Origin of the sequence: Neotabrizicola shimadae (assembly GCF_019623905.1) — a bacterium.
Lineage (GTDB): Bacteria > Pseudomonadota > Alphaproteobacteria > Rhodobacterales > Rhodobacteraceae > Neotabrizicola > Neotabrizicola shimadae.
This window is the reverse complement of the sequence record NZ_CP069370.1, coordinates 1236783-1291655: the sequence shown is the minus strand read 5'-3', so window position 1 is coordinate 1291655 and position 54873 is coordinate 1236783. Positions and strand designations below refer to the sequence as shown.

Sequence of the window (54873 nt, the reverse complement as noted above, 5' to 3'; positions counted from 1 at the left end):
GCGCGGACATGCTTCTTGCTTTCCGGCGCAACCTCCCAGGTCATGCCGAAATCGTGCTCGGTATCCACCGATCCATCCTTGGCCGGCAGGTCGCGCACATGTCCGTACGAAGCGAGGACAGTGTAGTCGTCGCCCAGATATTTGTTGATTGTCTTGGCCTTGGCCGGAGACTCGACAACAACGACAGCCATGAAAACCCCTGAGCCAACCGATACGCCCAATCCGGCGCGGGCCGGGCTACATGGGGAGGTAGGCGGGGGTTTGTCAACCGCCAGAGGTGCAGGCGACCTTTGCGCCGCGACAAGGCAAAGACAATTGCCCACCAAACCCCTCAACCTCAGTCGCCCGGTTTGCCTTCTGCGAAGACCCGGCGAAGGCGTCCTGAAGCAACCCTGCCTGCGAAGGATTGGCATCGAATCCCGGAGCGGGTCTACAGGTCCAACTGGCCGCGCAACGAAACTTGCACCGCGCGAGAACCCGTCCCCGGTCGCTGTCCTTGCCGGACCGAAAGACCAGTTCAGGTTGGCCCGATCTGGTTGGCCTCATCGAGCACGCCCGACAGTCAAGGGTTGCTCGCCCGTCCGACGTCCGCCTTTGCAATCAGCTATCGTCGACGGGAACGACCGACCGGCAAACCGTCACAACCTGCCCATTTCCGCCCGCCCGGCCGTTCATGCCGCGCCGCTCCAAGGGCGCCGCCAATCAACCTACACGGCTCAACAGCCCGCCCGCCGCGCGGTGGATGCGCCCCTCTAGCTCCAGCGCCACCAGCTCCGGTGCGATGACCGAGGCCGGCTCGGCCAGGTCGCGGATCAGCTGGTCCTCGGCCAGCGGGCTCGGCCCCAGCCGGTCGAGGATGCGGCCATGCAGTGCCGCGATCTCGGTGAGCGGACGCCGAACTGGCACAGGCCCCGGCAGCACGGTTGCCGACCGGCGTGCCGCGGGCATCGTCACGGGCTCTGGCGGGGCATCCACGCCCTGCCCCGGCTCGGGCACGGCCGCCATGCCAAGCGCCTCCAGCACGTCGGACGCGCTACGCACCAGAACAGCGCCTTCGCGGATCAGCTGGTTGCAGCCTGCGGCGCGGGCGTCGAACGGATGGCCCGGCACCGCCAGAACCTCGCGACCCTGGTCCAGCGCCTCTTTCGCGGTGATCAGGCTGCCCGACCGCGAAGCTGCCTCCACCACCACCACGGCGCGCGACAGGCCAGAGATGATGCGGTTGCGCAGCGGGAAATGCCGCGCCTGAGGCTCGCAGCCCATCGGTTGTTCGCTGACAAGACAGCCCCTCGCGGCAACATCCGCGTAGAGAGCTGCATTTTCAGATGGGTACAGCACATCCACGCCCCCCGCCATCACCGCCACCGTGCCGGTCGGCAGTGCCGCGCGGTGCGCCTCGGCATCGATGCCGCGCGCGAGACCCGAAATCACCACCTGGCCCGCCTGCCCGAGCGATTCGGCCAAGCGCCGCGCCATCCGCTGGCCCAGGGACGAGGCATTGCGCGCGCCCACCAGCGCCACCACAGGGCGCGACAGCCAGGACACATCGCCCAGGCACCACAGAAGCGGCGGCGCATCGGGCAGATCCATCAGGGATTGCGGGTAGTCCGGACCGCCGTGGCGCAGAAGCCGCGCCCCGGCGGCCCGACCGCGCGACAACTCCGCCCGCGCCACGTCGACCGGGCAGGGTTCATATCCATCGACACCCGCCGCCCGGGCAATATCCGGCAGCGCAGCCAGCGCGCGGCGCACATCGCCGTGGTCGGCGACCAGCCGGTGAAAGGTCGTCGGTCCGACCCGGCGGGAACGAATGAGACGAAGCCAGTCGACCGGGTCTTCGCCCAGGGGTGTGGGGTGGGGTGTGGGTTGGACGGTCCGATCCGCAGCCATTCTGCACCTCGCCTCATTCGCGATTCGGAGGTTGCGCCAGTTCCAGTTAACGTGAGGTGAATCGTCCCCACAGACTCGCACGACGCGCGATCAGCACCCGCCGATCCCCCGTTGAACCTCCGCCCAAAGTTTGATCAAATGTCGTCATCCGCCCCGGGCCCGGGGCCAACCGACGGAGAGGACCATGCTGAACGCAGATGTCGCCCGCCGCCGCGACGAGGCGATCTCGCGCGGGGTGGGCATGATGACCCAGATCTATGCCGAACGCGCCGAGAACGCGGAACTCTGGGACATCGAGGGCAATCGCTACATCGACTTCGCCGCCGGCATCGCCGTGGTGAACACCGGCCACCGGCATCCGAAGGTGATGGCGGCGGTCAAGGCCCAGCTCGACCGCTTCACCCACACCTGCCACCAGGTCATTCCCTACGAGAGCTACATCCACCTCGCCGAACGGCTGAACGCCGCGGTGCCAGGCGATTTCGCCAAGAAGACGATCTTCGTCACCACCGGCGCGGAAGCCTGCGAGAACGCGATCAAGATCGCCCGCGTCGCCACGGGCCGCGATGCCGTCATTGCCTTCGGCGGCGGCTTCCATGGCCGCACTTTCATGGGCATGGCGCTGACCGGCAAGGTCGAGCCCTACAAGAAGGGCTTCGGCTCGATGATGCCGGGCATCTTCCACGTGCCCTTCCCGATGGGTCCGCATGGCGTCTCCACCAAGGACGCGATGGCCGGCATCGAAAAGCTGTTCAAGGCCGATCTCGACCCCGCCCGCGTCGCCGCCATCATCTTCGAACCCGTCCAGGGCGAAGGCGGTTTCTACCCCGCCCCGGCCGACCTGGTGAAGGCGATCCGCGCGCTCTGCGACAAGCATGGCATCGTCATGATCGCCGACGAGGTGCAGACCGGCTTCGCCCGCACCGGCGCCATGTTCGCCATGGAAGCCTACGGCGTCGCGGCAGACCTCACCACCATGGCCAAGGGCCTGGGCGGCGGCCTGCCGATCGCGGCGGTCACCGGTAAGGCGGACCTGATGGACGCGGCCAACCCCGGTGGTCTTGGCGGCACCTATGCCGGCAACCCGCTTGGCGTCGCCGCAGCCCATGCCGTGCTGGACGTGATCGAGGAGGAAGACCTCTGCGCCCGCGCCAATGAACTGGGCAGCCGCCTGAAGCAGAAGCTGGAAGCGATCCGCGCCACCACGCCCGAGATCATCGACATCCGCGGCCCCGGCTTCATGGTCGCCGTGGAATTCGCCAATCCCGCCACCCACGAACCCGATGCCGGCTTCACAGGCCGGGTCCGGACCGAGGCGCTGAAGCGCGGCCTGATCCTGCTGACCTGCGGCGTCTATGGCAACGTGATCCGCTTCCTCGCGCCGATCACCATCCCCGAGGCGCATTTCACCGAAGCGCTCGGCATCCTGGAAGAATCAGTCGCCGCCGCCCGCGCGGCCTGATCCCCGGACAGGAACGACCTGGAAGGGCGGGGATTTCCCCGCCCTTTTCCATGCGGCCCGCGCACCGGCGGCCCGCCCGCGCCAAGCGCAATCCGTCAGCGCCCCGCCCCCGCCGCCCTTGCCCGACCACGCCCAAGCCGCTAATCCGGCGGGCCATGGGCCAAAGCGGCATCCTCATCGAAGGCCTCGGCTACGAGGTGGCGGGACGGCGCATCCTGTCCGGCCTGTCTGCTCATCTGACCGAACGGCGCATCGGCATCGTCGGGCGCAACGGCTCGGGCAAGACCACGCTCCTGCGCCTGATCGCCGGGCTGATTGCGCCCACCCAGGGCACGATCGAGGTCGAAGGCATGAACCCTGCGGGCGACCGCAAGGCCATGCTCGCCCGGCTCGGCATCCTGTTCCAGAACCCCGATCACCAGATCATCTTCCCCACGGTGCTGGAGGAAATCGCCTTCGGCCTCGCCCAGCTTGGCCATCCCCGTCCCGAGGCCGAGGCCCGCGCCCGCGCCGTCCTCGCCGCCCATGGCCGCGCCCATTGGGAAGGCGCGCGGGTCGAAACGCTCAGCCACGGCCAGAAACAGGTGCTTTGCCTGCTGTCCGTCCTGGCAATGCAGCCTGCCACGATCCTGCTGGACGAGCCCTTCGCCGCACTGGACCTGCCCACCCGCGCCCGCCTGCACCGCCTGTTCGATGCCTTGCCGCAGCGGCTTGTCACCATCACCCATGACCCCGCCACGCTGGAGGACGCTGACCGCATACTCTGGCTCGAGGACGGCCAGCTTGTTGCCGACGGCCCCGCGCCCGAGATCCTGCCCCTCTTCCGCGCCGAAATGGCAAGGATCGGAGCCGCCGATGCTGACACTGACCTCCCCCATTGAGACGCCGCTTCACCGGATTCCCGCCGGAGCGAAGCTGGCGGCGCTCTGCGTCACAACGGTCATCCTTTTCGCCCTGTCCTCGCCGCTCGCCCTTGGCATTGCGCTTGCGGTCGTGGCTGCCCTCTACCTAGCCAACGGCCGCGCCTTCGCCCTTCAGGGTCTGCGCCTTCTGCGCCCGCTTTGGCCTTTCGTACTCGTCGTGGCGCTCTGGCACCTGTGGACGGGCGCGCTGGCGGAAGGCGCCGCGATCCTGATGCGCATGGTCGCCGCAGTTGCCGCCGCAAACCTCGTCACGCTGACCACGCGCCTGTCCGACCTGATGGCCGTGCTGGAGCGTCTGACCGCCCCTCTCGCCCGCCTCGGCCTCTCGCCACGCACCCTCTCGCTCGCCGTGGCGCTGGTGATCCGCTTCGTCCCGGTCCTTCTCGACCGCCAGGCCCGCCTTTGCGAGGCCTGGTCGGCCCGTTCACCCCGCCGCCCCGGCTGGCGGCTCCTCGTCCCCGCCACGCTTGGCACGCTGGACGATGCGGACCGCGTGGCAGAAGCCTTGCGCGCGCGGGGCGGCATCGGCTAACCATCGGCAACGCCGCAGCGCAGAAAGCCGCCCATGGAACGCAACCTCACCCATATCGCCCTTTTCGCCGCGCTGATCGCCATTCTCGGCCTCGTGCCGAAGATCGACCTTGCCGGTGGCGTGCCGATCACCGCGCAATCGCTCGGCATCATGCTCTGCGGTACGGTCCTCGGCGCGAAACGCGGCGCTCTGGCGGTGCTCCTGTTCCTCGCGCTCGTCGCCCTTGGCCTGCCCCTCCTGTCGGGCGGACGCGGCGGGCTCGGCGTCTTCACCGGCCCATCGGTCGGCTACCTCGTGGGCTTCCCCCTCGCCGCCTTCACCGCAGGCTGGGTGGTCGAACGCACGACTCTCCCCCTCGGCATTGCCGCCACCGCCGGGGCCGTCATCGGCGGCATCGGCGTGCTCTACATCTTTGGCATCCCCGGTATGGCGCTGGTCCTGGGCAAATCCCTGTCCGAAGCCGCCTTCCTTGGCATGGCCTTCCTGCCCGGCGACCTCATCAAGTCGGTGCTTGCCGGCCTCATCACCCGCGCGCTCGCTCAGATGCGCCCCGGCTCGGTCCTGTCGCGCGCCTGAACCAGAAGGGCGGCGCCCACGCCGCCCGCCCCTGCGATGCCGGCCAGCCCGTATCCCCGGCTCAACCCGTGGAACAGCCGCACCGCCAGCATCGCGCCCGAGGCGCCAACGGGGTGCCCAAAGGCCAGCCCGCCGCCCTCGGGGTTCACGCGGCCCATGTCCAGCCCAAGCGCCGTGACGGTCGCCATGGCCTGCACGGCAAAGGCCTCCATCAACTCCACCCGCTCCAGCTGGCTCGCACCGATCCCGGCCCGCTCCAGCACCGCCCGCATCGGCGCAATCGCCGACAGCCCAGGCTCCAGCGGATCGCTGCCAAGCGTCGCGCTGTCCACGATCCGCAGCGCGCGCGGAAACCGCGCCGCCAACCGACCGCTCACCACCAGGCAAAAAGCCGCCCCATCCGCCGCTACCGCCATTGTCGCCGCCGTGATGCTGCCCGCCACGACCTTCGCCCGCGCCGCCAACGCAGGTGTCAGCCGCCGCGGAAAGGCATCCCGCCCCACGCCGGCCAGTTCCACAATCCCCGAAGCCCCCGCCGCCAGCGCCTTCCGATGGCTTTCCACCGCAAAGGCCTCCTGCGCCGCGCGGCCAATCCCCAACCGCTCTGCCAGTGCCGCCGCCGCCTCGGCCATGCCGGGGTCGCGGTCCGGCCAGGGCGTGAACGGCGCCTCGTCGTAAGGCACAGGCGGCCCGCCCTCCGGGTCGGTCGCCAGCCGCAACGGCCGGCGCGAGTAACTCTCCACGCCCCCCGCCAGCACCGCCTCCGCCCCGCTTTCCACCAGCGCCGCCGCCAGCCTTAGCGCGTCCAGTCCGCCCGCGCATTGACGGTCGATCGTCAGACCTGCCACAAGCAACCCCGACGCCAGCGCCACGCGCCGCGCCGGATTTCCCCCGGCTCCAAGAGCGTTTGAGACGACAAGCTCATCTACCGCCTCAACGCCGGCATCGGCCAGAACTGCCCGCACCACCGGCGCCCCCTGGTCCTCGATCCGCAGCCGCGCGAAGGCCCCGCCACGCGGCACCACCGCCGTCCGCCGCGCCGCCACGATCCAGGCACTCACAGCCGCCCCTCCAACGCCCGCAGGTCCGTCTTGCCAGAGGCCAGCTCCGGCCAGTCAATCACCCAGACCACCCGCTTCGGCGCCTTGGTCGCCCCCAGTTCCGCCCGCACCGCGCGCAGGATCGCCGCCTCCTGAGCGGCATCCCCCATCAGCACAGCCACCAGCACCGCGCCCCGCAACCCATCCGGCCGTGCCAGTACCGCCGCCCGCCGCACGCCGGGCAGGCCGGCAAGATAGCCCTCGATCTCCTCCGGAAAGACATTGGCATCCGCCACCGTCACCATCCGCCCCGCGCGCCCCGCCAGCCACAGGAACCCCCCGCGGAGCGTCCCCCATTCCCCCACCGACAGCCAGCCCTCCCGCCACCGCGCCCCGCCCGGCTCACCACCATAGCCGGCAAAGACATAAGGACTCCGCACCCAGATCTCGCCCGGCTCACCTTCCGGCGCATCAATCTCCACCCCCGGATAGGCCCGCCCCACCGATCCCTCGGGCGTTGCCTCATCCGCCACGGCGATGAAGCTCGCCTCCGCCGCGCCGTAGAACTCGGTCACCACCGCCCCCGGCGCCATCTCCCGCAGCGCCGCGCGCAAGTCGGTGTCCAGCTTCGCTCCACCCACCACCACGCGCCGCAGCGCCAGCACCGGCCCTCCGGCCTCGACCATCAGCCGCAACTGCGCGGGCGTGGCATAGACCACCCCCACCCCCCACGCCGCCAGAGCCGCGCGCTGCCGGTCAGGGCGCAAGCCCTCCAGCAGATGCACCTCTGCCCCCAGGCTCAAGCCCTCCACCGCACCATACAACGCCAGCGAGGACGCCAGCCCTCCCGGCACCGCCACCGCCTGCCCCGGCCCGATCCCGAACAGCCCCGCATTCACCGCGAAACTCGTGGCCCACGACGCCTGCGACCGCACAATCCGCCGCGGCACCCCAAGCGAGCCCGAGGTCAGGGTCTCGAACCACCCTGCCCCTTCTTCTTTGCGCAAATACTCCGGGGGGACTTCGGGGGGGCTGGCCCCCCCGCCCGTGATCGGCAATCCCGGCGCGCCAACCCGGAACGGCAACCCCTCCCCGGCCCGCGCCATCGCGCCGGCCAGGGCCAACGGCCCCGGCCGTTCCTCCAGCACCGCATCGCCCACGGAAACCTGCCGCTGCTCCGCCCCGTCCGGCCCGTACAGCCGCGCCGCCGGATGCCAGCGGAACCCCATGCTCAGAACATCGCGCGCCGCGCCCGCGCCCCGTCCAGCATCAGCGACAGATCGATCCCCACCGCGGTAAAGGTCGTCCCCAGCTCGATGCAGCGCTGCGCAAAGACCGGATCGCCGGTCAGGATGCCGGCGGGCTTGCCCGCGGCCCGGATGGCATGGATCGCGCGCTCCACCATCGCCTTCACCTCGGGATGCCCGGCCTGCCCTGGCAGCCCCATCGAGGCCGCCAGGTCCGCCGGCCCGATGAAGATCGCATTCACCCCGTCCACCGCGGCAATCTCGCCGATGCGCTCCAGCGTGGCCACCGTCTCGGCCTGGACGATCAGGCACAGCTCTTCCTCGGCCCGCGCGGCATAGTCCGGCACCGTGCCATAGCGCGTGGCGCGGGTCAGGTAGCTCACCCCCCGCACGCCCCGCGGCGCATAGCGGATGGCCGCCACTGCCGCCTTCGCCTCATCGGCGGTCTGGACGTAAGGGATCAGCAGCGTGAGCGCGCCGAAATCCAGGATGCGCTTGATCAGCACCGTGTCATTCGCCGCCGGCCGCACCACGGCCTCAACCGGATAAGGCGCCACCGCCTGCAACATGCCCAGAAGGTCCGGCACATCGGTCTGCGAATGCTCGGTGTCCAGCAGGATCCAGTCATAGCCCGCCGTGGCCAGCGCCTCGGCCACCACCTGGCCCCCCACCGTGTTCCAGATGCCGATCTGCTGGCGCCCCTCGGCCAACGCCCGCTTGAACCCGTTCACCGGCCGCATCACTTGCCCCCCGTCAGTGTCGCCATGCGCCGCAGCGCCAGAAGATAGCCCTCGGTGCCGAACCCGGCGATCACGCCCTCGGCCCGCAGCGAGACATAGGAATGGTGCCGGAAACTCTCGCGCTTGTGGACGTTCGAGATATGCACCTCCAGCACCGGCCCGTCGAAGGCGTTCAGCGCGTCGAGGATGGCGACCGAGGTGTGGGTGAAGGCGCCGGGGTTGATTACGATGCCCGACGCCTCGCCCCGCGCCTCGTGGATCCAGTCGATCAGCACGCCCTCGTGGTTCGACTGGCGGAACCGGGCCTCCAGCCCCAGCTCGCCCGCGAGGCGGCCGCAGGCCGCCTCGACATCGGCCAGGGTCTCGCGGCCATAGACCTCGGGCTGACGCTGCCCCAAGAGGTTCAGGTTCGGCCCGTTCAGGATGTAGACTGGTTTCGGCATCGCCCGGCCCCCCTTCAACGCCCGCGACCTTAGCCGATCCCGGTCCGGGCACAAGCGGGCGAAGCCCGCGCGCCGGCCTTTCGGCCGAGGCCGACCCTTGCACCTTCTGGGGCGTCCGAGCTCGGACGCCTATCCGTTCTATTTATTATCAATGACTTGCGAGATCGCATTAACTTGGACTTAAGAATTGCCCATGCCGGCCGAACCGCCTAACGCTCCGTCGCGCCCTTGCCGGCGAAGATGCGGTCACGGAAGGCTTCGATGCGGCGGCGGCGGGTTTCGGATTGCTTTGCCGACGAGAGCGCAATGACGTAGCTGCGGCGGCGGCCCCTGGTCAGGGCGAAGAACGCCTCGGCCAGAGCCGGATCGCTGTCGAGCGCATCGGCCAGTTCCCCAGGCAGGTCGGGTTCGGTCTCGTCGCGCGGCGCGATGCGTCCGGCTTCGGCATGGGCCATGGCCTCGGCCAGAAGGCGGCGCAGGATCGGCTCGCGTTCGCCGACCTGCGCAGGGTCGGTGAAGCACAGCATGTCGGGGTGGCGAGTGTTCGGCCCCTGCCGTTCCAGCGCGTCGTCCGGGTCCGACAGGAGCGCGGCATGAAAGAAGCTGAGCCGGAAATCGCCCTGCAGCGCGCCCATCACCGCGATATTGCGACCGGCGTGCATGTAACAGGGATGGCCCCATTTCACCACCTCGACCAGCCCCATGGACAGGCAGATCTGCCGCAACATGACCAACCCGTCATGCCATTTGGAGGCGGAGCAGGACGGGCTGTCGAAACGGGCACAGCGGCCGCATCCGCGAGTGAAATAGTCCTCGATTTCGGTAATCATCTGCCCCCGCGCGCCAATGCCTGCCGAGTCGACCGTTCATTTTCTGTCCTCGATTATCCCACGGGGGTGCGGGGGTGTGAAACCCCCGCGTCCGACGGTTGCATCTTGCGCAGCGCCGCAAAGCCGGGCGACAAGACGCCATGACCGCGACTCCCGACATTCTCTGCATCGGTTCCGTCATGTGGGACATCATCGGCCGTGCGCCGGTGGAGATGCGCGCGGGCATGGATGTGCCGGGGCGGATCACGCGGCTGCCGGGCGGCGTGGCGGCCAATATCGCCATGACGCTGGCGCGGATCGGGCTGAAGCCCGCCGTGCTCACGGCAATCGGGCGGGATGCCGAGGGCGAGGATCTGATCGCAGCGTCACAGGCGCGCGGCATGATCACCGAATACGCCCACCGGCCCGAGGGGTTGCCGACCGACCGCTACATGGCGGTCGAGGGGGCGAACGGGCTGATCGCGGCGGTGGCGGATGCGCATACGCTGGAAGCCTGCGGCGCGGCGATCCTGGCGCCGCTGGCGGATGGGCGGCTTGGGTCCGCGGCGCGGCCCTGGGCCGGACCGGTGGCGGTGGATGGCAACCTGACGGTGGCGCTTCTGTCCGAAATCGCGGGGTCGCCCCTGTTTGCGGCGGCCGATCTGCGGCTGGCCCCGGCTTCGCCCGGCAAGGCGGAGCGGCTGCGCGTGCTCTTGGGTCATCCGGGCGCGACCTTCTACCTGAACCGCGAAGAAGCGGGAAAGATCGCCGGTGTCGCGGTGCGGACAGCGGCCGAGGGCGCCGAGGCGGTGCGGGCGCTTGGGGCGGCGCGGGTGCTGGTGACGGATGGCGCCGGGGCCTGTGCCGATGGCTCGGCCGAGGGCGTGATCGTGGCGGTGCCGCCGCCCGTGACGGTGCGGCGCGTAACGGGCGCGGGCGATACGTTCATGGCGGCGCATCTGGTGGCCGAACGGTCGGGCGCCGGGAGGCGGCTGGCTCTGGAGCACGCGCTGGCGGCGGCCGCGGATTACATTTCTGGAGATGTCGGAACATGACCCTGCCCCTGATCCTGTCGCCCGAGGTGCGCGAGGCCAAGGCCGGTGGCCAGGCCATCGTGGCGCTGGAATCCACAATCATCACCCACGGGATGCCCTGGCCGCAGAATGTGGAGACGGCGCGGCTGGTGGAGGAGGACATCCGCGCCAGCGGTGCCGTGCCGGCGACCATTGCCGTGATGGGCGGGCGCATCCATGTGGGGCTGACCGCGGACGAGCTGGACAGGCTGGGCCAGGCCAAGGGCGTGATGAAGCTGAGCCGCGCGGATCTGGCGGTGTGCCTGGCCCAGGGCGGTGTGGGGGCGACCACGGTGGCGGCGACGATGATCTGCGCGCAGATGGCGGGGATTTCGGTCTTTGCCACCGGTGGCATCGGCGGCGTGCATCGCGGGGCGGAGACGAGCTTTGACATCTCGGCCGACCTGAAGGAACTGGCGCAGACCCCGGTGACGGTGGTGGCGGCGGGGGCGAAGGCCATCCTGGACCTGCCCAAGACGCTGGAGGTTCTGGAGACCGAGGGGGTGCCGGTCATCGCCTATGGGCAGGACGAGTTTCCCGCCTTCTGGTCGCGGTCTTCCGGGCTGAAGGCGCCCTTGCGGATGGACACGCCGCGCGAGATCGCCCTGGCGCACCGGATGCGGGGGGTGCTGGGGCTGAGGGGCGGGCAACTGGTGGCGAACCCGATCCCCGAGGCGGCCGAGATCCCGCGCCCCGAGATCATGCCGATGATCGAGGCGGCGCTGGCCGAGGCGGCGGCGCAGGGGGTCAGCGCCAAGGCGGTGACGCCTTTCCTGTTGCAGCGGCTGTTCGAGATGTCCTCGGGCCGGTCGCTGGTGGCCAATATCGCGCTGGTGCGCAACAACGCGCGGCTTGGCGCGGCCATCGCGCGCGAGCTGGCGGCGGGCTGAGGCGGGTCAGCCGAGAAGGTCGGTCAGCTCCACGCTGGATTCGTTGCCGATGCGGTGGCGGTGGCAGGTGATGAAGTCATCGGCTGCGACCCGCCCGGCTGCGCGCAGCCGGTCGAGAAGTGCAGGACTGGGCAGCATCTTGGTGGAGCCAGAGAGCGAGTTCATCAGCTTGTCGTCGCTGATGACGTGGAGGCGGATGTCCTTCATCGTCCCGCGTTCGATGCGGCCTTCGGCGATCAGGCGCTTGACGAAGCGGATGGCGCGCATCTCGCCCAGGAGCGCGGAGTTGAAACCGATCTCGGAGATGCGGTCCTGGATTTCCACCGGCGTCATGGGCAGCGCCTCGCGGCGCAGCGGGTTGACCTGGATGATGACGATATCCTCGGGCAGATCCGCATCGTAGAGCGGCCAGAGGGACGGATTGCCGGAATAACCGCCGTCCCAGTATTCCTCGCCCCCGATGGAGACGGCACGGAACACGGTGGGCAGGCAGGCCGAGGCGAGGATGGCATCGGCGGTGACGTGACTGCCGGTGAAGATGTGCGACTTGCCCGTGCGCACGTTGGTGGCGCCGATGGAGAGGCGCGGGCCTTCCGCCGAGGTGATGGCGTCGAAGTCGAAGCCAGTGACGATGTCGGCCAGCGGGTTCGTCCAGTAGCCGTCCAGGGCATAGGGCGAGACGAGTTGCGCGGTCAGCCCCGCGGGCGAGACCGGCAACAGGTTTTCGGCGATGGCACTGACATCGGCCATGTAGGGCCACCAGGCGCGCATCCAGGGCATGAGGCGGAAGTCGCCGGCATCGCCGACGGCATCCCACAGCGCGGCCAGCGCGGCGCGGGCGCCCTTCGGCCCGCCGGTGACAAGGCCGGCCTTCAGGACGGCCGCATTCAGTGCGCCGGCGGAGGTGCCGGAAATCGCGGCGATCTCGATCTCTGGCTCTTCCAGCAGGCGGTCGAGCGCGCCCCAGGTGAAGGCGCCATGCGCGCCGCCGCCTTGCAATGCGAGGTTGATGCGGTGGGTCATGGTCACATCGCCGTCCAGCCGCCGTCCACGCTGATCGTGGTGCCGGTGACCTGATCCGCGAAGGGCGAGCAGAGATAGACCACGGTGCCGCCGATCTGTTCGACGGTGGCGAATTGGCGCGAGGGCTGGCGCAGCAGCATGACCTCGCGGATCACCGTGTCGCGGTCCATGTTGTGGACCTTCATCTGGTCGGGGATCTGCGCCTCGACCAGGGGCGTCAGCACATAGCCGGGGCAGATGGCGTTGCAGGTGATCCCCTGCCCCGCGGTTTCCAGCGCCACCGTCTTGGACAGGCCGACGACGCCATGCTTGGCCGCGATATAGGCCGACTTGAAGGGCGAGGCGGTCAGGCCGTGGGCCGAGGCGATGTTGACGATGCGGCCCCAGCCTGCGGCGCGCATTCCGGGCAGCGCGGCGGCGGTGGTGTGGAAGGCGGAGGACAGGTTGATCGCAAGGATCTGGTTCCACTTGTCGATGGGGAAGTCCTCGACCGGGGCGACATGCTGGATGCCGGCGTTGTTCACCAGGATGTCGCAGCCGCCGGCCTTTGAGACCAGCGCGCGGCAGGCCTCGGCATCGGACATGTCGGCGGCGATGTAGCGGGCCTGGACGCCGTGGCGCGCGCCCAGTTCGGCGGCAAGGGCGTGATCCTCGGGCCGGTCGGTGAAGCTGTTCAGCACCACATCGGCGCCGGCGCGCGCCAGTTCCTCGGCCACGCCAAGACCGATGCCCGAGTTCGAGCCGGTGATGATGGCGCGCTTGCCCGTGAGCTGCATGGATCGAACCTCCCGCTGCATGTTGCAGGTGCAGCATAGTGAAACGCGCCGCCTTGGCCAGTGGCGCCATGCCCTTGCATCGCCACATTCGACCACTACTTCGGGACCGCCCCGGCATGTGGCCCGGGAGGATGCTAAGGTGTGCCCATGCGTAACCAGTTCCGGATTGCCCCCTTGGGTGAAGAGGACGATCCGTTGCTGATCGGCGATGCCCTTGGCGTGACGCCTTCCCTAACCCTGATCGAAGGCGTAGCCGCCGACGATGTGCTGCGCGGGACCGTCGATGCGGATGCGATGTTCGGTTTCGCGGGCCGGGACAGCCTGGATGGCGGCAAGGGCGACGACACGCTGTATGGCGGAGACGATGCCGACCGCCTGTCTGGCGGTGCCGATGCCGACCGTCTGCACGGTGAGGCAGGGGACGACCGCCTTTTCGGAGGGGACGGCGGCGACTGGTTGGAGGGTGGCGACGGCGCCGATGTGCTGCGTGGCGGCGCCGGATCGGACGGGGTTCTGGGCGGCCGCGGCGATGACATCCTGATCGGTGGCGCCGGGAACGATGCCTTGCACGGCGAGGATGGCGACGATGGCCTTTGGGGTGGCGAAGGCGACGATGGCCTTCTGGACACAGAGGGCGACAATTCGCTTTTTGGAGGGGCCGGTCACGACATGATTCAGGCCGGTTCGGGAGATGACCTGCTGATCGGCGGGAACGGGCAGGATTCCCTGCTCGGTGGTGCGGGCAATGACAGTCTTCATGGCGGGACCGGCGACGACCGCCTGGTCGGTGAAGGCGGGGTCGACCGGCTTTGGGGCGATGCGGGAGCAGACCTGTTCGTGTTCAGCGGCCCTGCCAATGCCGGAAGTGGCGGCGACGTCATGATGATCGTTCAGGACTTCACGCCTGGCGAGGACCGGCTGTTGATCGAACAGGGATCGGGACGCGACGCAGTGGAAGTGTACCGCGATTTCATGGCCAGCGCCGTGCAGACTGAACGCGGGGTGACCTTTGTCGACGGGTCCGGCGGGCGTCTGGTCTTGCTTGGAGTGAATCTCGAAGACCTGACGGTCGCCGACTTTGCCGCAGACGGTGAGCCGATCGGGGAAAGTCCGGCCGCCCTGACCGCCCCTGTGAATGTGCTGCGCGGCACCGAGGGGAATGACACCGTCGAAGTCACCGGGGGCGACCATCTCGTCCACCTGTTCGGCGGCGACGACATGTTCGATGCCTATGGCGGATCGGACCTTGTCTATGGCGGGGCGGGCAACGACTACCTTTACGTGAATGACCTTCTGAAGTCGTCCAGCCTGTATGGCGGAGCCGGCAACGACACGCTGGATTCTGGCGAAGCCGATGACCTGTTGTTCGGGGGAATTGGCGACGATGACCTGAAGGCGGACGGGGGCTGCGACACGATCTACGGCGGGGATGGTGACGATCTGGTCAATGGCATGGAAGGCGACGACCTCATCTATCTGGGGGCTGGCGCGGATTACAGCTCTGCGGATGGGCGCGACACGATTCACGGCGCTGCCGGCGACGACCTCCTGTGCGGCGTAAGCGATGGAAGCTGGATCTTCGGCGGTGCCGGGAATGACCAGTTGCAAGGGACGGACAGAGGCTCTGCCACCCTGTTGGGCGGCGCAGGCGATGACCTGATCTTGTCCGGCACCGCGGCCTCGATCATCCGCGGCGGCGACGGGCGCGATGCCTTGTATCTTTACGGAGAGTCCAGCCAGGTGTTCGGCGGGTCCGGCGAGGATCTGTTTGTGTACCGCGACGGGGTCACGGTCATTCACGACTTCGTGCCGGGCGAGGATCTTCTGGCCTTTTCCATTCCTGGTATCGACACCGCGGCGGACGCCTGGGCCTATTTCCAGGCCGAGGCACGCGATGGGAATGGCCGCATCCTTGTTGGCGACGAAGACGGAACGAGGATCGTGCTGGTTGGCCTGTCGATGGCCGATCTGACCGAGGCTGACTTCAGCGTCGCGCCCCTCTTCTGAGCACCCTCCCCGGTCTGACGGCGCGGCGCCCTTTGCCTTGATTGGCAACGGCGAGGCCAAGGCGTGACACGACGCCGGACCCGCAACACCCGTGCTGACCCGGACTTAGCGACGGCACCGGATCGGAAGTGCGGACATGCCATGGTTCCGCCACAATCCCGTCCTGCGCGCGCCGCATTGCCATGGCAGCGACTGTTTCCATGGGCGCGACGACTCTGACGTGTTCCCAGGATTGACCGTAGGCGCGATGCGAGGACGGATTTGCCCTGCGTCGAAAGCGCAGGCAGTCAGGGGTGATGCGGGATGAAAAAAACGCCGGCGCAAGGCCGGCGTTAAGTCGTTGAGGCAGGTTTCATACAGGCAAGAAACCTATCGAGCAGTGAAGTCTGTATACCCCGTTCACTTGCAAAGGCCAAGATAAAAGTTTGAAAGCCATGGACTTGCGGCCTAGTCTGCCGATCAAGAAAACAAGGCGAGCGGAGGATTGTTGCGCCGATGACACCGGAGTTTTTCGCACGCGGACGGGGCGTGGTCGCATCGTTGCTGGCCACCGCGATTCTGTCGGGGGCGGCCTGGGCCGAACCGTCGCATGGCATAGCTATGTATGGCGAACCTGCGCTTCCACCCGATTTTGTGTCGCTGCCCTATGCCAATCCGGAGGCACCGCAGGGCGGTCGCATCCTGTTTGGCGAGAACGGCACCTTCGACAGCCTCAACCCCTTCATCGTGAAGGGGAACCCGGCGACGGGCGTCTCGGCCTACACGGTCGAGACGCTGATGGGCCGGTCCTATGACGAACCCTTCACGCTGTACGGGCTTCTGGCCGAATCAATCGATACCGATGACGCACGAACCTATGTGGAATTCACGTTGCGTGAGGGGGCGACCTTTTCGGACGGCAGTCCCGTGACGCCCGAGGACGTGATCTGGAGTTTCGAGACGCTCGGCACCCAGGGCAACCCGCGCTATGCCGCGGCCTGGAAGAAGATCTCCAAGTCGGAGAAGGTAGGCGAGCGCGGCGTGCGCTTCACCTTCAACACCGAGGACCGCGAATTGCCGCTGATCCTTGGCCTGCGGCCGATCCTGAAGAAGGCGCAGTTCGAGGGCAAGGATTTCACCGTCTCGTCGATGGAGCCGATCATCGGGTCGGGGCCTTATGTGGTGGCCGAGGCGGAACCGGGGCGGTTCGTTTCCTATCGCAAGGACCCCGACTGGTGGGGCAAGGACCTGGCCTTCAACAAGGGGCTCTATAACTTCGACGAGATCCGGTATGACTGGTTCGGCGATGCGGGGATCGTGTTCGAGGCGTTCAAGGCCGGCGACATCACCAGCTACCGCGAGGCCAATCCGGCGAAATGGGAGACGAACTACAACTTCCCGGCGGTGCAGTCGGGCGATGTGGTGAAATCCGTCATCCCGCATCAGCGGCCCTCGGGCATCGAGGGGCTGGTGTTCAACACGAGAAAGCCGATGTTCGCGGACTGGCGGGTACGCCAGGCGCTGATTGATGCCTTCAACTTCGAACTGATCAACCAGACGCTGAATGGCGGGATCAGCCCGCGGATTTCGTCCTATTTCGGCAATTCCTTCCTGGGCATGACCCCCGGCCAGCCCGCCGAGGGCAAGGTCCTGGCGCTGCTGGAACCCTACAAGGACCAGCTTCTGCCCGGCGCGATCGAGGGCTATGCCCTGCCGGTGAGCGATGGCAGCGAGGCCAACCGCAAGAACATCCGCGCGGCGACCGACCTTCTGGCCGAGGCGGGTTGGACGGTGCAGGACGGCGTGCTGAAGAACGCGGCCGGAGAGCCCTTCACCTTTGACATCCTATTGGTGAACGGCGCGGACGAGATGGTCTCGGTCGCCAGCATCTATGTCGAGGCGCTGAAACGGCTGGGGATCGCGGCCACCGTCACCACGGTGGACAGCGCCCAGTACAAGGAGCGCACCAGCGCCTATGACTTCGACATGACGCATTACGTGCGGTCCTTGTCGCTGTCGCCCGGCAACGAGCAAACGCTGTACTGGGGATCGGCCGGCGTGACCGAGCCGGGCACGCGCAACTGGATGGGCATGAACTCTCCACCCGCCGAGGCGATGATCGCCACGATGCTGAATTCGACCGACCCGGCGGATTTCGTGGCGGCCACCCAGGCGCTTGACCGCATCCTGACCAGCGGGCGATATGTGATCCCCATCTGGTATTCGGACGTATCCCGGATCGCGCACCGCAAGGAGTTGCACTATCCCGAGAAGCTGCCGCTCTACGGCGACTGGATCGGGTTCCAGCCGGACGTCTGGTGGTACCAGGACTGAACAAGAACACGCGGCAACGACCGAAGAGGCAGAGCATGAAATGGATCAAGGTGGCGGCGATCTTCGCCGCCCTCGCAGGGTGCAACACGGTGAACGGCGTGGGCCAGGATATCTCTGGCGCCGCCGTCACGGTGCAGGACTGGATGTGACGCAGGCGGTCAGGCGAGCGACGTGACCCACAGGATGGTCGCGTCCTCGTCCGACAGGCTGATGACGTTGTGGCCCATCGAGGCGTCGTAATAGGCGCTGTCGCCGCGGCGCAGGTCCACGGGTTCGTAGAATTCGGTGTAAAGCCGCACGATGCCGGTCAGGACCAGGAGGAACTCTTCGCCGTCGTGGCGGACCCAGCCGCCGAACTCTTCCAGCGCCCGCGCCCGCACGCGGGTGCGGTAGGGCAGCATCTTCTTCGACTTCATCGCCCCGGCCAGGAGCTCGTGCTCGTAGGTCGTGGTCAGGTGCGGCTGGCCCTCGCCCGCCCTGGTGGTGGCCATGCGGCCCATCACCTGCGCCCGCGACGGCGGGGTGAAAAGCTGGGGCACCGAGATCGCAAGACCCTCGGCCAGCTTCTTCAGCGCCTCGTAGGTGGGCGACATCTGGCCGTTCTCGATCTTCGAGAGGGTGGAGCGCGCAAGCCCCGCCTGGGAGGCCGCCTGTTCCAGCGTCCAGCCCCGGCTCTTGCGCAACTCGCGCACGCGTTCGCCCAGGTTCAGGGGCTCCACGCGGGTTTCGCCGCCGTTTTCGCGGGCGATGCGGATGATGGCGGTCGGGTCGCTCATGGCTTGGGAATAGGGGTTGCGCGGGCCGCGCGCAACTGCCGCCGTGGTGCGGTCACTTGTCCCGATTCCTGTCTTCAAATATCCCACGGGGGGCCGGCGGTGTGCCCCCGGCGTCTTCCAGCCCGCGCAACCGGATGCCATGCTCTCGATCGACGACCGCCGTCCATTTGCTTCCTGTCCTGCCCCCTTCAACCTGGCCGCCCATGTGCTGGCGGCGGGCGGGGCGCAGCCGGACAAGGTGGCATTGGCGGTCCTGAAGCCCTCGGGCGCGGAGCGGTGGAGCTATGCGCGGCTGATCGCGGCGGTGCGGGGCGCGGGGACCGGGCTTCTGGCGATGGGGCTGGAACCCGGCGACCGCGTGCTGATGCGGCTTGGCAACGAGACGGCGTTTCCGGTGGCCTTCCTGGGCGCGATTGCCGCGGGGCTGGTGCCGGTGCCGACCAATGCGCAGCTGACCGAGACCGAGATCGCGCGGCTAGCCGGGCGTATCGCGCCGCGCCTGATCGTGGCGGGCGCGGGCGTGGCCCTGCCCTCCCCTCTGCCCTGCCCGGTGTTGGCGGCGGCGGATCTGCTGGCGATGGAGCGCCTTGCGCCCTGCGCCTGGGACATGGGGGACCCGGAGCGGCTGGCCTATGTGGTGTTTACGTCGGGCACTTCGGGCAACCCGATGGCCGTGGCCCATGCGCATCGCGCGATCTGGGCGCGCGGCATGATGCGGGCGGGGTGGGAGGGGTTCGAGGCCGCCGACCGCGTGCTGCACGCCGGCGCACTGAACTGGACCTACACGCTTGGCACGGGGCTTTTGGACCCCTGGACGGTAGGGGCGACCGCGCTGGTTCCGGCGGCGGGCACGGCGCCCGCGGCGCTGCCGCTGCTGCTGAAGCGCTTCGACGCCACGGTGTTCGCCGCGGTGCCGGGCGTCTATCGGCAGATGCTGCGCGGTTCTCTGCCGGAAATGCCAAAGCTGAGGCGGGGCCTGTCTGCCGGCGAAAAGCTGGCGCCCAGCCTGCGGGAGGCCTGGCAGGCAGCGACCGGTACCGCGCTGCACGAGGCGCTTGGCATGTCCGAGGTCTCGACCTACCTCTCCGGTTGCGATGCGCGCCCTGCCCCGCCCGGAGCCGCCGGTTTCGCGCAACCGGGGCGCTGCATCGCGGTCCTGGGCGAGGGTGGCCAGCCGGTCCCGCGCGGGTCCGAGGGCGTTCTGGCGGTGGCGCGGGATGATCCGGGCCTGATGCTGGGCTATCTGGGCGCGCCGGACGTCACCGCGTCCCGTTTCGCGGGCGACTGGTTCGTGACCGGCGACCGCGCCGTGATGGCGTCGGACGGCGCCGTGACCACGCTTGGGCGAAATGACGACCTGATGAACGCGGGTGGTTTCCGGGTAGCCCCGGCCGAGATCGAGGCGGCGCTGGCGCATCTGCCGGGTGTTCACGAGGTGGCGGTGGCCGAGGTGCCCGTGGCCTCGGGCGCCACCGTGATCGCCGCCTTTTGCGTCAGCGACAGGATGCTGGAGCCAGAGGCGCTGGATGCACAGGTCTCTGTGCATCTGGCGCGCTGGAAAGTCCCGCGCATGTGGGTCAGGGTGGACCGACTGCCGCGCGGCGCCAATGGCAAGCTGGACCGCAAGGCGCTTGCCGCGCTTGTCCCGAAAGGCCCGTGATGGTTCGTCTTGATGTATTCGCCGACCCGGTCTGCCCGTGGTGCTTTGTGGGCAAGGCCGGGCTGGACCGGGCGCTGGAGGCTCGGCCGGGTCATCCCTTCACCGTGGAATGGCATCCGTTCCAGTTGAACCCCGACACGCCGCGCGAGGGTGTGGACAAGCGCAGCTGGCTGGAGGCCCGGTTCGGCGGCAAGGCGCAGGTGGATGCCGTGCATGACCGTCTGCGCGAGGTGGCACGCAAGGCTGGCGTGGATCTTGACCCGGACGTGCCAAAGCGCATTCCCAATACGCTGGACGCGCACCGGCTGATCCACTGGGCGGGGCTGGAGGGGCGGCAAAGTGCGGCGGTCGGAACCCTGTTTCGCGCCTATTGGCGCGAAGGGCGCGACATCGGCAATCCTGCCGTGCTGGCCGATATCGGCGCGGCCATCGGCATGGACCGGGCGGCGGTGGTGCGGCTTCTGGCCTCGGATGCTGATGTGGACGAGACCCTGGCGCGCGAGGATCACGCGCGGCAGCGTGGCGTGCGGGCGGTGCCGACCTTCGTGATCGCGGACCGGCATGTCGTTTCGGGCGCGCAGCCCCATGACCTGTGGCAACAGGTGATCGACGACCTGGTCGCCCAGTCGGCAAGCCGGGGCTGATCCGATGGCCAGCACGACCGAAGCCCCCGCCCGCGGCGCCCCGCTGGAGTTCATCGCCCTGATGGCGATGATGTTTGCCACCGTGGCGTTTTCGATTGACGCAGTGCTGCCCGCCCTGCCCGAGATTGCCACCGAACTGACGCCGGCCGATCCGAACCGGGCGCAGCTGATCCTGACAAGCTTTGTCTTTGGCATGGGTCTGGGCACGCTGGTGATGGGGCCGCTTTCGGATGCCCTTGGCCGCAAGCCGGTGATCGTGGGCGGCGCCGTGCTGTACTGCCTGGCAGCGGCCGTGGGTTATGTCGCGCCGACGCTGGAGACGGTGCTGGCGGCGCGCGTGGTGATGGGCCTGGGCGTCGCCGCGCCGCGCGTGGTGTCGCTGGCCATGGTGCGCGACCTTTACGCCGGGCGCGACATGGCGCGGATCGTGAGCTTTGCCATGATGGTCTTCATGGTGGTGCCGGCGGCGGCGCCACTGGCCGGGGCGGCGATCATTGACGCCTGGGGCTGGCGCTCGATCTTCCTGGCCTTCCTGGTCTTTGCCGTGGTGATCATCAGCTGGGTGCAGTGGCGCCAGCCCGAGACGCTGCCGGTGGCGGCGCGGCGCCCCCTCCGCCTTGGGCAGTTGGGGCGGGATGCGCGCGAGGTGCTGACACACCCGCTGATCCTGAAGGCGATCCTTGGCATGACGCTGGTCATGGGGGCGCTGTTCGCCACCCTGTCCTCGGTGCAGCAGCTTTTTGGCGAGACCTATGGCCGCGCCGAGAGCTTTCCGTGGTGGTTCGCGCTGATCGCGCTGTTCTCGGCAGGATCGGGCCCGCTGAACGCCCGGCTGGTGATGACGCTTGGAATGAGGCGGGTGGCCGGGCGGTCCTTTCTGGCGCTGGCGCTGTTTTCCGGCTTGTTGGCCGGGGCGGCCATGGCGGGGCTTTGGTCCGGCGGCCTGCCGTTCTGGGCCTGTTTCGCCTGGCTGGTGGCCGCGTTCTTTTCCACGGGCCTGACCATGGGCAACCTGAACGCGCTGGCGATGGAGCCGATGGGCCATGTCGCCGGGATGGCGGCCTCGCTGATGGGGGCGATATCCACGGTGGCCTCGACCTTGCTGGCGGTGCCGGTCGGGCTGGCCTTCAACGGCACGCCAGTCCCTCTGATTGCGGCGACGGCCCTGTTCAGCCTGCTTGGCTGGGGCGTGGTCAAATGGATGGGCCAGCGGGTCTAGCCCTTGGGCTTGACCACCTTCTCGGCAAGGTCGCGGGCGATCGCATAAGCCCCCTTGATGCGGTCGCCTTCCGTCTTCCAGTCGCGGGCCAGCACGATCTTGTTGCCGGTGATCTTGGCGGCCTGTCCCTCGGCCTTGATGAAATCCACCAGCCCCGCCGGGTTGGCGAACTTGTCGTTGTGGAACATGATTGTGGCGCCACGCGGCCCTGCATCCAGCCGCGAGATGCCGGCGCGGCGGCACATCGCCTTGATGCGCACGACGAGAAGAAGTGTGTTCACCTCTTTCGGCAAGGGGCCGAAGCGGTCGATCAGTTCGGCGGCGAAGCCTTCCAGTTCCACCTTGGTGGAGAGCGAGGAGAGGCGGCGGTAGAGGCCGAGGCGCACGTCGAGGTCGGGCACGTAGGCGTCGGGGATCAGGACAGGCACGCCCAGGTTCAGCTGCGGCGCCCATTGGTCATCGACCGTGGCCAGGCCGCCGATCTCGCCCGAGCGGAGCTTGCTGATCGTTTCCTCCAGCATCTGCTGGTAAAGCTCGTAGCCCACTTCCTTGATGTGGCCCGACTGTTCCTCGCCCAGAAGGTTGCCCGCGCCGCGCAGGTCCAGGTCGTGGGAGGCCAGGTTGAAGCCCGCGCCAAGCGAATCGAGGCTGCCCAGAAGGCGCAGGCGCTTGGTGGCCTGCGGGGTCAGCGCCATGCGGGGCTTTGTCGTCAGGTAGCAGTAGGCCCGCGTCTTGGACCGGCCGACGCGGCCGCGGATCTGGTACAGCTGACCCAGCCCGAACATATCGGCGCGGTGAACGATCATGGTGTTGGCGGTGGGGATATCCAGACCGGATTCGACGATGGTGGTGGACAGAAGCACGTCGAACTTGCCGTCGTAGAAGGCGTTCATCTTCTCGTCCAGCTCGCCCGCGGGCATCTGACCATGCGCGATGACATAGCTGACTTCGGGCACCTGGGACTTCAGGAAATCCTCGATCTCGGGCAGGTCGGCGATGCGGGGCACGACAAAGAAGGACTGCCCGCCGCGGTAGCGTTCGCGCAACAGCGCCTCGCGCAGGGTGACGGAGTCGAATTCCGAAACATATGTTCGTATTGCAAGCCGATCCACCGGCGGGGTGGCGATGATCGACAGGTCGCGAACGCCGGTGAGGGATAGCTGCAGGGTGCGCGGGATCGGCGTGGCGGTGAGGGTCAGCACATGGACTTCCGACCGCATTTCCTTCAGCCGTTCCTTGTGGCCGACGCCGAAATGCTGTTCCTCGTCAACGATCAAGAGGCCGAGGTTGCGGAAGCTCACGCCCTTGGCAAGGATCGCATGGGTGCCGATGCAGATGTCCACCGTGCCTTCGGCCAGGCCGGCGCGCGTTTCGTTCGCCTCTTTCTGGCCGACGAAGCGCGACAGTTGCCGGACGTTGACCGGGAAGCCGCGGAAACGGTCGGCGAAGCTGCGGTAATGCTGGCGGGCCAGCAGCGTGGTAGGGCAGACCACCGCCACCTGCATCCCCGACAGCGCCGCCACGAAGGCGGCGCGCATCGCCACTTCGGTCTTGCCGAAGCCCACGTCGCCCACGATGAGCCGGTCCATCGGGCGGCCGGCCTCGAAATCGGTGATGACGTCCGAGATGGCCGAAAGCTGGTCGTCGGTTTCTGGCCAGGGGAATCGGGCGCAGAAGGCCTCCCACATCTGGTGGGGCGGTTCCAGAACCGGGGCCTGGCGCAGAAGGCGTTCGGCCGCAACGCGCATCAGACGGTCGGCGATCTCGCGGATTCGTTCCTTGAGCTTGGCCTTCTTGGCCTGCCACGCCCCGCCGCCCAGGCGGTCCAGGAGCCCCTCTTCATGGCCATAGCGGCTGAGCAGTTCGATGTTCTCGACTGGCAGGTAAAGCTTTGCGCTTTCAGCATATTCCAGCGCCAGGCATTCATGCGGCGCGCCAAGGGCGGTGATGGTCTCCAGCCCCAGGTAGCGGCCGACGCCATGTTCGACATGCACCACCAGATCGCCAGGCGTCAGGGCGTCGGCCTCGCGCAGGAAGTTCTCGGCCTTGCGGCGGCGCTTGGGGCGGCCAACCAGACGGTCGCCCAGAACGTCCTGTTCAGAGATGACGGCAAGGCCGGGCGCGGTGAAGCCCGCCTCCAGCGCCCAGACCATCAGATACAGCCCGCCGCGCCCGATTTCGGGCACATCGCGGAAATCCTTGACCAGTTTCGTGGCCGCCAGGCCCTGATCGTCCAGCAGCCCCTTCAGCCGTTCCCGAGCGCCTTCGGACCAAGAGGCGATGACCACGTGGCGGTCTTCCAGCAGTTCACGAACATGGGCCGCCAGCGCACCGAAAAGGCTGACCTTTTCCTGCTGACGCTCCGGCGCGAAACTGCGCCCGATCCGCCCGCCGGCATCCAGCACGCCGGGGCCGGGAGATTGGGGCAGCGAAGACAGGCGGATCACCCGGTGCCCCGACACAGCCGCATCCCAGCCGGCATCGTCCAGGTACAGAAGGCCCGGCGCCACCGGCTTGTACACCGTGTCGATGCGGCCCTTCTGGGTCATCGCCTCGATGCGCGAGTCATAACTGTCGGCGATCCCCTCCCACCGCGACAGGCGGGCGGCGTCGATCTGGTCGTCCAGCATGACCGAGGCGTCGGGCAGGTAATCGAACAGCGTTTCAAGCCGATCATGGAAGAACGGCAGCCAGTGTTCCATGCCCTGATGCTTGCGCCCGGCGCTGACGGCCTCGTACAGCGGATCGGAGGTACCCGCGGCGCCAAACTCCACGCGATAGTTCTGGCGGAACCGGGTGATGCCGGCCTCGTCCAGGATCACCTCTGACATGGGCGAAAGGTCGATGGCGGAAAGCTTTTCGGTCGTGCGCTGCGTCTCGGCATCGAAGCGACGGATGCCGTCCAACGTGTCGCCGAAGAGGTCCAGCCGCACTGGCTGGCGGCTGCCTGGCGGCCAGAGGTCGATGATGCCGCCACGGATCGCATAGTCGCCGGGTTCAGCCACGGTGGCGACCGGGTGAAAGCCCATGCGGGCGAGGAAGCCCTTCAGCGCCGTCTCGTCCACGCGCTGCCCGACCCCGGCGCTGAAGGACGCTGCGCGCAACACCTCGCGCGCGGGAAGGCGCTGCGTGGCGGCCGACAGCGTGGTCAGCAGGATGAATTCGCCCCGCACCGCGCCCTGTGCCAGAGCGGCCAGCGTGGCCATGCGGCGGGCGACGATGGCCGGATTGGGCGACATCCGATCATAGGGCAGGCAGTCCCAGGCCGGGAAATCGAGGACCAGCGCAGAGGGTGCCATGACCGCCAGCGCGGCGCGCATCGCCTCCATCCTCTTGTCATCGCGGGCGACATGGATGACGGCAGCCCCCTTCGCCAGTTCGCGGGCCAGAAGCCGGGCGTCGAATCCCTCCGGAGCGCCGCCAAGAAGGATACGGTCGGTGGCCATGGCTCAGCCGAAGACGCCGATATGCAGGTTCTGCCACATGCCGTACAGCGAGGTGACGAAGATCGAGACCACGCCGATGCCCTGTACCATCATGCGGTGCAGCATCAGGCGGCGCCACAGCGCGGGACCGGCAATACCCTCGGCCCGGATCCGCCGGGCGGTGCGGAGCGACAGCTGGAACACCAGCGTCATCGGCGCGAGGAGGAAGATCAGCGCCTGCGCGAACTCCACGTTGTAGTAGAAGGCGAGCACAGCCAGCGTGGAAAGCAGGAAGGCCGACGTGCCGATCAGCCCGGCCCCCGCAGTTTCCGAAATGTAGAGCAGACGGTTCACGTTGATCGAAACTATGAGGTCCAGGTCCTCGACCGCCTGGCCGCCCTTGCGCCGAGCACGGGTGACCATATCGAAGGGCACGCCGATGACCCAGTGGCTGGCCGACGACCACAGCACAGCCAGCGCAATCCAGTACCACAGGTTCGAGAATGACCGCATGTCGATCAGTTCGAAGACCTTCTGATACCAGTCCACCGTCGCGCCCCGTTTCGTCCGCACCGCTCTTGAGGCGGGCCTCTTTCCATGTCAGGCAAGAAGAACGACTGCAAGCCCCCGATCAGCCGAAAGCCAGCACATGCGCCCGATCTCTGCCCCCTGCCCCTCGCTTCGCTTTCGCCGACTGCGGCGGACGCCTGCCCTTCGGGCGCTTGCGCAGGAAAACGTGCTGTCGGTGGGCGACCTGATCTGGCCGGTGTTTGTCCGCGACGGCGCAGGCATGCGCGACGCGATCCCGTCGATGCCGGGGGTGAACCGTTTGTCGGTGGACCTTGTGGTCGAGGCGGCGGCGGATGCGGCAGACCTGGGCATACCGGCGATCTGCCTGTTCCCCTACACCGACCCGGCGCTGAAGACCGAGGCCTGCGAAGAGGCCTGGAACCCCGATAACCTGGCCAACCGGGCGATCCGGGCGATCAAGGCGGCGGTGCCCGGCATCGCCGTGATGACCGACGTGGCGCTGGATCCCTACAACGCCAAGGGCCATGACGGGATCGTGCGGGACGGGGTGATCCTGAACGACGAGACGGTCGAGGCGCTGGTGAAGATGGCGCTGGTGCAGGCCGAAGCCGGGGCAGACATTCTGGGGCCTTCGGACATGATGGACGGCCGCATCGGCGCGATCCGCGACGCGCTGGAAGCCGACGGGCACGGGGACGTGGCGATCATGTCCTATGCGGCCAAGTATGCCAGCGCCTTCTACGGCCCCTTTCGCGATGCGGTGGGTGCTTCGGGCGCGCTGAAGGGCGACAAGAAGACCTATCAGATGAACCCCGCCAACAGCGACGAGGCGCTGCGGCTGGTGGAGCGCGACCTGCAGGAAGGCGCGGACATGGTGATGGTCAAGCCGGGGATGCCCTATCTGGACATCGTGCGGCGGGTGAAGGACGCCTTCGGCGCGCCGACCTATGCCTATCAGGTCTCGGGCGAATACGCGATGATCCGGGGGGCGGCGCTGAACGGGTGGATCGACGGCGAGAAGGCGATGCTGGAAAGCCTGATGGCCTTCCGCCGCGCGGGCTGCGACGGGGTGCTGACCTACTTCGCGCCCGAGGCGGCGCGGGCCATACGCCGAGGGTTGTGACCGGCGGGGGCTTGCGCATCGGTGGCGCGGCCCGTGACAGGACGCCGCGCTTGGGCTAGGAAGATCTGAAGGGGCGGCAAGCCCCGATTTGTCCGGCAGAGACCGGATCAGGCATGAGGTGAGCAGATGCAGATGTCTCGGCGGATGATGCTGGCCGGATTCGGGGCGACCACGGCGCTGGCGGCTTGCGGGAACGGGGTCAACAGCAACGGGGCGGCGGAGATCGACGCGCGGGTGGATGCCACCAAGCAGTTCCTGGACGGGCGCTATCCGGGCACGATTGAGCTGACCGACAAGGCTTACGGGGTGCTCTACATGCCGCTGATGACCGAGGCGGGGTTCTTCGTGGGCGGGGCCTACGGGCGCGGGGCGCTGCGGATCAACGGGGCCACGGTGGACTATTACTCGGCGACCGAGGCGTCCTATGGGTTGCAGATCGGGGCCCAGCAATATGGGCACGCCCTGTTCTTCATGACCCAGGATGCCCTGGCGGCCTTCCGGTCTTCGGATGGATGGGTGGCCGGGGTGGACATCCGGTATGCCACGCCCGACCAGGGCGGGTCGATCGGGGCGGATACCACCCAGTCGGAGCCGGTGATCGCGCTGGTCTTCGGGCAGCAGGGGCTGATGGCCGGGGCTTCGATTGCCGGGACGAAGTATACCCGGATCATCCCCTGAGCCGGGCCTGCCGAGGGGGGCGTCCGAGCTCGGACGCTCTGCCCTACGCAGCAATATCAAGGACTTGCGCGCGTGTCTTAACTTGGACTTAACACTTGTCCGAGCCAGACCCTTCGCGGGCGGGGCTCAGAAGATCACGATGTCCGCCGCGGTCATGGTGGCGCCCGCCTGGAGGGATGCCACGAGGACGCCGGCGCCCGTGCCGGTGCCATCGGCATCGAACCACAGCGTGCGATCCGCCGTGCGGAAGATGAAGCGGTCGTTGCCATCCTGCGCGAGGTTGTCGGCGCGGCTGACGAACAGCCCGGCGGCGAGTGACCCCGCGGCCAGACCGCCGCCGAAATCGGCCGAGATCAGGAAGCGGTCATTGTTGCCTGCAGCCGCGGAGGAGAAATCCGCGAGCAGGTCGCCACATTCTGCCAGGCGGTTGAACTGGAAGCTGTCGTTGCCTGCGCCGCCGGACAGGATGTCGATCCCGCCGCCGCCGATCAGCGTGTCGGCGCCGGCCTGGCCGAACAGCTGGTCGGCCCCGGCCCCGCCGTTCAGGATGTTCGCGGCAGAGTTGCCGCCGATGCGGTCGGCCTGGGTCGTGCCGATCACACGTTCGAATCCGGTATAGGTGTCGCCCTCGGCCCAGCCCGTCGAGTCCCATGACCCGTCGAGGGCGAGTTCCACCGCGCCGTCGCCGGTGCGGAAATCGAGAAGGTCGCTGCCGCTGCCGCCGTCGAAACTGTCCTCGCCGGCGCCGGGGCGGAACCTGTCATTCCCGTCGCCGCCGCGCACGGTGCCCATGACCTCGCCGCCGCGCCCGTCATAGGAGTCTTCACCCCCGCCCAGTTCGACATGGCCGATGATGCGCCCGCTGTTGACCACGGCGTCGTCGGTGTCCGTGCCCGCGAGACTGATCGCCGTGCCCAGGGTGCCGCGGATCAGGCCGCTGTTGATGATGGTCGTGGCACTGAGGGTCGAGGCGAAGGCGTCGATGGCCTGGCCGCCGATGATCGTTCCGCTGTTGACCAGAAGATTGCCGACAGAGGCGGAGCCGCCCTCGAGGCGGATGGCGGCGAGGTCGCCGGAGATCGTACCGGCATTCCCGAGTTCCAGCCCGGCGCCGATATAGTCGACCCCGACAAAGCCCCGGACCACGCCGGTTGCCGTGAGCGTGATGGTGCTGCCGATCATCTCGTGACCGAAATCGCCCAAGAGGAAGGCCCAGGTGGAAGTGGCCGCAGTACCGGCGATGAAGATGTTGTGCTGGCCATCGGTCGTGCCGGAAAAGAGATCGTGCTGGCCATAGACGAAACCATCGGTCCCGATGACGAGGCCGTCGAAGAGGTCGAGGACGAGCGGACCGGCAAAGAGGATGGTGGAATTGTAGGCGTGCATCGTCATGGGAAAAATCCGGGTGAGGAAAGCGAATGGGGCAGACTAGACTTGACTGGAGGTCGGGAGCAATCCCGCGCGGCGGGCGGCCTGCCCTCTCCCCTTTCTCTGCCGCGGGCCCGGCGTTAGGGTCGCGTCCAATGAGTCTTTGGCCTTGAGTCGCTGGCCATGACAGGAGGCTTTTCATGCTGACCATCTATGGCGTCTATCGTTCGCGCGCGTCGCGGCCGCTGTGGCTGATGGCCGAGACCGGGACCGAGTTCCGGCATGTGCCGGTGATCCAGTCCTATCGGCTGGAGGACCCGATGGCGGCGGATGCGCCGCTGAACACGGCGTCGCCGGCCTTCCTGAAGGTGAACCCGCAAGGCCAGGTTCCGGCCATCGAGGACGACGGGCTGGTACTGACCGAAAGCCTGGCGATCACGCTGCATCTGGCGCGCAAGTATGGCGGTGCCCTGGGTCCGATGGGCGAGGCCGAACAGGCGCTGATGGAGCAGTGGGCGATGTATGCCGCGACATCGGTGGAAAGCGATGCGGTGGAGATGCTGTACATCTACCGCGACGGCGGGGCGAAGACGCCTGAGGGACAGGCGGCGATTGCCGTGCTGGCCGAGAAGCTGCGCCGCCCGTTGCGGCGGCTGGACAGCCACCTGGCGGGGCGCGACTGGCTGTTGGGCGACCGCTTTACCGTGGCCGACCTGAACACCGCCGAGGTGGTGCGCTATGCCCAGGGTCACCCGACGCTGTTGTCGGAGTTCCCCGAGGTGGCGCGCTGGCTGGCGGCGGCCCAGTCGCGGCCAGCCTTCAAGGCGATGTGGGAGAAGCGGTCGGCCGAGCCCGAGTGAGGCGGATCAGCGCGCCAGCACGATTTCGGCCTTGAGCCCGCCGAGATCGGCACTGTCGCCAAGCCGCAGAAGGCCGCCATGGCTGCGCGCGATGTCGGCGGCGATGGCAAGGCCGAGGCCGACTCCACCGCCCGTGTTCTGGCCGCGCGCGGCATCGAGCCGGGTGAAGGGTTTCATCGCCTCTTCCCGCTGCGCCGCCGGGATGCCTGGCCCGTCATCCTCGACCACGAAGCGGATGGACTTTGCCGTGACATCCACCCCGACCCGCACCCGGCTGCCATAGCGCAGGCCATTGTCCACCAGGTTTTGCAGCGCGCGTTGGATGGCCTGTTCGCGCAGCGGCACCCGGGCGCGACCGACCTCGCCCGCCGTCACGGGTTGGTTTGTGCGCGCGGCGGTGTCCACCAGCTTGCGCACCAGGGCGCTGACCTCGACATCCTGCGGGTCTTCCAGCGCATCGCCGCGCGCGAAGGTGAGAAACTCCTCGACCATGCGTTCCATCTGGCCGACATCCTCGCGCAGCGCATCGGTTTCCGGGCCTTCGGGCATGAGGGCGAGTTCCAGCCGCATCCGGGTAAGCGGCGTGCGCAGGTCGTGGCTGACACCGGAGAGAAGCGCGGTGCGGGTTTCGATCTGGCGTTCGATGCGGGCACGCATGTCAAGGAAGGCATGGCCGGCGGCGCGCACCTCGGTGGCGCCGGAGGGGCGGTAGTCGACGTGACGGCCGCGCCCGAACGCCTCGGCCGCGGTGGCAAGGCGGGTGATGGGACGGAGCTGGTTGCGCAGGAAGACATAGGCCACCAGCGTCATCACCAGCGAGGTTGCCAGCATCACGACAAGGAGCTGGTGCGGGTTGGTGGCCGAGGCGCGGCGCCGGTCGGCCACGAGTTCCAGGAGCCCGAAGCGGGTGTCGATCCAGATCCGCGCCTCGCGCGGGGTGGTTTCCAGATCGACGGCCTGCACGCCGGGCAGGCCCGCGCGAAGGGTGTCGATCACCTCGCGGCCGGAGAGATCCCAGAAGCGGCGCAGGTCGGCCTCGGGCATCGGGGTTTCGGACGGAAGCCAGGCGGTGAAGTCGAGCCCCGGCCCCATCCGTTCCAGCCGCACGCGCGCGATCTCGGCACTGGGCGCGTCATCCACCATCTGGAGCGCATAGGCCAGTTCCACGACGATGGAATCGGTCATCTGCCGGGTCACGGCCTCGAAATGGCGCTGGATGAAGGCCATGGACACGACAAGCTGGATCGTGACGATGGGCACCACCAGGATAAGGGCGGCGCGGCCGAAGAGGCTGCGGGGCAGAAAGGATTTGAAGGTCATGACGGGGCCAACCTATCGCCGCGATCCGCCTTACGGAAGGCCGGAGGCGGTGGCGCCGGGGGTGCGGCGGATCCTTGCGCGCAATCCGGGGCCGATGACCTTTGAGGGCACGAACAGCTATGTCGTGGGCGAAGGTGCGGTGGCGGTGATCGACCCAGGCCCCGAGGATGCGGGGCACCGGGCGGCGCTTCTGGCGGCGCTGGCGCCGGGCGAGCGGGTGGCGGCCATCGTGGTGACGCATCCGCATCTGGACCATTCGGCCGGTGCGGCCGCGCTGGCGGTGGCGACGGGGGCGCCGGTTCTGGCCTACGGCCCGGCCGGCGTGGGGCGGAGCGCCACGATGGCGCGGCTGGCGGCGGCGGGGCTGACCGGGGGCGAGGGAAGCGACACGGGCTTTCGCCCCGACCTTGTGCTGGAAGACGGCGACGGCGTGGACCTGGGGGGCGGGTCGCTGGTGGCGCTGCACACGCCGGGGCACATGGGGGCGCATCTGGCGCTGGCCTACGGGGATGTGCTGTTCAGCGGGGATCTGGCGATGGGCTGGGCCAGTTCGCTGGTCTCGCCGCCCGACGGCGACATGGCGGCCTACATGGCCTCGCTGGAGCGGCTTGCCCGGGGGCGGTGGGCGGCGATGCTGCCGGGGCATGGGCCGGTGGTGGAGGATCCGGCGGGACGGCTGGCCGCGCTGATCGCGCATCGGCGGGGGCGCGAGGCGGAGGTGCTGGCGGCACTGGAGACGCCGGGCGATGCGGGCGCGCTGGCGCGGCGCATTTACCGCGACACGGCCCCTGCCCTGCTGCCCGCGGCCGAGCGCAACGTGCTGGCGCATCTGATCGACCTGTGGGAACGCGGCCTTGTGGCGGCCGAGGGCGAGCCCGGCCCGGCCACGCGGTTCCGGCGGAGATGACGGCGCGTTTTCTTCGCAACGCCCCCTTGCCCCTGCCGGAATCGGTTGCTATACGCGCCCCGTGTTCCGGCGTAGCTCAGCGGTAGAGCAGTTGACTGTTAATCAATTGGTCGTAGGTTCGATCCCTACCGCCGGAGCCAAAAATCCCAAGAGCGACAATCAGATGAACCGCAATATTGCGGTGCTGCTTCTGATGGCCTGACACGGCTTCGCCGGCTGAATTTTCCCTGATAGTTTGCAGAGGGAACCGGGGCAATCCCCGCGACCTTGGCCCGTTCGGGGGATGATGCCTTGGACCCAGCACGCGACCTCGACGAGATTGCCGCGATCCGGGCGATCCTCGCTTCGGCCCCGCGGCCCGTGGGATGGGACGAGCGGCGCAGGCGCATTGCGGCGGTTGGAACGGTCTGGCCGGTGGCCGGGGACATCGCGGTTCAGAAGGTGGATGCGGGGGGCGTGCCGGCGGAATGGTCGCTGGCCCCCGGCAGCGATCCGGGCCGCGTGCTCTAGTACCTGCACGGCGGGGGCTATTGCTCGGGCGGGCTGGACAGTCACCGGCGGCTGGTGACGGAGGCGGGGCGCGCCGCCGGCGCGCGCACGCTGGGGCTGGCGTTCCGTCTGGCACCGGAACACCCGTTCCCGGCCGCGCTGGACGATGCGGTGGCGGCCTGGCACTGGCTGCGCGGTCAGGGGATCGCGGCGGAGCGGATCGTGGTGGGTGGCGACAGCGCGGGCGGCGGTCTGTCGCTGGTTCTGGCGATGCGGTTGCGCGACATGGGCGAGGCGCTGCCGGCGATGGCCTGGCTTCTGTCGCCCTGGACCGACCTGACGATGTTGGGCGCGTCGATCGAGGAGAACGATGCGGCGGATCCGCTGATCCATCGCGGCTATCTGGAGGAGCTGGCGGCGGCCTATGTGCCCGCGGGCATGGACAGGGCGGACCCGCGCATCTCGCCCCTGTTCGGCGACCTGGCGGGGTTGCCGCCCCTGATGATCCAGGTGGGTGCGGCCGAGACCCTGCTGGACGATTCGGTGCGGCTGGCGCGGCGCGCGGGCGCGGCGAACGTGCCTGTGACGATGCAGGTCTGGCCCCACATGATCCACGCCTTCCCGATGTGGAACGCCGGCCTGGACGCCGGACGCCGTGCCCTGCGCGAGGCGGGTGCCGCCATGCGGGCGCGCTGGTCCGACGTATAGGGCAGGACTCTGGTGGGTCTGGCGGAGACGAAGGGATTCGAACCCTCGAGACGGTTCCCCGTCTGCACCCTTAGCAGGGGTGTGCCTTCGACCACTCGGCCACGTCTCCGCCGCCCCGTTTATCGGCGGTGCCAGGCGTCGGCAAGCGGAAACTGGCAGCGGCCCCGCGCGGATGCGGGCGGGTCTTGCCGAGGCGGGGCGGGCCTGCTTTACCTGTGGCCATGAGCAAGCCCGCAGATAACCCCGCCGACCCGTTCAAGAAGGCCCTGGCCGATGCCACGCGTGTCATGGCCGACGACCCGGAGATGACCGTCACCTATTCAGTCGATCCGGCGGGGATGACGAAGGATGGCGTGCGCCTGCCCCAGGTCAGCCGGCGGATGAGCCGGGACGAAGTGCTTCTGGCGCGCGGCACGGCCGATGCCTTTGCGTTGCGTCGCAAGTTCCACGACGAGGCGGTTTCGGCGCGCTACACGCCTACCGGACCGCTGGCGCGCGAGATTTACGAGGCGATGGAGACCGCCCGCTGCGAGGCGGTGGGGGCGCGGGCCATGCCGGGCACCGCGGGCAACATTGACGCCAAGATCGCCAACGAGGCGGACCGGCGCGGCTATGCGCAGATCACGTCGACCCAGGAGGCGCCACTCTCGGTGGCGGCGGGCTATCTGGTGCGCCACCTGGCGACCGGGCGCGACATGCCGCGCGGCGCGCAGAACGTGATGGACCTTTGGCGGCCGTTCATCGAGGAACAGGCGGGCGGCACGCTGGATGTGCTGGACGATGTGCTGGCGGACCAGGCGGCCTTTGCGCGGCTGGCGCGGAAGGTGATTGCCGATCTGGGCTATGGCGACCAGCTGGGTGACGACCCGGACCGCCCCGAGGACGAGGATCAGGGCGACGAGGCTCAGGAGGACGAGGACAGCCCCGAAAGCGCCGGCGAGGAAAGCCAGGACAGCGAGGAATCCGACGCGAGCCCCGAGCAGAGCCAAGAGGAGCAGCAGGATCAGTCGCAGGCGCAGGTCACGATGGAAGACAGCGCCGACATGGAGCAGGGCGACGAGACCGAACTGCCCGAGGGCGAGGCGCCGCTGGAGCCGCCGCCCCCTGCCCCCTATTCCGATGCAGACCCGAACTATGCCGTCTATACTACGGATTTCGATGAGGAAATCCGGGCCGAGGAGCTGGCCGAACCGGCCGAGTTGGAGCGGCTGCGCGCCTATCTGGACCAGCAGCTGGAACCCCTGAAGGGCGCTGTGTCGCGGCTGGCCAACAAGTTGCAGCGCCGGCTTCAGGCACAGCAGAACCGGAGCTGGGAGTTCGACAAGGAGGAAGGGATCCTTGACGCCGGGCGTCTGGCGCGGGTGGTGGCGAACCCCACGACGCCCCTGTCGTTCAAGTGGGAGAAGGATACCGAATTCCGCGACACCTGCGTGACGCTGCTTCTGGACAATTCGGGCTCGATGCGGGGGCGGCCCATTTCCATTGCCGCGATCTGCGCCGATGTGCTTGCGCGGACGCTGGAGCGCTGTGACGTGAAGGTGGAAATCCTGGGATTCACCACGCGGGCCTGGAAGGGCGGGCAGTCGCGCGAGCGCTGGCTGGCGCAGGGGCGCCCGCAGGGGCCGGGGCGGCTGAACGACCTGCGCCACATCATCTACAAGGGCGCCGATGCGCCCTGGCGTCGGGTGCGGCCCAACCTGGGCCTGATGATGAAGGAAGGGCTGCTGAAGGAAAACATCGACGGCGAGGCGCTGGAATGGGCGCATCGCCGGATGCTGGCCCGCCCCGAGGCGCGGAAGATCCTCATGGTCATCTCGGACGGGGCGCCGGTGGACGATTCCACCTTGTCGGTCAATGCCGCGAGTTTTCTGGAAAAGCACCTGCGCGACGTGATCGCCATGGTGGAAAAGCGCCGCATGGTGGAGCTGATCGCCATCGGCATCGGCCATGACGTGACGCGCTATTACCAGCGCGCGGTGACGATCACCGATGTCGAACAGCTGGCCGGCGCGATGACGGAGCAGTTGGCCGGGCTGTTCGAAGTGGACCCGAAGAAGCGGGCGCGCGCGGCGGGGATGCGGCGCGCGGGCTGACGGGCGGTGCGGGGGGCTGTCGGCCCCCTCTTGGCCGCGTGGGCCAATTCCCACCCCCGAGGATACTTGCCGGACAGAAAATGAGGGCGTGATGTTCCAGACCTTCGATTCCCATGCCTCGCCCGAACAAGGACCCGCGCGGCTGGCGGCGTTGCGGGCCCGACTGGCGGCCGAGGGGCTGGCAGGGTTCCTGGTGCCGCGATCCGATGCGCATCAGGGCGAGTATGTCGCGGCGCGGGATGAGCGGCTGCAATGGCTGACCGGGTTCACCGGATCGGCGGGGTTCTGCATCGTGCTGCCCGACGTGGCCGGCGTGTTCATCGACGGGCGCTATCGCACGCAGGTGAAGCTGCAGGTGGATCTGGCGCATTTCACGCCGGTGCCCTGGCCCGAGGTCAAGCCGGGCGACTGGCTGCGGGAGCATCTGGCCGGCGGCGTGATCGGCTTCGATCCCTGGCTGCACACGGCAGGCGAGATCGAGGCTCTTGAGAAATCGCTTGAGGGAAGCGGGGTAACCCTTCGCTCTGGCGTGAATTTCGTAGATGCGATCTGGCCGGATCAGCCGGCCCCGCCCATGGGGCGCGCCTTCGTGCACCCGGATGCCGTGGCGGGCGAGACGAGTGCCGACAAGCGGGCGCGGCTGGCGTCGGATCTGGCGAAGGCCGGGCAGAGGGCGGCCGTGCTGACGCTGCCGGATTCGATCTGCTGGCTTCTGAACATCCGGGGCGCCGACGTGCCGCGCAACCCGATCCTGCATGGCTTTGCCATCCTGCACGACGATGGCCGGGTGACGCTGTTTTGCGAGGCGGCCAAGCTGGACGATGCGGTGCGCGCGCATCTGGGGCCGCAGGTGACGGTGCTGCCGCCTTCAGAGCTGGTTCCTGCCCTGCGCGGCCTGACCGGACCGGTACGGGTGGACCGGGGCACGGCACCGCTTGCCGTCTCGCAGGAGCTGTCCGGGGCGGGCATTGCGGTGGCCTGGGGCGACGACCCGTGCCGGCTGCCCAAGGCGCGCAAGAATGCGGGCGAGCTTGCAGGGATGCGCGAAGCGCATCTGCGCGACGGGGCGGCGATGGTCGAGTTCCTGTGCTGGCTGGATCGTGCGGCGCCACAGGGCGGGCTGACCGAGATCGACGTGGTGACAGCGCTGGAAGGCTGTCGCCGGGCCACAAATGCGCTGCATGACATCAGCTTCGATACGATCTGCGGCGCGGGGCCGAACGGCGCGATCATGCATTACCGCGTGACGGATGAATCGAACCGACCCGTGCGGCAGGACGAGCTGCTGCTGGTCGATTCCGGGGCGCAGTACGAGGACGGCACGACCGACATCACCCGCACCGTGGCGGTGGGCGATCCGGGGCCGGAGGCGCGGGCCTGCTTTACCCGCGTGCTGCAGGGCATGATCGCCATCAGCCGGGCGCGGTTTCCGAAGGGGCTGGCGGGGCGCGACCTGGACCCCTTTGCGCGGCAGGCGCTGTGGATGGCGGGGCAGGATTTCGACCACGGGACGGGGCATGGCGTGGGCGCCTTCCTTTCGGTGCATGAGGGGCCGCAGCGGCTTTCGCGGATCTCCGAGGTGGCCCTGGAACCGGGCATGATCCTGTCGAACGAGCCGGGCTATTACCGGGAGGGGGCCTTCGGCATAAGGCTGGAGAACCTGATCGTGGTGCGCGAGGCGGCGAAGCTGCCGGGCGGCGACGACCACCGGGTACAGTACGATTTCGAGACCATCACCTTCGTGCCGCTGGACCGCCGGCTGATCCTGGCCGACCGCCTTTCACCGGGCGAACGGGACTGGCTGAACGCCTATCACGCCGAGGTGCTGGAGAAGATCGGGCCGCGCCTGTCGCCCGAGGCGCTGGACTGGTGCCGGGCAGCCTGCGCGCCGGTGTGAGGGAGCGTCAGGACGCCTCGCCCGCCACCTGACGGATGCGTGCCACCATGGCGCGCAGGCCGTTCGAGCGTTGCGAGGAGAGGTGGTCTTCCAGCCCCAGGCGCCTGAGCTCGGCCGGGGCGTCCACGGCCACCACTTCGGCGGGGCGGAGGCCCGAGTACAGCGCGTGCAGCACGGCGATCAGGCCGCGCACGATCATCGCGTCGCTGTCGCCCTGGAAATCGAAGCGGCCGTCGTCCAGCACCGGGCGAATCCAGACCTGGCTGGCGCAGCCGTCCACCTTGTAGGCCGCGACCTTGAAGCTGTCGTCCAGAGGCGGCATGGCCTTGCCCAGTTCGATCACATGGCGGTAGCGGTCTTCCCAATCCTCGAGGAAGTCGAAGGTTTCCGCGATATCTTCGAAGGCTTCGGTCGCCATGTGATGCTCCTGCGATTGTTCCTGACCTAGGGCGTCGGCTGGCAAAGGTCCAGAACCCCTGCCCCGGCTTTTCAATCCGGGACGCATCGGCTACCCATGGGGCGCCCATGAAGGAGCCCCGCATGACTTTGCGCCCTGTTGTCCTGATCGCCCTTCTGACACTGGCGGGATGCGGACAGAACGTGAGTGTCTGGTCGCCCCGGACCTGGTTTGGCGCGGGCGAGATGCCCGAGGACACGCAGGTTGCGCCGGACGAGTCGCAGGATCCGCGCCCGCTGGTGCGGAGCGTGACCTCGGCGAGCATCGAGCAGGCCAATGGCGGCGTGATCGTGCGCGCGACCGGGCTGCCGCCGACGCAGGGCTGGTGGCAGGTGGACCTGATGCCCCTGCCGATCGAGAACGGCGAACTGGTGCTGGAGTTCCGGACCTTTGCGCCGCTCGATGCGGCGGCACAGGGTACGCCGCGGTCACGCGAAGTGACGGCGGCCTATACGATCTCGCGCTTTACGCTGGAGCGTGAGGGGATCAACCGCGTGGTGATCAAGGGCGAAACTAATTCGAAGGTGCTGCGCCCCTGAGGCCGGTTCCGTTTTCGCCCGGCCGGGAGCTATGGCCAGTGGCGGCAAAAAGTTGTAAGTCGCCTGCATCAATCCAGAACGACAGGTTTTCCCATGTCCTCCGCGCTGCTGCGCCCGGCTCTTGTGCTGGGCCTGATGTCCTGCATCGGCCCCTTCGCCATCGACATGTACCTGCCCGCCCTGCCCGGCATTGCCGCAGATCTGGGGGCCAGCGTGCAGCAGATGCAGGGCACGATCACCAGCTATTTCCTGGCATTCGGCCTGGCGCAGCTGGTCTATGGTCCCTGGGCCGACCAGTCGGGGCGCAAGCGGCCGATCTATGTGGGCGCGGTGATCTTCCTGATCGGCACAGTGGTCTGCGCCTTTGCCCAGACGCCGGGCCAGCTGATCCTGGGGCGGGCGATCCAGGGCTTTGGCGGCGCGGCCGTCATGGTGGTGCCGCGCGCGATCATCCGCGACATGCATACCGGGCCGGATGCCACGCGGATGATGGCGGCAATCATGCTGGTGATCTCGGTCTCGCCCATGCTGGCGCCGCTGGCCGGATCGGGCGTGATGGCGCTGACTTCGTGGCGCGGCATCTTCTGGATGCTGGCGGCGGCGACCTTCGTGAGCCTGGCCATGACGCGGTTCCTCCTGCCCGAGACGCTGCCGCCCGAGGCGCGCCAGCCGGTGAACCTGTCGGTGCTTCTGTCCAGTGCGCGGCGGCTCTTGACCGACCGCGGGTTCCTGGCGCTGACCTTCCTGGGCGGTTTCGGCATGGCGAGTTTCTTCGTCTTCATCGCCTCGGCAAGCTTTGTCTATTCGGAAGCCTTCGGCCTGTCGCCCACCGGGTTCTCGCTGGCGTTTGCGGTGAACGCGATCGGCTTCTTTGCCTCGTCGCAGATGGCGGCCGGCCTTGGGATGCGCTTTGGCGCACGGCGGGTCGTTGCGGTGGCGACGACCGGCTTCATGGTCTCGGCGCTGGTGCTGTTCGGCCTGGGTCTGGTCGGGCTGGCCGGGCTTTACGTCACGGTGGGCGGGCTGTTCATTGCCAACGCCTTCCTTGGCCTGGTCATTCCCACCACGATGGTGATGGCATTGGACGAGCATGGCGACATCGCAGGGCTGGCCTCGTCGCTTGGCGGCACGCTGCAAATGCTGGCTGGCGGCATCATGGTGGCGTTGACCGGGCCGTTCTTCGATGGAACGGTGGTGCCCATGCTGGCGGCTATTGCCTTGTGCGGCGTGCTGGCCTTCACCCTGTCGCGGCTGGTGCCGCGGCATCAGGCGGCGGCGGTGCCCGTCGCCTGAACCTCGGCCAGCGCGGATTCGATCAGCGCAAGCCCGGCGCCGGGCCGGCTTGCGCCTTCGGACAGCGCGCGGCGCCAGCTGCGGGCGCCGGGGCGCCCGGTGAACAGGCCCAGCATATGCCGCGTGATCTGGTGCAGGCGCCCACCCGATTCCAGGTGCCGGGCGATGTAGGGCACCATCTGGTGCACCACTTCGAAAGGCGACGGCGCGAAAGCTTCGCCCCACAGTGCATCGGCCCCAATCAGCACCGAAGCCGGATCGTGGTAGGCAGCGCGGCCGACCATCACGCCGTCAAGCCCCTGGTCCAGAAGAGCCCGCGCCTGACCGAGCGAGGTGATGCCGCCGTTGATGCAGATGGTCAGATGCGGGAAGGCGCGCTTCATCGCCATGACAAGCGGGTAGTCCAGTGGCGGGATCTCGCGGTTTTCCTTGGGCGACAGGCCCTGCAGCCAGGCCTTGCGGGCGTGGATCACAAAATGCCGCACGCCGGCGGAGGCCACGGTTTCGATAAAGGCGGGCAGCACCTGTTCAGGCACCTGTTCGTCCACGCCTATGCGGCATTTCACCGTGACCGGGACCGGGCTTTCCGCGATCATCGCTGCCACGCAATCGGCCACCAGGCCGGGCCGTTCCATCAGGACCGCGCCGAAGCAGCCGGATTGCACCCTGTCAGAGGGGCAGCCGACGTTCAGGTTGATCTCGTCATAATTCCAGTCGCGCGCGATCCGCACGGCCTGCGCGAGCTCTGCGGGGTCAGAGCCGCCGAGTTGCAGCGCGACCGGGTGTTCCTCGGGCGAGAAGCCGAGCAGGCGGTCGCGCGGACCGTGGATCACCGCGGGGGCGGTGACCATTTCGGTGTAGAGCATCGCCCGGCGCGTCATCAGCCGGTGAAAGTACCGGCAGTGACGGTCAGTCCAGTCCATCATGGGGGCCACGGAAAGGCGGTGCGCGTGCTGCATCCGTTCCCCCTGCCCCGAAAAGAGCCGCGTTTCAAGCAGGCGTTTGACTGCAAGGAGGCGTGTTGCCATGGACCTCTGCGACGGGGCCGCATCGGCCGGAAGGCCCGGACTGGAACGCAAGCCTGGTCCCGGCGACGGAAATGCAGGTCCCGCCTCCGTTTTCTCCCTGATGCGGCAACGGCCGGCTGGCGACGGCATCCGCGGCGGCGAATTCCGGGTGCAGGGTCTAACGCCACTTGCGCGTGCCGCCTGCCAACACGGCGGCGTACACCCCCGCGTGCTCGTCAGGCTGCCCAACCCGGCAGCGCGCAGCACTTGCGCGACCCGTTCGAAGCGCTGAAGAAGCACCTCCCCCGTTGCGCCTTTCGCTGCACTGCCGCATCATGGCTGCAGCACAGCGGAGACTCGTCCCATGACTCACCCCGCCTTCGCCCGCGGTCGTACGGCCGTGATCACCGGCGCCGCCTCTGGCATTGGCCGTGCCGCCGCAGAAGCCTGCGCCCGCGCCGGCATGGCGGTGGCGATGGTCGACCTGCCGGGGCCGGCGCTGACCGAGGGCGCAGCCATGCTGGCGGGCGAAGGCCACAAGGCCCGCGCCTACATCGCCGATGTTTCGGACCGGGCGGCGCTGGCCGCGGCGGCAGCGCGCATCGCGGCCGAGATGCCGCCAGTGACGGTGTTGATGAACAACGCGGGCGTGGGTCTGCCAAGTTCGGCGCTGGAGCATCCCGAAGTCTGGGCGCGGACCCTGGGGGTGAACCTCTGGGGCGTGATCCATGGCACTCAGGTCTTCGCGCCGGCGATGCTGGCGCATGGCCAGCCGGCCGTGATCATCAACACCGGGTCGAAGCAGGGCATCACCACGCCCCCCGGCAACCCGGCCTACAACACCTCGAAAGCCGGGGTGAAGGCCTATACCGAGGCTCTGGCGCATGAGTTGCGCAACATTCCCGGCGCCAGGGTTTCGGCCCATCTGATGATTCCCGGTTGGGTCCATACCGGCATGACCGGTAAGCCCGGGGCCAAGAAGCCGGCAGGGGCCTGGTCTGCGACCGAAGCGGTGGCCTTCATGATGGCGCGTATTGCCGCGGGGGATTTCTATATCCTGTGCCCCGACAACGAGACGCCGCGCGCACTGGACCAAAAGCGCATGGCCTGGGCGATGGGCGACGTCATCGAGAACCGCCCTGCCCTTTCGCGCTGGCATCCGGATTGGGCCGAAAAATTCAAGGCCAGTCTGGCCGAAGACTGACCTGCGCGGACGGTCCCGGCGCTTGCCCGCCGCCTGCCCCTTCGCTAATCAGGACGGGACCAGGGACAGAACATGCGCATTCTCATCACGAACGACGACGGCATCAACGCGCCGGGCCTTGAAGTGCTTCACCGGATCGCGACCGAAATCGCCGGTCCCTCGGGTGAGGTCTGGACGGTGGCGCCGGCCTTCGAGCAGTCGGGGGTGGGGCATTGCATCAGTTATACCCATCCCATGATGATCGCCAAGCTTGGCGAGCGGCGCTTCGCCGCCGAGGGCAGCCCGGCCGATTGCGTGCTGGCCGCGATATACGACGTGCTGCAGGGCGCGAAGCCCGACCTTGTGCTGTCGGGCGTGAACCGGGGCAACAACGCGGGCGAGAACGTGCTGTATTCCGGCACCATCGGCGGCGCGATGGAGGCGGCGTTGCAGGGGCTGCACGCCATTGCCCTGTCGCAGTTCATGGGGCCGGCGACAGAGGATCTGGCCGATCCGTTCGAGGCGGCGGCACAGCATGGAACGGCCGTGGTGCGGGCGCTCCTGGACCGGGGGCTGTGGACGCAGGACGACTACCGGCTGTTCTACAATGTGAACTTCCCGCCTGTTCCGGCGGCGCGGGTGCGTGGCATGAAGGTGGCGGCGCAAGGGTTCCGGCGGGGATCGAGCTTTTCCTGCGAGGCCCAGCAATCGCCCTCGGGCCGCAAGTTCCTGTGGATCAAGGGGGGGCCGCAACATGCCAGCACCCAGCCCGGCACCGATGTTGCCGCCAACCTGGATGGCCACATCGCGGTGACGCCGATGCGTGCCGACCTGACGGCGCATGACCTGTTGTCCGACCTGGAGGCGCGCCTCGCATGACCGGGGCCGATCCCGCCGACGATCCGCTGCCCATGGCCGAGCGCAAGATGCGCTTTCTCTATGCGCTGCGGTCCCGCGGGGTCACGGACAGCCGGGTTCTTTCGGCGATGGAACGCATCGACCGCGGCGCCTTTGTGAAGGGGCTGTTCGCCGAACGCGCCTATGAGGACATGCCGCTGCCCATCGCCTGCGGCCAGACGATCAGCCAGCCCTCGGTGGTGGGGCTGATGACCCAGGCGCTGGACGTGCAGCCGCGCGACAAGGTGCTGGAGGTGGGCACAGGTTCGGGCTACCAGGCCGCGATCCTGAGCCTGCTGGCACGCCGGGTCTATACCGTGGACCGGCACCGGCGCCTGGTGCGCGAGGCGGAAGAGATCTTCCGCGCGCTGGACCTGAACAACATCACCGCACTGGCCGCCGACGGCAGCTTCGGCCTGCCCGACCAGGCACCCTTTGACCGCATCCTTGTGACAGCGGCGGCCGAGGATCCGCCCGGCCCGCTGCTGGCGCAGCTGAAGCCCGGCGGCATCATGGTGCTGCCGGTCGGTCAATCCGACGCCGTGCAAAGCCTGATCAAGGTCACCCGTGGCGAAACGGGCTACGACTACGAGGAATTGCGCCCGGTTCGCTTTGTGCCGCTGGTCGAAGGGCTGGGGTCGGAGTAATCAGCCTTCAGAACCAGACGATCCGCCGGCAGAGGCGGGCAAGACGCGAAGAGGCACCAGATGACGCATACCCGGACAGGAAAGCTCCACGGCCTGCTGATGGCGACCGGCCTGCCGCTGCTGTTGCTTGCCGGCTGCGTCGACACCAGCAACATGGATTGGGACCTGCGCAACGGCCAGGCCGGTCTGGACACGTCCGACGCCGCGCGCATGGCAACGGCTGCGCGCCCGACCGCCGATGCCAGGGGTGTGCTGTCCTATCCGAATTACCAGGTGGTCATCGCCCGGCGCGGCGACACGGTGGCGACGGTGGCCACGCGCGTCGGACTGAGCGCGCAGGAACTGGCCAGCTACAACGCGCTGCAACCTGACGATGCGCTGCGCGAAGGGGAGGTGCTGGCGCTGCCCCGCCGCGTCGCCGCCGCTCCGACCCCGACAGCGGCCGCCCCGGCGGCATCCCCCGCCACTGGCGGGATCGACGTGGGCTCCATTGCCACCACGGCGCTGGACCGGGTGGAAAGCACCCCAACCCCAACTGCGACGGCGGCGCCCGCGGCCAAGCCGGCAGCCGGCCCCGAGCCTCTGCGCCACAAGGTCAAGCGCGGCGAGACGGCCTATACCATTGCACGGCTTTACAACGTCTCGCCCAAGGCGCTGGCCGAATGGAACGGGCTTGGGCCCGACCTCGCCGTACGCGAGGGCCAGTATCTGATCATCCCGACGGCGGCGCCCGGCGCCACGGCAACCTCGGCAGTGGCCGTCACCACCACGCCCGGCACCGGATCGCCGACACCCGAACCGCCCTCTGCCTCTCAGCCGCTGCCGGACGAGAAGGTTGCGCCGGCGTCAGAGCCGGCAAAGGCCACGCCGCCTTCGCCAAATCTTGGCAAGGACCAGACCGCAGCTTCGGCTGCGGCCATGGCGATGCCCGTCTCTGGCACCATCGTGCGCGCCTATGTGAAGGGCCGCAACGACGGCATCGACATCCAGGCGCCCGCCGGGACAGCCGTGAAGGCGGCGGCCGCGGGCACCGTAGCCGCCGTGACCAAGGACACGGACGGCACACCCATTGTCGTCATACGCCATGCCGACGGGCTGCTGACCGTCTATGCCGGGGTCGAGGGGCTGAAAGTTGCCAAAGGGGCCAGCGTGACGCGCGGCCAGACCATCGGCGTCACGGGCAAGACCGACCTGCATTTCGAAGTGCGCAAGGGCGTGGACAGCGTGGACCCGGCGCCCTACCTGGAGTGACGGCTCTGCGTCAAAGGCCTGACAAGCGAGACGGGAGTTCTGCCTCTGCCATCCGCCTTGGTCACCTGAACCGACAGGCCGATCTCTGACGTCAGATCCGCACGCCTTCGCGTGCGGCCAGGTCGCAGAAGAACTGCCAGGCGACCCGCCCGGAGCGGGCGCCGCGCGTGGCCTGCCACTCCACGGCCTCGGCACGAAGGCGGTCTTCGGGGACAACGACACCATGCGCCGCGCAGTAGCCGCGGATCATCTCCAGGTACTCGTCCTGGGTGCAGGGGTGGAAGCCCAGCCACAGGCCGAACCTGTCGGAAAGGGATACCTTTTCTTCGACCGCCTCGCCCGGATTGATCGCGGTGGATCGTTCGTTCTCGATCATGTCCCGCGGCATCAGGTGGCGGCGGTTCGAGGTGGCGTAGAACAGAACGTTTTCCGGGCGCCCCTCGATCCCGCCATCCAGCACGGCCTTCAGGCTCTTGTAATGCTGGTCGTCATGGCTGAAAGACAGGTCGTCGCAGAACAGAAGGAACCGCCGGTCGGATGCCCGCAAGAGCGCCAACAGGCGCTGCACCGTGGGAAGGTCCTCGCGGCTGAGTTCCACGATCTTCAGATCGTGCCCCTCGGCCCGAACCTGAGCGTGGACGGCCTTGACCAAGGACGACTTGCCCATGCCGCGCGCGCCCCACAGAAGCGCGTTGTTCGCCGGCAAGCCCGCCGCAAAATGCCGGGTGTTGGCCAGCAGCGTATCGCGTGACCGGTCCACCCCTACCAGAAGCGAGATGTCCACCCGGTTGACCTTGCCCACAGGGTCCAGCCGGTCGGGCGCAACATGCCAGACAAAGGCATCGGCGGCCCCGAAGTCGGGCGACTTCAGCGGTGCCGGCGACATGCGCTCCAGCGCCGCCGCAATGCGGGCCAGCGTCTCATCCGTGCTGCCGGTCATACTGCCTCGCTGTCTTCGTCCATGCCCTCTTCTGCCGCGCGCTGGCGCTCGAACCGGGCGATCAGGAAAATCGAGACCTCGTAGAGCGGGTAGATCGCCGCAAACAGGATCAGCTGGCTGAGCACGTCGGGCGGTGTCACGATGGCGGCGACGGCGAGGATCAGCACCACGGCATATTTCCGCATGTGCTTCAGTCCGGTCGAACTGATCAGACCGGCCCGCCCCATCAGCGTCAGCAGCACCGGCAGCTGGAAGCACAGGCCGAAGGCCATGACGAAGGTCATGGTCAGGCCAAGATAGCTTTCCATCGAGCCCTGGAACACCACGCCGGCCGGCGCGCCAGAGGTGGTGGCAGACCCATCGGTCAGCTGGTCCTGGAAGCCCAGGAAGAACGAGAAGGCGAAGGGCAGGATCACGTAATAGGCAAAGGCGGCCCCGACGATGAACATCATCGGCGAGGCGACAAGGAAGGGCAGGAAAGCCCGCTTTTCAGACCGGTAGAGACCGGGTGCCACAAAGCGCCACATCTGGTAGGCGATGATCGGGAAGGCCAGAGCGAAGCCGCCCCACATCGCGATCTTCATCGCGGTGAAGAAGCCCTCCTGCATCTTGATCAGCACAAGCTGGCATTGCTGGTTGCGATCGGCGAGGGCCTGGCACATCGGATGCGACAGGAAGGCGAAGATCGGCTTCCACAGCACATAGCCCACGATGAAGCAGGCGATGAACGCGCCCATCGAGACAAGGATCCGTGTGCGCAGCTCGGCCAGATGCTCGATCAGCGGGGCCGAGCTGTCTTCGATCTCGTCACGGGTCATGTCTTGGCGCTTCCGTCAGTCTCTGCAGCGGCGCTATCCACCGCACGCATCTTTTCCGCCGCCTCGCGGGCGATGGCAGCCTTTTCGGCCCGAGCCTCGTAAAGCGCCTTCGTGGCCGGGCCAGGATCGACCGTAGCAGCCGGTTCTGCTGCCGCGACACCCGCCGCCGCTGCGGCTTCGGCGCCCGTGCCCAGACTGTTGGTGGGCACGGCGGGCCGCGGCGCCGCCGGGGCCGTGGGCTTGGCGGCATTCTTCAGCGGGTCCCACTTCTCGAACTTGTCGGCGGCATCCTTGACGGCCTTCAGCCCCATGTTCTTTGGCGAGGTCACGTCCTTCAGATCCTTGGCCACGTCGCCGACGCCGCTTTCATTGGCCGCCTGTTCCATCGCGCGCTGGAACTCGCGCGCCATGGCGCGCGCCTTGGCGGTGAACCGGCCAAGCGTGCGGAACATCTCGGGCAGGTCCTTGGGCCCGATGACGATGAGCGCAACGATGCCGATCAGGAGAAGCTCGGTCCAGCCGATGTCGAACATGACCCTGCTCCGGCGCCGCTCAGACCTTGTCTTTCTCGGCCGGCGTCACGTCCTTCGCAACCTCCGCCGAGGCTTTCTCGATCTCTTCCTTGCCGTCGGACACGCCCTTCTTGAAGGCGGTGATGCCCTTGCCGAACTCGCCCATCATGCTGGCGATCTTGCCGCGGCCGAACAGAACCAGCACCACGATCGCGATCAGCAGGATCTGCCAGGGTCCCATCTGCATGTCTTCATCCTCCGTCTGGCCAGGCCCATGCCCGGCGGTCTGTTCGGGTTCTATGCGGCTGGCCCCCAGGATCAAAGACCGAACCGGCCCGGCGGGACCCTGCGCCACCAAGGAAGCGTCAAGGTAGCTGACAGCTAGTTGTCAGTTGCTCTGTGCCAGAACGGCGCATCGGACCACGAAAGGAGACCCACATGACCGATTCCGTGCTTGAGATTGTCCGCTTCCGCCTGCGCGACGGCGCCACTCCCGAAACCTTCATCCGGGCGGCTGCCGACAGCGTTGCCCCCATCTCTGCGTGTCCCGGCTTCCTGTCGCGGCGCCTGGTTCATGACGGTGCCGGCGGATGGACCGATGTGGTGGAATGGGCAGACATGGCGAGTGCGCAGACGGCCGCCCAAGCCGTGCTGACAAATGCGGCGCTTGCGCCCTTCCTGTCCATGATCGACGAGACAAGCGTCGAGATGGCGCATCCGGCAATCGCCCTGGCCCATTCGGCCTGACCGCCGGTTGACGCCATGGCGGCGGCAGGCCACCCTGCCGCCCCATGCGCCGCACAGACCGCCTCTTCGACCTGATCCAGATCCTGCGCGACGGGCGCCTTCACCGTGCCTCGGAAATGGCCGAGCGGCTGGAGGTCTCGACCCGCACGATCTGGCGCGACATGGCCACGCTCATGGCCTCTGGCTTGCCGCTGGAGGGCGAGCGTGGCGTGGGCTACATCCTGCGCGCGCCGATCACCCTGCCGCCGATGATCCTGACTGCGCAGGAGCTTGAGGCGCTGCGCCTGGGCGTGAAGCTGGTGGCCGATGGCGCCGACCCTGGCCTGTCGCGCGCGGCACGTGGCCTTGCCGCCAAGATCGCCGCAGCCATGCCCGCGGCCATCGAACCGGACGAGGATGGTCTCTTCGTGTTCTCGGGTGAAGAGGCCGCGCGCGCCTCGCCACACCTGCCGGTGCTGCGCACCGCGATCCGCAACCGCGAGCGGCTGACGATCAGCTACATCGACCTTGACGGCCGCGAAAGCCACCGCGACATCCGCCCGCTGCAACTGGAATTCTGGGGCCGGGTCTGGACGCTTGCCGCCTGGTGCGAGGCGCGGGCCGATTTCCGGTCTTTCCGCGTTGACCGCATCGTCGCGCTGACCCCGACGGGCGAGATTTTCCCCGACGAGCCTGGACGGCGGCTGGAGGACTATCGCGCCCTGACCGCAGCGCCGGAAGCGGCGCCTTCACCCTGAGCCATCACGCCACGGGCGCCCGGCCAGCCGCGGGAAAGACGAAGCAGCGGTCGCGTCGGATCATCAGCCAAAGCGCCGTGCCAGCCTTGGGCAGGAAGACCCCCGGCACCGCCGCCGTCAGCTTGGACCCGTCGAAATCCATGCGGAACTCGACCAGGCTTTCACGACCCAGGAACCGGGCGCGCTGCACGATGCCGCGCGCCGCCGTGCCGTCCTGCGGTGTGGGCAGCGGACCGCGGCCGCCCCGGTCGAAGTCGATCTTCAGGTGCTGCGGCCGGATCACGATTTCCACATCGGCCCCGTCGGCATGGCCTGGGGTAAGGAAGGCGCCGAAGGGCGTTTCGGTCAGCGCGCCGCGGCTGGTGCCACGGATCACGTTGATATCCGAAAAGAATGCCGCCGCCGCCCGGTCCACCGGCGCGTTGTAGACATTATAGGGGGCGCCCTTCTGCACGATCCGCCCCCGTCGCATCAAGGCGATCTCGTCGGCCATGCGCATCGCCTCGTCCGGCTCGTGCGTGACCAGAAGGACCGCCGCGCCCTCCTCTTTCAGGATGTCGAGCGTCGTGTCGCGGATGCCGTCTCGCAGCCGGTTGTCCAGGCCGGAAAAGGGCTCGTCCATCAGCATGACCCGCGGCCGCGGCGCCAGCGCCCGTGCCAGCGCCACGCGCTGCTGCTCGCCCCCCGAAAGCTGGTGCGGATGTTTTGGGCCAAAGCCGGTGAGATTGACCTTTTCCAGAAGCTCAGCCACCCGCCTGTCCTTCGCGGCCCTGTCTCCGGTCAATCCAAATGCCACGTTCGCCGCCACGGTCAGGTGGGGGAACAGCGCGAAGTCCTGGAACATCAGCCCCACGCCGCGCGCCTCGGGCGGACGGTTCACCGCCGGCCCGAACATCACCTGCCCGTCGATGCGGACCAACCCGCTGTCCGGCCGCTCCACACCGGCAATCATGCGCAGCGTCGTTGACTTGCCGCAGCCCGATGGGCCCAGAAGGCAGGTCACCTGACCGGCCGCCACCGAAAGCGAGACATCATCCACAACCGTCCGCCCCGCGAACGCGCGGCTCAGGGACTGGACTTCCAGGCGGGGGGCGGGTTGGTCCGGCATGGTTCCCGATAAAATGCGTCGGGCATCCGGTTAACAGCCCCCCGCCGCCCCGGCAAGTCCGGGTCAGATCGTGGCCATCGTGGCGCCACCGTCCAGAAGGATGTTCTGCCCCACGATGAACCCGGCATGGACCGAGCAGAGGAAGGCGCACATCGCCCCGAACTCCTCGGCTGTTCCATAGCGCCGCGCCGGGATGGTCGCCATGCGCTCGGCCCGCGCCTCGGCCAGCGAGATGCCCTTGGCCTTCACCACGCCGCCGTCCAGCGCGGTCGCGCGGTCTGTGTCATGGATGCCGGGCAGAAGGTTGTTGATCGTCACGCCAAAGGGCGCGACCTGCCGCGAGGTGCCCGCGACATAGCCGGTCAGCCCGGTCCGCGCCGCGTTCGACAGGCCAAGCTGCGGGATGGGGGCCTTGACCGACTGGCTGGTGATGTTGACCACCCTGCCCCATTTGCGCGTCATCATGCCGGGCACGAGGGCCGTCATCAGGGCGATGGGGGTCAGCATGTTGGCATCAAGCGCCTTGATGAAATCCTCTCGGCCCCAGTCGGACCAAAGGCCCGGCGGCGGGCCGCCGGCGTTGGTCACGAGGATGTCGACCTCGCCCGCAGCGGCCAGAACCTCGGCCCGCCCGGCCTCGGTCACGATGTCGGCGGCGATGGTGCTGACCGCGACGCCGTGGCGCACGCGGATTGCCTCGGCCGTCGCCTCCAGAGCCTCCGAGCCGCGGGCGTTCAGGATCAGGTCGACACCCGCCCCGGCCAGCGCCTCGGCGCAGCCGCGGCCAAGCCCCTTCGATCCGGCGCAGACCAGCGCCTTCCTGCCCCTGATGCCCAGATCCATCGCGTTCTCCTGTCCGGTTTCGCCCCTTGCTACCAGCCTCACCGCCTCGTGCAAGGGAAAGGCGCCTTGGCCGGTTGCGCCAAGGTCCCTGCTTTGCTAGGCCGCAGGAAGCCCACGACCCGAAGGACCGCCCCATGACCTCGCCGATCGACCCAGGGTCCGATCCGCTGCTGCCCGGCCATGCGGTCCAGCTGTTCCACGCCGAGGATATCTTCGTCAGCCATGGGGTGAACCATGACGAGGGGATCGGGCATCCCGAGACGCTTTGCCCCGGCGACGTCTATGAGCTGGACCCTCGGGCAAAGCCCTTGCGGCTGGTGATCGCGGGGGGTGGCGGGCAGCGGGTGGCGGCGGGGAGCGAGGTGGGCGCGCCCGGCGAGACCATCGCGCTGGAGTCGCGGCTGACGCTCATGTCGCCCGACGGGGACAGGGTGGAGCTCCTGGTGCTGGCGCTGGCGGGGGGGACGCGGCTGGCGCTGCCCTTGTCTCCGATGGGGCCGCGGATCGAGTACACCCTGCTGCAGACCGAGGCCGCGCCGGATCCGGCGCCGCTGGCGGACCTGGTCTGCGTGTCCTTTGCCCGGGGGACGATGATTACCCTGGGCACGGGCGAGCAGGTGCCGATCGAGCGGCTGCAGCCGGGGGACCGGGTGCTGACGCGGGACCACGGGCCGCAGCCGATCCGCTGGATCGGGCGGGCCACGCTGCGGGGCGTGGGGGCTTTTGCGCCGGTGGTGATCCAGGCCGGGTTGCTGGGCAATTCGGGGGACCTGATCGTGAGCCAGCATCACCGGATGTTCCTGTACCAGCGGCGGCGGGGGGCTTTGCCCACGGCGGAGATCCTGGTCCAGGCCAAGCATCTGGTGGATGGGGAGCGGGTGTTTATCCGCGAGGGGGCGGTGGTCGAGTATTTCAGCCTGGTCTTCGACCGGCATGAGATCATCTATGCCGAGGGGGTGCCGGCGGAGAGCCTGATGGTCAACGAGGCCACGGTGACCCGGCTGCCCCCTGAGTTTGCCGACGAGATCCGGGCCCGGTTTCCGGGGCTGAAGCAGAGCCAGCATTTCGGGACCGAGGCCGGGCGGGAGGCTCTGGACGTGTTGCTCGGGCCGGACCGGCGCTGAGGCGTCCGAGCTCGGACGCCTGCCATGATCAAGCAATTTCAACGGGTTGCGCGGGCGTCTTAACTTGGACTTAAGGATTGTCCGAGCCTGGCGCCCGTGTTTCCTTGCGCCCTTGATCTGTGGCGCCCGCGATCTGAGGCTTTACCCGCGCGCCCGGAACGCGGAAGCTGCGCGCGTCTTCAGCGGGAGCCCCGGATGTATGTCGCCATTCTTGTCCTGACCATGTTTGTCCTGCCGGCCCTGTCGGTCGGCCTGGCCCTGGTCCTTGGAAGCGAAGCCGGATGGGCGACGCTTCTGGGGCAATGGTTCGTCTTCTGGGCTGTGGGCGTGCGGCTGATGCTGGCCGGTTTGCGGCAATGGCTGCAACCCGAGTTCACCGCGCGCGAGATCTTCCGCTTTACCGGAAACGAGGCGCAGCAGGTCATCCAGGAACTGGGCTTTGCCAATATCTCGATGGCCACGCTTGGCCTGATCGCCGTGGCGGCGCCGGGCTTCGTGCTGCCCGCGGCGGTGGCGGGCACGGTGTTCTATGGGGCCGCCGGGATTCGCCACATCCCGACGCCCGACAAGACCCGCAACGAGACCACCGCCATGGCCACGGACCTGTGGGCCGCGGCGGTTCTGGCGGTGGTGGTGCTGACCCACATCTGAGGCGCGGCCTCAGTTTCGGGCGTACCAACCGGCCAGCGCGGTGCGTTCGTCCTGGCTGAGGGCCGAGGCGATGGCGTGCATCGGCGACCAGGGGGCGAGGTCGCGACCTTCGGCAAAACTGCCAAGCCGGCGCTGGAGGTAGATCTGCCCCTGCCCTTCCAGCCGTGGCGCGAGGTCGAAGACCGCGCGCGTGTCGGCCCCGTGGCAGGAGGAACAGGCCGGCAGTCCGCGCGCCGGATCGCCAGAGGCCACAAGCTGGCCCGCGGCCTGAAGGGCGGCGTCGGTGACGGGAAGTCCGCCCTTTACCGGGTCCAGCCCCGCGGCATGTTCCAGCGTGCCGATCTGGAGCGACAGGGCGGCGATCTGATCTTCGGTCAGGGGACCGGCGGTCTGGACCATCTGGCTGGCGCTGCGCCGTTGGGTATGGAAGGCCCAAAGCTGGTTGCCGAGATAGGCGGAGGTCTGGCCCGTGAGATTGGCGATCCCGCCCGCCGCATCGCCCGTCAGCGCAGCGGTATGGCAGCGCGAGCAGACCTGGGTGACAAGGCCCTGCGCGGTAGCGACCTGGTCGGCCGTGGGCGTGACCGGCGTTGCCGCAAGATCGGCATCCGGCGCGAGAGAGGTGAACCAGGCCGCGACATCGGCGCGATCCTGGGCGGTGAGACCGCCGGCGATGGCAGGCATCGGGTTCCAGGTCACGCCGGGCGAGGCGCGTCCCTGCTGTGCGGCGAATGTATCGAGCCGCGCCATCAGATAGGGCTGCGACTGGCCTTGCAGCACGGGCGGGCGGATGAGCGGCAGCTTTTCCCGCACCGCGGTGGCGTGGCAGGACAGGCAGGCCGGCACGCCGGCGGCGGGCAGGCCCTGCGCCGCGATCAGCGCGCCGCGCGCGGCATCGCCCTTCGTGGGCTTTGGCGAGGGCACATCCGGCAGGGCGGCAAAATGCGCGGCCAGCGCGTCGATCTGGCTGGAAGAGAGCGACGAGGCGACGATGGCCATCATGCCGCTTGGGCGGCTACCATCGGCATAGCCGCGCAGCGCGGCGGCGATCTTGGCCTCGTCCAGCAGCGTGAGGTTCGGGGCATGGCCGTTTGTCACCGTGCCGGAACCATCGGCGCCGTGGCAGGCGGTGCAGCGGCCAAGCGGGCGTTCGTCCAGGCCGATGGGTGTCCATCCGGGGGTGGGCGCGAGATAGGCGTATTCGTCCAGTGGGGGCGACGGCTCGCCGAAGCGAGTGGCGACCGTCTCGCCCGTGTGGCCCCAGGGGGTGACGGGGGCTTGCGGATCGGGCCCGGTGCGCAGGACGGCGAACTGGTCGGCAGACATGGTGGGAAGCTGGCGCAGGAAGGCGACCACCGCCCAGATCTCATCGTGGTTGGTCTCGGACGGCCAGGCGGGCATGGCCGAGAAGCGCACGCCTTCGCGCAGGATCCAGTAAAGCTCGGGGTCGGTGAACTGGCCCACGACCGAGGGCAGGTGTTGCGGCGAGGGGCGCATCATCAGCGCCAGCGGGCTTTGCCCCATGCCCGGCGCGCCGTGGCAGCTGGCACAGGTGTTGGCGTAGTGCCCGGCACCCAGGCGGATGAGGCCGGGATCGGTGAGGTCGATGGTTTCGGGCACGGCGATGGTCTCGCCGCCACGGGCGACGGCGGCCTTGAAGGTGCCGTGCAGGAAATCGACGGTGAGCGGAGAATCCGGCGGGCGGGCGGATGTGGGCGCAAGCCCGGAGGAAATCACAAGGCCACCGATGGCCGCCCCAAGCACGCCCAGGCCGGCGACAATTGCCGCGGCCCGAAGCCACACACCGCTTTGCATGTTTCTTCTGTCCTGTTCCGAATGGTCAATTTCGGGCGCGCCACATTACCTTAGGGCGATTCCCGCCTTCTGTCTGCCGAAGATTGGCGATGTGCGGCAGGGCTTTTCCCATCGCGCCAGCGCCGCTATACCGCGCCCATGCTGGATAACCGCCCCCAACTCCCGCCCGAGATCGCCCGCCGCCGGACCTTTGCGATCATCTCGCACCCCGACGCCGGCAAGACCACGCTGACGGAAAAGTTCCTGCTGTTCGGGGGCGCGATCCAGATGGCCGGACAGGTGCGCGCCAAGGGCGAGGCCCGGCGCACACGGTCGGACTTCATGAAGCTGGAACAGGAGCGCGGGATTTCGGTTTCGGCCTCGGCGATGTCGTTCGACTTTGGCCAGTTCCGGTTCAACCTGGTGGACACGCCCGGCCACAGCGACTTTTCCGAGGACACCTATCGCACGCTGACGGCGGTGGATGCGGCGGTGATGGTGATCGACGGCGCGAAAGGCGTGGAAAGCCAGACGCGCAAGCTGTTCGAGGTGTGCCGGCTGCGCGACCTGCCGATCCTGACCTTCTGCAACAAGATGGACCGCGAAAGCCGCGACACGTTCGAGATCATCGACGAGATCCAGGAAAGCCTGGCAATCGACGTGACGCCGGCGTCCTGGCCCATCGGGATGGGGCGCGATTTCGTGGGCGCCTATGACCTCTTGCACGACCGGCTGGAGATCATGGACCGCGCCGACCGCAACCGCGTGGCGGAATCGGTGAAGATCTCTGGCCTGGACGACCCGAAGCTGGCGGACCATGTGCCGGCGGATCTGCTGGCCAAGTTCCGCGAGGAGATCGAGATGGCGCGGGAGCTTTTGCCCG

The 54873-nt window shown here is 68.2% G+C and carries 54 protein-coding genes, 2 tRNA genes and 1 pseudogene (2 of these 57 running past the window's edge); 33 read left to right on the top strand and 24 right to left on the bottom strand.

The window, feature by feature from the left end; translation table 11 throughout:
- Together topA and dprA are read right to left on the bottom strand one after the other, a co-directional pair.
- Positions 1 to 191, bottom strand: the 5' portion of a protein-coding gene (topA, locus tag JO391_RS06220; RefSeq protein ID WP_220663422.1) for a type I DNA topoisomerase. The gene continues 2434 nt to the left of window position 1, outside the view; the window shows 191 of its 2625 coding nt (coding positions 1-191); its start codon is at positions 189 to 191; its stop codon lies off the left edge, out of view.
- Positions 192 to 702: 511 nt separating this feature from the next.
- A complete protein-coding gene (gene dprA, locus JO391_RS06215; protein WP_220663420.1) occupies positions 703 to 1890 on the bottom strand; it encodes a DNA-processing protein DprA in 1188 nt (395 codons plus the stop codon).
- Between the two features lie 184 nt (positions 1891 to 2074).
- Here dprA and JO391_RS06210 point away from each other — a divergent pair, with 184 nt between their 5' ends.
- The 5 genes and pseudogenes from JO391_RS06210 (at position 2075) to JO391_RS06195 (ending at position 5383) form a co-directional block, all read left to right on the top strand.
- Positions 2075 to 3352 (top strand): 4-aminobutyrate--2-oxoglutarate transaminase, encoded by a 1278-nt coding sequence (locus JO391_RS06210; RefSeq protein WP_220663418.1) that lies wholly within the window; start codon positions 2075 to 2077, stop codon positions 3350 to 3352.
- 248 nt (positions 3353 to 3600) lie between these two features.
- Positions 3601 to 3942 (top strand): annotated as a pseudogene (locus tag JO391_RS21785) (ATP-binding cassette domain-containing protein); the annotation flags it as partial.
- 21 nt (positions 3943 to 3963) lie between these two features.
- Entirely contained in the window at positions 3964 to 4233 is a 270-nt protein-coding gene (locus JO391_RS21780; protein ID WP_375155700.1) for an ATP-binding cassette domain-containing protein, read from the top strand.
- Positions 4208 to 4807, top strand: coding sequence for an energy-coupling factor transporter transmembrane component T family protein (locus tag JO391_RS06200; RefSeq protein ID WP_220663414.1), 600 nt, complete (start codon positions 4208 to 4210; stop codon positions 4805 to 4807). Before JO391_RS21780 ends, JO391_RS06200 begins: the two co-directional genes overlap by 26 nt.
- Before the next feature lie 33 nt (positions 4808 to 4840).
- The gene (locus tag JO391_RS06195) at positions 4841 to 5383 is read left to right on the top strand and encodes a biotin transporter BioY (RefSeq protein ID WP_220663412.1); all 543 of its coding nucleotides are present in this window, start codon (positions 4841 to 4843) and stop codon (positions 5381 to 5383) included.
- On the opposite strand, the gene JO391_RS06190 is transcribed toward JO391_RS06195, so the two are convergent.
- From JO391_RS06190 to JO391_RS06170, 5 genes are all read right to left on the bottom strand, one after another.
- Complete coding sequence (locus JO391_RS06190) at positions 5347 to 6444, bottom strand: thiolase family protein (RefSeq protein ID WP_220663411.1); 1098 nt, start codon at positions 6442 to 6444, stop codon at positions 5347 to 5349. The genes JO391_RS06195 and JO391_RS06190 overlap by 37 nt on opposite strands.
- Positions 6441 to 7652 (bottom strand): AMP-binding protein, encoded by a 1212-nt coding sequence (locus tag JO391_RS06185; protein ID WP_220663410.1) that lies wholly within the window; start codon positions 7650 to 7652, stop codon positions 6441 to 6443. The genes JO391_RS06190 and JO391_RS06185 overlap by 4 nt, the downstream gene beginning before the upstream one ends.
- Before the next feature lie 2 nt (positions 7653 to 7654).
- Positions 7655 to 8410 carry an HpcH/HpaI aldolase family protein gene (locus JO391_RS06180; protein WP_310795062.1) on the bottom strand — a complete coding sequence of 252 codons (756 nt, stop codon included), beginning with the start codon at positions 8408 to 8410 and terminating at the stop codon, positions 7655 to 7657.
- On the bottom strand, positions 8410 to 8853 hold the full coding sequence (aroQ, locus tag JO391_RS06175; protein ID WP_220663408.1) for a type II 3-dehydroquinate dehydratase: 444 nt from the start codon (positions 8851 to 8853) through the stop codon (positions 8410 to 8412). The genes JO391_RS06180 and aroQ overlap by 1 nt, the downstream gene beginning before the upstream one ends.
- A 209-nt stretch (positions 8854 to 9062) precedes the next feature.
- Positions 9063 to 9683 (bottom strand): YdeI/OmpD-associated family protein, encoded by a 621-nt coding sequence (locus tag JO391_RS06170; RefSeq protein WP_220663407.1) that lies wholly within the window; start codon positions 9681 to 9683, stop codon positions 9063 to 9065.
- A gap of 140 nt (positions 9684 to 9823) precedes the next feature.
- Here JO391_RS06170 and JO391_RS06165 point away from each other — a divergent pair, with 140 nt between their 5' ends.
- Both JO391_RS06165 and JO391_RS06160 read left to right on the top strand, forming a co-directional pair.
- Positions 9824 to 10717 carry a PfkB family carbohydrate kinase gene (locus tag JO391_RS06165; protein WP_220663406.1) on the top strand — a complete coding sequence of 298 codons (894 nt, stop codon included), beginning with the start codon at positions 9824 to 9826 and terminating at the stop codon, positions 10715 to 10717.
- Positions 10714 to 11625, top strand: coding sequence for a pseudouridine-5'-phosphate glycosidase (locus tag JO391_RS06160; protein ID WP_220663405.1), 912 nt, complete (start codon positions 10714 to 10716; stop codon positions 11623 to 11625). Before JO391_RS06165 ends, JO391_RS06160 begins: the two co-directional genes overlap by 4 nt.
- A 6-nt stretch (positions 11626 to 11631) precedes the next feature.
- Here JO391_RS06160 and JO391_RS06155 read toward each other — a convergent pair whose 3' ends face one another.
- Both JO391_RS06155 and JO391_RS06150 read right to left on the bottom strand, forming a co-directional pair.
- A complete protein-coding gene (locus JO391_RS06155; RefSeq protein WP_220663403.1) occupies positions 11632 to 12648 on the bottom strand; it encodes a patatin-like phospholipase family protein in 1017 nt (338 codons plus the stop codon).
- A 2-nt stretch (positions 12649 to 12650) separates the two neighbouring features.
- Positions 12651 to 13424 carry a 3-hydroxybutyrate dehydrogenase gene (locus JO391_RS06150; protein WP_220663401.1) on the bottom strand — a complete coding sequence of 258 codons (774 nt, stop codon included), beginning with the start codon at positions 13422 to 13424 and terminating at the stop codon, positions 12651 to 12653.
- Between the two features lie 147 nt (positions 13425 to 13571).
- Here JO391_RS06150 and JO391_RS06145 point away from each other — a divergent pair, with 147 nt between their 5' ends.
- From JO391_RS06145 to JO391_RS06135, 3 genes are all read left to right on the top strand, one after another.
- Positions 13572 to 15431, top strand: coding sequence for a calcium-binding protein (locus tag JO391_RS06145; protein WP_220663399.1), 1860 nt, complete (start codon positions 13572 to 13574; stop codon positions 15429 to 15431).
- 495 nt (positions 15432 to 15926) lie between these two features.
- Entirely contained in the window at positions 15927 to 17744 is a 1818-nt protein-coding gene (locus JO391_RS06140; protein ID WP_220663397.1) for an extracellular solute-binding protein, read from the top strand.
- 35 nt (positions 17745 to 17779) lie between these two features.
- Positions 17780 to 17893 carry an entericidin EcnA/B family protein gene (locus JO391_RS06135; protein ID WP_220663395.1) on the top strand — a complete coding sequence of 38 codons (114 nt, stop codon included), beginning with the start codon at positions 17780 to 17782 and terminating at the stop codon, positions 17891 to 17893.
- A gap of 9 nt (positions 17894 to 17902) precedes the next feature.
- On the opposite strand, the gene JO391_RS06130 is transcribed toward JO391_RS06135, so the two are convergent.
- Positions 17903 to 18520, bottom strand: coding sequence for a helix-turn-helix domain-containing protein (locus JO391_RS06130; protein WP_220663393.1), 618 nt, complete (start codon positions 18518 to 18520; stop codon positions 17903 to 17905).
- A gap of 139 nt (positions 18521 to 18659) precedes the next feature.
- Here JO391_RS06130 and JO391_RS06125 point away from each other — a divergent pair, with 139 nt between their 5' ends.
- The 3 genes from JO391_RS06125 to JO391_RS06115 are packed head-to-tail and all read left to right on the top strand — an operon-like array spanning position 18660 to position 22043.
- A complete protein-coding gene (locus JO391_RS06125) occupies positions 18660 to 20180 on the top strand; it encodes a class I adenylate-forming enzyme family protein (RefSeq protein ID WP_220663392.1) in 1521 nt (506 codons plus the stop codon).
- Complete coding sequence (locus JO391_RS06120; protein ID WP_220663391.1) at positions 20180 to 20824, top strand: DsbA family oxidoreductase; 645 nt, start codon at positions 20180 to 20182, stop codon at positions 20822 to 20824. The genes JO391_RS06125 and JO391_RS06120 overlap by 1 nt, the downstream gene beginning before the upstream one ends.
- A gap of 4 nt (positions 20825 to 20828) precedes the next feature.
- Positions 20829 to 22043 (top strand): multidrug effflux MFS transporter, encoded by a 1215-nt coding sequence (locus tag JO391_RS06115; protein WP_220663390.1) that lies wholly within the window; start codon positions 20829 to 20831, stop codon positions 22041 to 22043.
- Here JO391_RS06115 and mfd read toward each other — a convergent pair.
- Positions 22040 to 25489, bottom strand: a complete 3450-nt coding sequence (gene mfd / locus JO391_RS06110; RefSeq protein ID WP_220663389.1) for a transcription-repair coupling factor — start codon at positions 25487 to 25489, stop codon at positions 22040 to 22042. The two genes, JO391_RS06115 and mfd, sit on opposite strands and share 4 nt — an antisense overlap.
- Positions 25490 to 25492: 3 nt before the next feature.
- Positions 25493 to 26017: a component of SufBCD complex gene (locus JO391_RS06105; protein ID WP_220664460.1), complete on the bottom strand. Its 525-nt coding sequence runs from the start codon at positions 26015 to 26017 to the stop codon at positions 25493 to 25495.
- Positions 26018 to 26117: 100 nt separating this feature from the next.
- On the opposite strand from JO391_RS06105, the gene hemB reads away from it, so the two are divergent.
- Positions 26118 to 27122: a porphobilinogen synthase gene (hemB, locus tag JO391_RS06100; RefSeq protein WP_220663388.1), complete on the top strand. Its 1005-nt coding sequence runs from the start codon at positions 26118 to 26120 to the stop codon at positions 27120 to 27122.
- Positions 27123 to 27248: 126 nt separating this feature from the next.
- On the top strand, positions 27249 to 27800 hold the full coding sequence (locus tag JO391_RS06095; RefSeq protein WP_220663387.1) for a lipid-binding SYLF domain-containing protein: 552 nt from the start codon (positions 27249 to 27251) through the stop codon (positions 27798 to 27800).
- Between the two features lie 126 nt (positions 27801 to 27926).
- On the opposite strand, the gene JO391_RS06090 is transcribed toward JO391_RS06095, so the two are convergent.
- Positions 27927 to 29192, bottom strand: a complete 1266-nt coding sequence (locus JO391_RS06090; RefSeq protein ID WP_220663385.1) for a calcium-binding protein — start codon at positions 29190 to 29192, stop codon at positions 27927 to 27929.
- A 176-nt stretch (positions 29193 to 29368) separates the two neighbouring features.
- Here JO391_RS06090 and JO391_RS06085 point away from each other — a divergent pair, with 176 nt between their 5' ends.
- Positions 29369 to 30028: a glutathione S-transferase family protein gene (locus JO391_RS06085; RefSeq protein ID WP_220663383.1), complete on the top strand. Its 660-nt coding sequence runs from the start codon at positions 29369 to 29371 to the stop codon at positions 30026 to 30028.
- 6 nt (positions 30029 to 30034) lie between these two features.
- Here the strand turns inward: JO391_RS06085 and JO391_RS06080 are convergent, their stop codons facing one another.
- Positions 30035 to 31348, bottom strand: coding sequence for an ATP-binding protein (locus tag JO391_RS06080; RefSeq protein ID WP_220663381.1), 1314 nt, complete (start codon positions 31346 to 31348; stop codon positions 30035 to 30037).
- Here JO391_RS06080 and JO391_RS06075 point away from each other — a divergent pair.
- From JO391_RS06075 to JO391_RS06060, 4 genes are all read left to right on the top strand, one after another.
- Entirely contained in the window at positions 31347 to 32255 is a 909-nt protein-coding gene (locus JO391_RS06075; protein WP_220663379.1) for an MBL fold metallo-hydrolase, read from the top strand. The two genes, JO391_RS06080 and JO391_RS06075, sit on opposite strands and share 2 nt — an antisense overlap.
- A 65-nt stretch (positions 32256 to 32320) precedes the next feature.
- Positions 32321 to 32395: transfer RNA gene (locus tag JO391_RS06070), tRNA-Asn, on the top strand.
- Positions 32396 to 32546: 151 nt separating this feature from the next.
- The gene (locus tag JO391_RS06065; protein ID WP_220663377.1) at positions 32547 to 32765 is read left to right on the top strand and encodes a hypothetical protein; all 219 of its coding nucleotides are present in this window, start codon (positions 32547 to 32549) and stop codon (positions 32763 to 32765) included.
- 54 nt (positions 32766 to 32819) lie between these two features.
- Positions 32820 to 33452, top strand: coding sequence for an alpha/beta hydrolase (locus JO391_RS06060; RefSeq protein WP_375155687.1), 633 nt, complete (start codon positions 32820 to 32822; stop codon positions 33450 to 33452).
- Positions 33453 to 33471: 19 nt separating this feature from the next.
- Here JO391_RS06060 and JO391_RS06055 read toward each other — a convergent pair.
- A tRNA-Ser gene (locus JO391_RS06055) sits at positions 33472 to 33561 on the bottom strand.
- Positions 33562 to 33673: 112 nt separating this feature from the next.
- Between JO391_RS06055 and cobT the strand changes: the two genes are divergently transcribed.
- Positions 33674 to 35545: a cobaltochelatase subunit CobT gene (gene cobT / locus JO391_RS06050; RefSeq protein WP_220663375.1), complete on the top strand. Its 1872-nt coding sequence runs from the start codon at positions 33674 to 33676 to the stop codon at positions 35543 to 35545.
- A 91-nt stretch (positions 35546 to 35636) separates the two neighbouring features.
- A complete protein-coding gene (locus tag JO391_RS06045) occupies positions 35637 to 37442 on the top strand; it encodes an aminopeptidase P family protein (RefSeq protein WP_220663374.1) in 1806 nt (601 codons plus the stop codon).
- 7 nt (positions 37443 to 37449) lie between these two features.
- On the opposite strand, the gene JO391_RS06040 is transcribed toward JO391_RS06045, so the two are convergent.
- A complete protein-coding gene (locus JO391_RS06040; protein ID WP_220663373.1) occupies positions 37450 to 37860 on the bottom strand; it encodes a SufE family protein in 411 nt (136 codons plus the stop codon).
- A 122-nt stretch (positions 37861 to 37982) separates the two neighbouring features.
- Between JO391_RS06040 and JO391_RS06035 the strand changes: the two genes are divergently transcribed.
- Both JO391_RS06035 and JO391_RS06030 read left to right on the top strand, forming a co-directional pair.
- The gene (locus tag JO391_RS06035; RefSeq protein WP_220663372.1) at positions 37983 to 38438 is read left to right on the top strand and encodes a hypothetical protein; all 456 of its coding nucleotides are present in this window, start codon (positions 37983 to 37985) and stop codon (positions 38436 to 38438) included.
- A gap of 93 nt (positions 38439 to 38531) precedes the next feature.
- Positions 38532 to 39731: a multidrug effflux MFS transporter gene (locus JO391_RS06030; RefSeq protein WP_220663371.1), complete on the top strand. Its 1200-nt coding sequence runs from the start codon at positions 38532 to 38534 to the stop codon at positions 39729 to 39731.
- Here the strand turns inward: JO391_RS06030 and dusA are convergent.
- The gene (gene dusA, locus JO391_RS06025) at positions 39704 to 40657 is read right to left on the bottom strand and encodes a tRNA dihydrouridine(20/20a) synthase DusA (RefSeq protein WP_375155699.1); all 954 of its coding nucleotides are present in this window, start codon (positions 40655 to 40657) and stop codon (positions 39704 to 39706) included. The genes JO391_RS06030 and dusA overlap by 28 nt on opposite strands.
- Positions 40658 to 41102: 445 nt before the next feature.
- Between dusA and JO391_RS06020 the strand changes: the two genes are divergently transcribed.
- The 4 genes from JO391_RS06020 to JO391_RS06005 all read left to right on the top strand — a co-directional run bounded on the left by JO391_RS06020 (position 41103) and on the right by JO391_RS06005 (position 44716).
- A complete protein-coding gene (locus JO391_RS06020) occupies positions 41103 to 41942 on the top strand; it encodes an SDR family NAD(P)-dependent oxidoreductase (protein ID WP_220663369.1) in 840 nt (279 codons plus the stop codon).
- Between the two features lie 72 nt (positions 41943 to 42014).
- Positions 42015 to 42800 carry a 5'/3'-nucleotidase SurE gene (gene surE / locus JO391_RS06015; protein WP_220663368.1) on the top strand — a complete coding sequence of 262 codons (786 nt, stop codon included), beginning with the start codon at positions 42015 to 42017 and terminating at the stop codon, positions 42798 to 42800.
- Positions 42797 to 43465 carry a protein-L-isoaspartate(D-aspartate) O-methyltransferase gene (locus JO391_RS06010; RefSeq protein ID WP_220663366.1) on the top strand — a complete coding sequence of 223 codons (669 nt, stop codon included), beginning with the start codon at positions 42797 to 42799 and terminating at the stop codon, positions 43463 to 43465. Before surE ends, JO391_RS06010 begins: the two co-directional genes overlap by 4 nt.
- A gap of 60 nt (positions 43466 to 43525) precedes the next feature.
- Positions 43526 to 44716, top strand: a complete 1191-nt coding sequence (locus JO391_RS06005; RefSeq protein WP_220663364.1) for a M23 family metallopeptidase — start codon at positions 43526 to 43528, stop codon at positions 44714 to 44716.
- Positions 44717 to 44807: 91 nt separating this feature from the next.
- Here JO391_RS06005 and JO391_RS06000 read toward each other — a convergent pair whose 3' ends face one another.
- From JO391_RS06000 to tatA, 4 genes are read right to left on the bottom strand one after another with little or no spacing between them, the layout of a single operon-like run.
- Positions 44808 to 45656 (bottom strand): ATP-binding protein, encoded by an 849-nt coding sequence (locus tag JO391_RS06000; RefSeq protein WP_220663362.1) that lies wholly within the window; start codon positions 45654 to 45656, stop codon positions 44808 to 44810.
- Entirely contained in the window at positions 45653 to 46474 is an 822-nt protein-coding gene (tatC, locus tag JO391_RS05995; protein ID WP_220663360.1) for a twin-arginine translocase subunit TatC, read from the bottom strand. Before tatC ends, JO391_RS06000 begins: the two co-directional genes overlap by 4 nt.
- Complete coding sequence (tatB, locus tag JO391_RS05990; protein ID WP_220663359.1) at positions 46471 to 47007, bottom strand: Sec-independent protein translocase protein TatB; 537 nt, start codon at positions 47005 to 47007, stop codon at positions 46471 to 46473. The genes tatC and tatB overlap by 4 nt, the downstream gene beginning before the upstream one ends.
- Positions 47008 to 47026: 19 nt before the next feature.
- Positions 47027 to 47233, bottom strand: a complete 207-nt coding sequence (gene tatA, locus JO391_RS05985; protein ID WP_220663357.1) for a twin-arginine translocase TatA/TatE family subunit — start codon at positions 47231 to 47233, stop codon at positions 47027 to 47029.
- A gap of 191 nt (positions 47234 to 47424) precedes the next feature.
- Here tatA and JO391_RS05980 point away from each other — a divergent pair, with 191 nt between their 5' ends.
- Positions 47425 to 47733, top strand: coding sequence for an antibiotic biosynthesis monooxygenase family protein (locus JO391_RS05980; RefSeq protein ID WP_220663355.1), 309 nt, complete (start codon positions 47425 to 47427; stop codon positions 47731 to 47733).
- Positions 47734 to 47777: 44 nt separating this feature from the next.
- Positions 47778 to 48470 (top strand): helix-turn-helix transcriptional regulator, encoded by a 693-nt coding sequence (locus JO391_RS05975; protein WP_220663353.1) that lies wholly within the window; start codon positions 47778 to 47780, stop codon positions 48468 to 48470.
- Positions 48471 to 48474: 4 nt separating this feature from the next.
- Here the strand turns inward: JO391_RS05975 and JO391_RS05970 are convergent, their stop codons facing one another.
- Both JO391_RS05970 and JO391_RS05965 read right to left on the bottom strand, forming a co-directional pair.
- Positions 48475 to 49578 (bottom strand): ABC transporter ATP-binding protein, encoded by a 1104-nt coding sequence (locus tag JO391_RS05970; RefSeq protein WP_220663351.1) that lies wholly within the window; start codon positions 49576 to 49578, stop codon positions 48475 to 48477.
- Between the two features lie 63 nt (positions 49579 to 49641).
- Positions 49642 to 50421 carry an SDR family oxidoreductase gene (locus JO391_RS05965; RefSeq protein WP_220663349.1) on the bottom strand — a complete coding sequence of 260 codons (780 nt, stop codon included), beginning with the start codon at positions 50419 to 50421 and terminating at the stop codon, positions 49642 to 49644.
- A 134-nt stretch (positions 50422 to 50555) separates the two neighbouring features.
- Between JO391_RS05965 and JO391_RS05960 the strand changes: the two genes are divergently transcribed.
- Positions 50556 to 51545, top strand: a complete 990-nt coding sequence (locus tag JO391_RS05960; protein ID WP_220663347.1) for a Hint domain-containing protein — start codon at positions 50556 to 50558, stop codon at positions 51543 to 51545.
- A gap of 195 nt (positions 51546 to 51740) precedes the next feature.
- On the top strand, positions 51741 to 52196 hold the full coding sequence (locus JO391_RS05955) for a DUF6790 family protein (protein ID WP_220663345.1): 456 nt from the start codon (positions 51741 to 51743) through the stop codon (positions 52194 to 52196).
- Positions 52197 to 52205: 9 nt separating this feature from the next.
- Here the strand turns inward: JO391_RS05955 and JO391_RS05950 are convergent, their stop codons facing one another.
- Positions 52206 to 54011 carry a c-type cytochrome gene (locus JO391_RS05950; protein WP_220663342.1) on the bottom strand — a complete coding sequence of 602 codons (1806 nt, stop codon included), beginning with the start codon at positions 54009 to 54011 and terminating at the stop codon, positions 52206 to 52208.
- A 138-nt stretch (positions 54012 to 54149) separates the two neighbouring features.
- Here JO391_RS05950 and JO391_RS05945 point away from each other — a divergent pair, with 138 nt between their 5' ends.
- Positions 54150 to 54873 carry the 5' portion of a peptide chain release factor 3 gene (locus JO391_RS05945; protein WP_220663340.1) on the top strand. It continues 875 nt past the right edge of the window, so 724 of the gene's 1599 nt are visible here — the first part of the coding sequence; it begins with the start codon at positions 54150 to 54152; its stop codon lies off the right edge, out of view.

What these genes read in the sequence shown, in the direction of transcription:
- dprA (WP_220663420.1), bottom strand. Translation starts at nt 1,890, where the DNA reads ATGGCTGCGGATCGGACCGTCCAACCCACACCCCACCCCACACCCCTG.
- JO391_RS06210 (WP_220663418.1), top strand. Translation starts at nt 2,075, where the DNA reads ATGCTGAACGCAGATGTCGCCCGCCGCCGCGACGAGGCGATCTCGCGC.
- JO391_RS21780 (WP_375155700.1), top strand. Translation starts at nt 3,964, where the DNA reads ATGCAGCCTGCCACGATCCTGCTGGACGAGCCCTTCGCCGCACTGGAC.
- JO391_RS06200 (WP_220663414.1), top strand. Translation starts at nt 4,208, where the DNA reads ATGCTGACACTGACCTCCCCCATTGAGACGCCGCTTCACCGGATTCCC.
- JO391_RS06195 (WP_220663412.1), top strand. Translation starts at nt 4,841, where the DNA reads ATGGAACGCAACCTCACCCATATCGCCCTTTTCGCCGCGCTGATCGCC.
- JO391_RS06185 (WP_220663410.1), bottom strand. Translation starts at nt 7,652, where the DNA reads ATGGGGTTCCGCTGGCATCCGGCGGCGCGGCTGTACGGGCCGGACGGG.
- JO391_RS06180 (WP_310795062.1), bottom strand. Translation starts at nt 8,410, where the DNA reads ATGCGGCCGGTGAACGGGTTCAAGCGGGCGTTGGCCGAGGGGCGCCAG.
- aroQ (WP_220663408.1), bottom strand. Translation starts at nt 8,853, where the DNA reads ATGCCGAAACCAGTCTACATCCTGAACGGGCCGAACCTGAACCTCTTG.
- JO391_RS06170 (WP_220663407.1), bottom strand. Translation starts at nt 9,683, where the DNA reads ATGATTACCGAAATCGAGGACTATTTCACTCGCGGATGCGGCCGCTGT.
- JO391_RS06165 (WP_220663406.1), top strand. Translation starts at nt 9,824, where the DNA reads ATGACCGCGACTCCCGACATTCTCTGCATCGGTTCCGTCATGTGGGAC.
- JO391_RS06160 (WP_220663405.1), top strand. Translation starts at nt 10,714, where the DNA reads ATGACCCTGCCCCTGATCCTGTCGCCCGAGGTGCGCGAGGCCAAGGCC.
- JO391_RS06155 (WP_220663403.1), bottom strand. Translation starts at nt 12,648, where the DNA reads ATGACCCACCGCATCAACCTCGCATTGCAAGGCGGCGGCGCGCATGGC.
- JO391_RS06150 (WP_220663401.1), bottom strand. Translation starts at nt 13,424, where the DNA reads ATGCAGCTCACGGGCAAGCGCGCCATCATCACCGGCTCGAACTCGGGC.
- JO391_RS06145 (WP_220663399.1), top strand. Translation starts at nt 13,572, where the DNA reads ATGCGTAACCAGTTCCGGATTGCCCCCTTGGGTGAAGAGGACGATCCG.
- JO391_RS06140 (WP_220663397.1), top strand. Translation starts at nt 15,927, where the DNA reads ATGACACCGGAGTTTTTCGCACGCGGACGGGGCGTGGTCGCATCGTTG.
- JO391_RS06135 (WP_220663395.1), top strand. Translation starts at nt 17,780, where the DNA reads ATGAAATGGATCAAGGTGGCGGCGATCTTCGCCGCCCTCGCAGGGTGC.
- JO391_RS06130 (WP_220663393.1), bottom strand. Translation starts at nt 18,520, where the DNA reads ATGAGCGACCCGACCGCCATCATCCGCATCGCCCGCGAAAACGGCGGC.
- JO391_RS06125 (WP_220663392.1), top strand. Translation starts at nt 18,660, where the DNA reads ATGCTCTCGATCGACGACCGCCGTCCATTTGCTTCCTGTCCTGCCCCC.
- JO391_RS06120 (WP_220663391.1), top strand. Translation starts at nt 20,180, where the DNA reads ATGGTTCGTCTTGATGTATTCGCCGACCCGGTCTGCCCGTGGTGCTTT.
- JO391_RS06115 (WP_220663390.1), top strand. Translation starts at nt 20,829, where the DNA reads ATGGCCAGCACGACCGAAGCCCCCGCCCGCGGCGCCCCGCTGGAGTTC.
- mfd (WP_220663389.1), bottom strand. Translation starts at nt 25,489, where the DNA reads ATGGCCACCGACCGTATCCTTCTTGGCGGCGCTCCGGAGGGATTCGAC.
- hemB (WP_220663388.1), top strand. Translation starts at nt 26,118, where the DNA reads ATGCGCCCGATCTCTGCCCCCTGCCCCTCGCTTCGCTTTCGCCGACTG.
- JO391_RS06095 (WP_220663387.1), top strand. Translation starts at nt 27,249, where the DNA reads ATGCAGATGTCTCGGCGGATGATGCTGGCCGGATTCGGGGCGACCACG.
- JO391_RS06090 (WP_220663385.1), bottom strand. Translation starts at nt 29,192, where the DNA reads ATGACGATGCACGCCTACAATTCCACCATCCTCTTTGCCGGTCCGCTC.
- JO391_RS06085 (WP_220663383.1), top strand. Translation starts at nt 29,369, where the DNA reads ATGCTGACCATCTATGGCGTCTATCGTTCGCGCGCGTCGCGGCCGCTG.
- JO391_RS06075 (WP_220663379.1), top strand. Translation starts at nt 31,347, where the DNA reads ATGACGGGGCCAACCTATCGCCGCGATCCGCCTTACGGAAGGCCGGAG.
- JO391_RS06080 (WP_220663381.1), bottom strand. Translation starts at nt 31,348, where the DNA reads ATGACCTTCAAATCCTTTCTGCCCCGCAGCCTCTTCGGCCGCGCCGCC.
- cobT (WP_220663375.1), top strand. Translation starts at nt 33,674, where the DNA reads ATGAGCAAGCCCGCAGATAACCCCGCCGACCCGTTCAAGAAGGCCCTG.
- JO391_RS06045 (WP_220663374.1), top strand. Translation starts at nt 35,637, where the DNA reads ATGTTCCAGACCTTCGATTCCCATGCCTCGCCCGAACAAGGACCCGCG.
- JO391_RS06040 (WP_220663373.1), bottom strand. Translation starts at nt 37,860, where the DNA reads ATGGCGACCGAAGCCTTCGAAGATATCGCGGAAACCTTCGACTTCCTC.
- JO391_RS06035 (WP_220663372.1), top strand. Translation starts at nt 37,983, where the DNA reads ATGACTTTGCGCCCTGTTGTCCTGATCGCCCTTCTGACACTGGCGGGA.
- JO391_RS06030 (WP_220663371.1), top strand. Translation starts at nt 38,532, where the DNA reads ATGTCCTCCGCGCTGCTGCGCCCGGCTCTTGTGCTGGGCCTGATGTCC.
- dusA (WP_375155699.1), bottom strand. Translation starts at nt 40,657, where the DNA reads ATGATGGACTGGACTGACCGTCACTGCCGGTACTTTCACCGGCTGATG.
- JO391_RS06020 (WP_220663369.1), top strand. Translation starts at nt 41,103, where the DNA reads ATGACTCACCCCGCCTTCGCCCGCGGTCGTACGGCCGTGATCACCGGC.
- surE (WP_220663368.1), top strand. Translation starts at nt 42,015, where the DNA reads ATGCGCATTCTCATCACGAACGACGACGGCATCAACGCGCCGGGCCTT.
- JO391_RS06010 (WP_220663366.1), top strand. Translation starts at nt 42,797, where the DNA reads ATGACCGGGGCCGATCCCGCCGACGATCCGCTGCCCATGGCCGAGCGC.
- JO391_RS06005 (WP_220663364.1), top strand. Translation starts at nt 43,526, where the DNA reads ATGACGCATACCCGGACAGGAAAGCTCCACGGCCTGCTGATGGCGACC.
- JO391_RS06000 (WP_220663362.1), bottom strand. Translation starts at nt 45,656, where the DNA reads ATGACCGGCAGCACGGATGAGACGCTGGCCCGCATTGCGGCGGCGCTG.
- tatC (WP_220663360.1), bottom strand. Translation starts at nt 46,474, where the DNA reads ATGACCCGTGACGAGATCGAAGACAGCTCGGCCCCGCTGATCGAGCAT.
- tatB (WP_220663359.1), bottom strand. Translation starts at nt 47,007, where the DNA reads ATGTTCGACATCGGCTGGACCGAGCTTCTCCTGATCGGCATCGTTGCG.
- tatA (WP_220663357.1), bottom strand. Translation starts at nt 47,233, where the DNA reads ATGCAGATGGGACCCTGGCAGATCCTGCTGATCGCGATCGTGGTGCTG.
- JO391_RS05980 (WP_220663355.1), top strand. Translation starts at nt 47,425, where the DNA reads ATGACCGATTCCGTGCTTGAGATTGTCCGCTTCCGCCTGCGCGACGGC.
- JO391_RS05975 (WP_220663353.1), top strand. Translation starts at nt 47,778, where the DNA reads ATGCGCCGCACAGACCGCCTCTTCGACCTGATCCAGATCCTGCGCGAC.
- JO391_RS05970 (WP_220663351.1), bottom strand. Translation starts at nt 49,578, where the DNA reads ATGCCGGACCAACCCGCCCCCCGCCTGGAAGTCCAGTCCCTGAGCCGC.
- JO391_RS05965 (WP_220663349.1), bottom strand. Translation starts at nt 50,421, where the DNA reads ATGGATCTGGGCATCAGGGGCAGGAAGGCGCTGGTCTGCGCCGGATCG.
- JO391_RS05960 (WP_220663347.1), top strand. Translation starts at nt 50,556, where the DNA reads ATGACCTCGCCGATCGACCCAGGGTCCGATCCGCTGCTGCCCGGCCAT.
- JO391_RS05955 (WP_220663345.1), top strand. Translation starts at nt 51,741, where the DNA reads ATGTATGTCGCCATTCTTGTCCTGACCATGTTTGTCCTGCCGGCCCTG.
- JO391_RS05950 (WP_220663342.1), bottom strand. Translation starts at nt 54,011, where the DNA reads ATGCAAAGCGGTGTGTGGCTTCGGGCCGCGGCAATTGTCGCCGGCCTG.